At 72.2% G+C, this 57,671-nt stretch carries 53 protein-coding genes (2 of these 53 only partly in view); 31 read left to right on the top strand and 22 right to left on the bottom strand.

The window, feature by feature from the left end:
• From ACN28F_RS26020 to ACN28F_RS26110, 19 genes are all read left to right on the top strand, one after another.
• Positions 1-641 carry the final stretch of a DUF4157 domain-containing protein gene (locus ACN28F_RS26020; RefSeq protein WP_289210473.1) on the top strand. The gene continues 1,219 nt to the left of window position 1, outside the view, so 641 of the gene's 1,860 nt are visible here — the last part of the coding sequence; the start codon falls outside the window, past its left edge; its stop codon occupies positions 639-641.
• A gap of 199 nt (positions 642-840) precedes the next feature.
• Complete coding sequence (locus ACN28F_RS26025) at positions 841-1,434, top strand: DUF4255 domain-containing protein (protein WP_289210474.1); 594 nt, start codon at positions 841-843, stop codon at positions 1,432-1,434.
• Positions 1,435-1,453: 19 nt separating this feature from the next.
• Complete coding sequence (locus tag ACN28F_RS26030) at positions 1,454-2,725, top strand: phage tail sheath family protein (RefSeq protein WP_421360121.1); 1,272 nt, start codon at positions 1,454-1,456, stop codon at positions 2,723-2,725.
• Between the two features lie 13 nt (positions 2,726-2,738).
• The gene (locus ACN28F_RS26035) at positions 2,739-3,905 is read left to right on the top strand and encodes a phage tail sheath family protein (RefSeq protein WP_421360123.1); all 1,167 of its coding nucleotides are present in this window, start codon (positions 2,739-2,741) and stop codon (positions 3,903-3,905) included.
• 45 nt (positions 3,906-3,950) lie between these two features.
• Positions 3,951-4,388, top strand: a complete 438-nt coding sequence (locus tag ACN28F_RS26040; protein WP_421360125.1) for a phage tail protein — start codon at positions 3,951-3,953, stop codon at positions 4,386-4,388.
• Positions 4,379-4,765 carry a hypothetical protein gene (locus ACN28F_RS26045; RefSeq protein WP_199757664.1) on the top strand — a complete coding sequence of 129 codons (387 nt, stop codon included), beginning with the start codon at positions 4,379-4,381 and terminating at the stop codon, positions 4,763-4,765. The genes ACN28F_RS26040 and ACN28F_RS26045 overlap by 10 nt, the downstream gene beginning before the upstream one ends.
• Complete coding sequence (locus ACN28F_RS26050; RefSeq protein WP_199757663.1) at positions 4,762-4,935, top strand: DUF6760 family protein; 174 nt, start codon at positions 4,762-4,764, stop codon at positions 4,933-4,935. Before ACN28F_RS26045 ends, ACN28F_RS26050 begins: the two co-directional genes overlap by 4 nt.
• Positions 4,935-5,474 (top strand): phage tail protein, encoded by a 540-nt coding sequence (locus tag ACN28F_RS26055; protein WP_421360127.1) that lies wholly within the window; start codon positions 4,935-4,937, stop codon positions 5,472-5,474. Before ACN28F_RS26050 ends, ACN28F_RS26055 begins: the two co-directional genes overlap by 1 nt.
• 13 nt (positions 5,475-5,487) lie before the next feature.
• Positions 5,488-6,705, top strand: a complete 1,218-nt coding sequence (locus tag ACN28F_RS26060; RefSeq protein WP_289210478.1) for a hypothetical protein — start codon at positions 5,488-5,490, stop codon at positions 6,703-6,705.
• Entirely contained in the window at positions 6,702-7,484 is a 783-nt protein-coding gene (locus tag ACN28F_RS26065) for a LysM peptidoglycan-binding domain-containing protein (protein ID WP_289210479.1), read from the top strand. The genes ACN28F_RS26060 and ACN28F_RS26065 overlap by 4 nt, the downstream gene beginning before the upstream one ends.
• 15 nt (positions 7,485-7,499) lie before the next feature.
• Complete coding sequence (locus ACN28F_RS26070; RefSeq protein ID WP_421360129.1) at positions 7,500-8,555, top strand: phage late control D family protein; 1,056 nt, start codon at positions 7,500-7,502, stop codon at positions 8,553-8,555.
• Positions 8,552-9,196, top strand: a complete 645-nt coding sequence (locus ACN28F_RS26075; protein WP_289210481.1) for a phage baseplate assembly protein V — start codon at positions 8,552-8,554, stop codon at positions 9,194-9,196. Before ACN28F_RS26070 ends, ACN28F_RS26075 begins: the two co-directional genes overlap by 4 nt.
• A gap of 17 nt (positions 9,197-9,213) precedes the next feature.
• Positions 9,214-9,612 (top strand): PAAR domain-containing protein, encoded by a 399-nt coding sequence (locus ACN28F_RS26080; RefSeq protein WP_289210482.1) that lies wholly within the window; start codon positions 9,214-9,216, stop codon positions 9,610-9,612.
• Positions 9,609-10,010 (top strand): GPW/gp25 family protein, encoded by a 402-nt coding sequence (locus ACN28F_RS26085; RefSeq protein WP_289210483.1) that lies wholly within the window; start codon positions 9,609-9,611, stop codon positions 10,008-10,010. The genes ACN28F_RS26080 and ACN28F_RS26085 overlap by 4 nt, the downstream gene beginning before the upstream one ends.
• Complete coding sequence (locus ACN28F_RS26090; RefSeq protein ID WP_421360132.1) at positions 10,007-13,573, top strand: putative baseplate assembly protein; 3,567 nt, start codon at positions 10,007-10,009, stop codon at positions 13,571-13,573. The genes ACN28F_RS26085 and ACN28F_RS26090 overlap by 4 nt, the downstream gene beginning before the upstream one ends.
• Positions 13,570-14,559 (top strand): hypothetical protein, encoded by a 990-nt coding sequence (locus ACN28F_RS26095; RefSeq protein WP_289210485.1) that lies wholly within the window; start codon positions 13,570-13,572, stop codon positions 14,557-14,559. The genes ACN28F_RS26090 and ACN28F_RS26095 overlap by 4 nt, the downstream gene beginning before the upstream one ends.
• On the top strand, positions 14,556-15,182 hold the full coding sequence (locus ACN28F_RS26100; RefSeq protein WP_289210486.1) for a phage tail protein: 627 nt from the start codon (positions 14,556-14,558) through the stop codon (positions 15,180-15,182). Before ACN28F_RS26095 ends, ACN28F_RS26100 begins: the two co-directional genes overlap by 4 nt.
• Before the next feature lie 16 nt (positions 15,183-15,198).
• Positions 15,199-16,785, top strand: coding sequence for a hypothetical protein (locus ACN28F_RS26105; RefSeq protein ID WP_421360134.1), 1,587 nt, complete (start codon positions 15,199-15,201; stop codon positions 16,783-16,785).
• A 30-nt stretch (positions 16,786-16,815) separates the two neighbouring features.
• Positions 16,816-17,082 (top strand): hypothetical protein, encoded by a 267-nt coding sequence (locus ACN28F_RS26110; RefSeq protein WP_289210488.1) that lies wholly within the window; start codon positions 16,816-16,818, stop codon positions 17,080-17,082.
• Between the two features lie 96 nt (positions 17,083-17,178).
• Here the strand turns inward: ACN28F_RS26110 and ACN28F_RS26115 are convergent, their stop codons facing one another.
• A complete protein-coding gene (locus tag ACN28F_RS26115) occupies positions 17,179-18,189 on the bottom strand; it encodes a GlxA family transcriptional regulator (protein ID WP_289210489.1) in 1,011 nt (336 codons plus the stop codon).
• A 71-nt stretch (positions 18,190-18,260) separates the two neighbouring features.
• Between ACN28F_RS26115 and ACN28F_RS26120 the strand changes: the two genes are divergently transcribed.
• Positions 18,261-19,625, top strand: coding sequence for an MFS transporter (locus ACN28F_RS26120; protein ID WP_289210490.1), 1,365 nt, complete (start codon positions 18,261-18,263; stop codon positions 19,623-19,625).
• Between the two features lie 16 nt (positions 19,626-19,641).
• On the opposite strand, the gene ACN28F_RS26125 is transcribed toward ACN28F_RS26120, so the two are convergent.
• Together ACN28F_RS26125 and ACN28F_RS26130 are read right to left on the bottom strand one after the other, a co-directional pair.
• A complete protein-coding gene (locus ACN28F_RS26125; RefSeq protein ID WP_421360137.1) occupies positions 19,642-20,454 on the bottom strand; it encodes a dimethylarginine dimethylaminohydrolase family protein in 813 nt (270 codons plus the stop codon).
• An 89-nt stretch (positions 20,455-20,543) separates the two neighbouring features.
• Positions 20,544-22,118 carry a peptide ABC transporter substrate-binding protein gene (locus ACN28F_RS26130; protein WP_289210492.1) on the bottom strand — a complete coding sequence of 525 codons (1,575 nt, stop codon included), beginning with the start codon at positions 22,116-22,118 and terminating at the stop codon, positions 20,544-20,546.
• A gap of 263 nt (positions 22,119-22,381) precedes the next feature.
• On the opposite strand from ACN28F_RS26130, the gene ACN28F_RS26135 reads away from it, so the two are divergent.
• Entirely contained in the window at positions 22,382-23,806 is a 1,425-nt protein-coding gene (locus tag ACN28F_RS26135; RefSeq protein ID WP_289210493.1) for an NB-ARC domain-containing protein, read from the top strand.
• A gap of 124 nt (positions 23,807-23,930) precedes the next feature.
• Here the strand turns inward: ACN28F_RS26135 and ACN28F_RS26140 are convergent, their stop codons facing one another.
• The 11 genes from ACN28F_RS26140 to ACN28F_RS26190 form a co-directional block, all read right to left on the bottom strand.
• A complete protein-coding gene (locus ACN28F_RS26140; protein ID WP_421360139.1) occupies positions 23,931-25,124 on the bottom strand; it encodes a GNAT family N-acetyltransferase in 1,194 nt (397 codons plus the stop codon).
• A gap of 41 nt (positions 25,125-25,165) precedes the next feature.
• Positions 25,166-25,663 carry a flavin reductase family protein gene (locus ACN28F_RS26145; RefSeq protein ID WP_421360141.1) on the bottom strand — a complete coding sequence of 166 codons (498 nt, stop codon included), beginning with the start codon at positions 25,661-25,663 and terminating at the stop codon, positions 25,166-25,168.
• 5 nt (positions 25,664-25,668) lie between these two features.
• Positions 25,669-27,024, bottom strand: coding sequence for an FAD-binding oxidoreductase (locus ACN28F_RS26150; protein ID WP_421360143.1), 1,356 nt, complete (start codon positions 27,022-27,024; stop codon positions 25,669-25,671).
• Entirely contained in the window at positions 27,017-27,367 is a 351-nt protein-coding gene (locus ACN28F_RS26155) for a hypothetical protein (protein WP_289210497.1), read from the bottom strand. The genes ACN28F_RS26150 and ACN28F_RS26155 overlap by 8 nt, the downstream gene beginning before the upstream one ends.
• The gene (locus ACN28F_RS26160) at positions 27,364-28,662 is read right to left on the bottom strand and encodes an ATP-grasp domain-containing protein (RefSeq protein WP_421360145.1); all 1,299 of its coding nucleotides are present in this window, start codon (positions 28,660-28,662) and stop codon (positions 27,364-27,366) included. Before ACN28F_RS26160 ends, ACN28F_RS26155 begins: the two co-directional genes overlap by 4 nt.
• A 31-nt stretch (positions 28,663-28,693) precedes the next feature.
• On the bottom strand, positions 28,694-29,800 hold the full coding sequence (locus ACN28F_RS26165; protein ID WP_421360146.1) for an FAD-dependent oxidoreductase: 1,107 nt from the start codon (positions 29,798-29,800) through the stop codon (positions 28,694-28,696).
• A gap of 1 nt (position 29,801) precedes the next feature.
• On the bottom strand, positions 29,802-31,343 hold the full coding sequence (locus tag ACN28F_RS26170; RefSeq protein WP_421360148.1) for a class I tRNA ligase family protein: 1,542 nt from the start codon (positions 31,341-31,343) through the stop codon (positions 29,802-29,804).
• Positions 31,340-31,711: a cupin domain-containing protein gene (locus ACN28F_RS26175; RefSeq protein WP_421360150.1), complete on the bottom strand. Its 372-nt coding sequence runs from the start codon at positions 31,709-31,711 to the stop codon at positions 31,340-31,342. Before ACN28F_RS26175 ends, ACN28F_RS26170 begins: the two co-directional genes overlap by 4 nt.
• 5 nt (positions 31,712-31,716) lie before the next feature.
• Entirely contained in the window at positions 31,717-33,003 is a 1,287-nt protein-coding gene (locus ACN28F_RS26180; protein ID WP_421360152.1) for a lysine N(6)-hydroxylase/L-ornithine N(5)-oxygenase family protein, read from the bottom strand.
• Between the two features lie 218 nt (positions 33,004-33,221).
• Entirely contained in the window at positions 33,222-34,478 is a 1,257-nt protein-coding gene (locus ACN28F_RS26185; RefSeq protein ID WP_289210502.1) for an acyl-CoA dehydrogenase family protein, read from the bottom strand.
• 161 nt (positions 34,479-34,639) lie between these two features.
• Entirely contained in the window at positions 34,640-35,473 is an 834-nt protein-coding gene (locus ACN28F_RS26190) for an isocitrate lyase/PEP mutase family protein (RefSeq protein WP_289210503.1), read from the bottom strand.
• 543 nt (positions 35,474-36,016) lie between these two features.
• Between ACN28F_RS26190 and ACN28F_RS26195 the strand changes: the two genes are divergently transcribed.
• Together ACN28F_RS26195 and ACN28F_RS26200 are read left to right on the top strand one after the other, a co-directional pair.
• A complete protein-coding gene (locus tag ACN28F_RS26195) occupies positions 36,017-37,387 on the top strand; it encodes a hypothetical protein (protein ID WP_421360154.1) in 1,371 nt (456 codons plus the stop codon).
• A 115-nt stretch (positions 37,388-37,502) separates the two neighbouring features.
• Positions 37,503-38,108, top strand: coding sequence for a TetR/AcrR family transcriptional regulator (locus ACN28F_RS26200; protein WP_289210505.1), 606 nt, complete (start codon positions 37,503-37,505; stop codon positions 38,106-38,108).
• Here ACN28F_RS26200 and ACN28F_RS26205 read toward each other — a convergent pair.
• The 6 genes from ACN28F_RS26205 to ACN28F_RS26230 all read right to left on the bottom strand — a co-directional run bounded on the left by ACN28F_RS26205 (position 38,084) and on the right by ACN28F_RS26230 (position 44,501).
• Positions 38,084-39,475, bottom strand: coding sequence for a GH1 family beta-glucosidase (locus tag ACN28F_RS26205; protein WP_289210506.1), 1,392 nt, complete (start codon positions 39,473-39,475; stop codon positions 38,084-38,086). The genes ACN28F_RS26200 and ACN28F_RS26205 overlap by 25 nt on opposite strands.
• 41 nt (positions 39,476-39,516) lie before the next feature.
• A complete protein-coding gene (locus ACN28F_RS26210) occupies positions 39,517-40,902 on the bottom strand; it encodes an MFS transporter (protein WP_421360157.1) in 1,386 nt (461 codons plus the stop codon).
• Between the two features lie 185 nt (positions 40,903-41,087).
• Positions 41,088-41,747 carry an acVLRF1 family peptidyl-tRNA hydrolase gene (locus ACN28F_RS26215; protein WP_289210508.1) on the bottom strand — a complete coding sequence of 220 codons (660 nt, stop codon included), beginning with the start codon at positions 41,745-41,747 and terminating at the stop codon, positions 41,088-41,090.
• A gap of 86 nt (positions 41,748-41,833) precedes the next feature.
• The gene (locus ACN28F_RS26220) at positions 41,834-42,808 is read right to left on the bottom strand and encodes a hypothetical protein (RefSeq protein ID WP_289210509.1); all 975 of its coding nucleotides are present in this window, start codon (positions 42,806-42,808) and stop codon (positions 41,834-41,836) included.
• Complete coding sequence (locus ACN28F_RS26225) at positions 42,805-44,178, bottom strand: hypothetical protein (RefSeq protein WP_289210510.1); 1,374 nt, start codon at positions 44,176-44,178, stop codon at positions 42,805-42,807. The genes ACN28F_RS26220 and ACN28F_RS26225 overlap by 4 nt, the downstream gene beginning before the upstream one ends.
• The gene (locus tag ACN28F_RS26230) at positions 44,175-44,501 is read right to left on the bottom strand and encodes a DUF6403 family protein (protein ID WP_289210511.1); all 327 of its coding nucleotides are present in this window, start codon (positions 44,499-44,501) and stop codon (positions 44,175-44,177) included. Before ACN28F_RS26230 ends, ACN28F_RS26225 begins: the two co-directional genes overlap by 4 nt.
• Positions 44,502-44,692: 191 nt before the next feature.
• On the opposite strand from ACN28F_RS26230, the gene ACN28F_RS26235 reads away from it, so the two are divergent.
• From ACN28F_RS26235 to ACN28F_RS26255, 5 genes are all read left to right on the top strand, one after another.
• Positions 44,693-45,634: a pyridoxamine 5'-phosphate oxidase family protein gene (locus tag ACN28F_RS26235; protein ID WP_289210512.1), complete on the top strand. Its 942-nt coding sequence runs from the start codon at positions 44,693-44,695 to the stop codon at positions 45,632-45,634.
• Between the two features lie 135 nt (positions 45,635-45,769).
• Positions 45,770-47,497, top strand: coding sequence for an ABC transporter ATP-binding protein (locus ACN28F_RS26240; protein WP_289210895.1), 1,728 nt, complete (start codon positions 45,770-45,772; stop codon positions 47,495-47,497).
• On the top strand, positions 47,494-49,233 hold the full coding sequence (locus tag ACN28F_RS26245; RefSeq protein WP_421360159.1) for an ABC transporter ATP-binding protein: 1,740 nt from the start codon (positions 47,494-47,496) through the stop codon (positions 49,231-49,233). Before ACN28F_RS26240 ends, ACN28F_RS26245 begins: the two co-directional genes overlap by 4 nt.
• Before the next feature lie 60 nt (positions 49,234-49,293).
• Complete coding sequence (locus tag ACN28F_RS26250) at positions 49,294-52,473, top strand: SNF2-related protein (RefSeq protein ID WP_421360161.1); 3,180 nt, start codon at positions 49,294-49,296, stop codon at positions 52,471-52,473.
• Entirely contained in the window at positions 52,470-53,447 is a 978-nt protein-coding gene (locus ACN28F_RS26255) for a hypothetical protein (RefSeq protein ID WP_421360163.1), read from the top strand. Before ACN28F_RS26250 ends, ACN28F_RS26255 begins: the two co-directional genes overlap by 4 nt.
• Here the strand turns inward: ACN28F_RS26255 and ACN28F_RS26260 are convergent.
• Entirely contained in the window at positions 53,404-53,655 is a 252-nt protein-coding gene (locus ACN28F_RS26260) for a DUF3040 domain-containing protein (protein ID WP_421360165.1), read from the bottom strand. The genes ACN28F_RS26255 and ACN28F_RS26260 overlap by 44 nt on opposite strands.
• Positions 53,656-54,023: 368 nt before the next feature.
• Entirely contained in the window at positions 54,024-54,770 is a 747-nt protein-coding gene (locus ACN28F_RS26265) for a bifunctional DNA primase/polymerase (RefSeq protein ID WP_421360167.1), read from the bottom strand.
• A gap of 282 nt (positions 54,771-55,052) precedes the next feature.
• Between ACN28F_RS26265 and ACN28F_RS26270 the strand changes: the two genes are divergently transcribed.
• The 3 genes in view from ACN28F_RS26270 to ACN28F_RS26280 are tightly spaced (at most 45 nt apart) and all read left to right on the top strand, a layout consistent with a single transcriptional unit that may run on beyond the window.
• On the top strand, positions 55,053-56,285 hold the full coding sequence (locus tag ACN28F_RS26270) for a helix-turn-helix domain-containing protein (RefSeq protein ID WP_421361518.1): 1,233 nt from the start codon (positions 55,053-55,055) through the stop codon (positions 56,283-56,285).
• Positions 56,286-56,330: 45 nt separating this feature from the next.
• Entirely contained in the window at positions 56,331-56,885 is a 555-nt protein-coding gene (locus ACN28F_RS26275; protein ID WP_289210519.1) for a flavoprotein, read from the top strand.
• Between the two features lie 42 nt (positions 56,886-56,927).
• On the top strand, positions 56,928-57,671 hold the 5' portion of the coding sequence (locus tag ACN28F_RS26280) for a Nif3-like dinuclear metal center hexameric protein (protein ID WP_289210520.1). Its footprint extends 168 nt past the window's final position; the window shows 744 of its 912 coding nt (coding positions 1-744); it begins with the start codon at positions 56,928-56,930; its stop codon lies beyond the right edge, outside the window.

Here is a 57,671-nt window from a genome sequence, read left to right on the forward strand (position 1 = left end):
TCCAGAACAACATCGATGACGACTACAGCGACGCGGCGCTTGCCGAGGCGCGCGGACTGTTCGCTCTCATCATCTACTATCTCACTGTCGGTAGAATGAACCGGTGGACCAGGCTGAACAAGAACCATGCCGGCATCTTTTTCTACAAGACGAGACTCTCCACGGTCAGAAACCAGATTGTCGATTCGTATCCCGAGCTCGAGGGGCTCTTTGGCAACGACGATCTCGTCGAGGAACTACTGCGGCTTACTGGGCGTGACTATGTGCAACCAGTCTTTCCGGGCATGAAGGAGCGGTTGGCCCCCGGTGTCGCCCTGGACGTCATGTGCGGCGAGTGGGTCGAGGGGGTCCTCGCCGGAACGGGCGACAAGGTCTTCGACACCTCCGCCAACGGTGGTGCGAACGCCGTTGAGCTGGTCACGCCTCGCGTCGGCCGGGGAGCCGCGCGGGGGACCGGTGTGGTCGTCGAGAACCGGCGGTTCGCCCAGACCGAGGGGCACGCCTACCTGCATACGTACCAGCCCAACGAGTGGGCCGACATGGCGGTCCGGGTCCGCAACAGCCTGCGCGACAGACAGGGGTACGCGCAGAGGGAGGTCTCCAAGGCGGGAGAGATCTTCAGGGGGCTGTTCATCTCGTGACTGTGGCGGTCGGGACAGCCCGATATTCGTGTGGCGCTATTCACATTGACATGTGAATAACCAGGTCAAAAGCCCTTTGTCCCGTCGCCCAGGATCCTCCGAGGCGGTGCGGTAGACGCCGACGCAGACGCTCGTGGGACGCCCGCCTGGTAGACCTGTCGACCGGCGCGAACGACGCAATTGAGGGCGGGACAGGGCAGTGTTTCACGATCTGGACGCATCGCTCGCCGCTCTCGTGCAGGGCGAGCTGGCGTTGCCCGGCATCACCATCAGCTTCGCCACGCCTGACGACCAGTTCCCGCCCTCCGGCGTCACCCTGCCCGCGATCGCGTTCTTCCTCTACGACGTGCGGGAGAACCACGAGCTGCGGACCAACCAGTGGGAGAATACCCGGCAGGAGTCCGGGATGATCACCCGCCGGCGGGTGCCGGCCCGGGTCGACTGCTCCTATCTGGTCACCGCTTGGCCCAACGACAGTGCACCCAACCCGGCTCAGGACGAGCACCGGCTGCTCGGCGACGTACTGCGGGTGCTGCTGCGCCACCGGGAGATCCCCGCCGACTACCTGCGGGGTGACCTGGCCGGTCAGCAGCCGCCGCTGCGCGCGATGGTCACCGCCGAGAGCCAGCTGCAGGGAATCGGCGAGTTCTGGCAGGCCATGGGCGGTCGACCCAAGGCGGTTCTGCACTACAGCGTCACGCTCAGCGTCGACGTGTTCGAATCCACGCCGGTCGGGCCCGAGGTGACCGAGACGGTTGTCCGGGTCGGCCAGGGCGTGGGCCACGAGTCCTGACGAGGGGGAGTACCCACAGATGCCGCAGTATCTAGCGCCGGGCGTGTACGTCGAGGAGGTCCCCTCGGCGATCAAGCCGATCGCCGGAGTAGGGACCAGCACCGCCGGGTTCGTCGGTGTCGTCGCAGACGACGTCACAATGCCGCTGCTGCCCGGTCGCGTCGGCGTGACGGCGGACGGCACCCCCGTGCCGGCCGACTTCCACGTGGTGGCGCCCGCCGGCGAGGCCCAGTTGGTCGACGGCTGGGAGACGTTCAAGAACCTCTTCGGCGACATCCAGCCGGGCAACCGCACCCTCGCCCACGCCGTCTACGGCTTCTTCAACAACGGTGGCGGCCGCTGCTGGATCACCCGGGTCGCCGCAGCCGCCCCCTCCGCCCCCGCCGCCGACGACGCTGCCGATGACGACGACGCCGACACCGCCCCCGCTGCCGCCGACACCGCATCGTCGGACGACGACCTGATCGACGCGTTGGCGACCTTCGCCGCGATCGACGAGATCGCCCTGGTCGCGATTCCCGGCGCGGTGAGCGACGCGGTGCAGACCGCGCTGCTCGACCACTGCGAGAACCAGTACCTGCAGGACCGGTTCGCGATCCTCGACGGTCGGCAGACCACCACGTTGACCAAGGAAGCGATCCAGGGCGAGGTCCGGGACAGCAGCTACGGGGCGATCTACTACCCGTGGATCGACGTGGGCACCACCGACGCCGACGGCAACAAGGTGTACCAGCCGCCGAGCGGGCACATCGCCGGGGTGTACGCCCGGGTGGACACCGAACGCGGTGTGCACAAGGCGCCGGCCAACGAGGTGATCCGGGGTGCGCTGGGCGTCGAGGCGCTGGTCAGCAAGCAGCAGCAGGCTGGGCTCAACCCGGACGACATCAACGTGATCCGCAAGTTCGGCGGCAACATCACGATCTGGGGTGCCCGTACCCTCGCCGGCAAGGATCAGGCCGAGTGGCGCTACATCTCCTCCCGGCGGCTGTTCAACTTCCTGCGTGAGTCGATCGACGAGGGCACCCAGTGGGTGGTCTTCGAGCCGAACGCGCCGGAGCTGTGGTCGAAGATCCGGCGTAACGTCGGTGCCTTCCTGACCACCGTGTGGGCCTCCGGCGCGCTGGTGGGCAACACCCCGGAGCAGGCGTTCTACGTACGCTGCGACGAGACCGTCAACCCGGCCGCGGTCCGCGACGCCGGCCAGCTGGTGGTCGAGATCGGGGTGGCGATGGTACGCCCGGCCGAGTTCGTGGTGTTCCGGATCAGCCAGTGGGCCGGCGGAATCCAGTAGTGGACAGCCGGACGTGACCGTGACCCACCAGGTGACACCCGGTGTGCACCGGCAGGACGTGTTCCCGCCGCCGCCACCGACCCAGCTCACCGGGGTGCCCGCTTTCCTCGGCCGGGCCGCCGCCGGCCCGTACACCCCGCAGCGGCTGACCCTGTGGCCGCAGTTCGAGGCGATCTTCGGCGGTGCGACCTCCGGCGACGCCCCGGACGGCTTCCTGGCCGACGCGGTCCGGGGGTTCTTCGACAACGGCGGGACGATGTGTCACGTGGTCCGGCTGCCCCGGGCGCTGTCGCCCGTCGAGGCGGTGCAGGAGGGCCTGGCGACGTTGGACGACCTGGACGATGTCGACCTGGTCTGTGCCCCCGACATCGTCGCCGCCGCGCCGTGGCCGGTCGACAAGGATCTCGCCCCGGTCGTGCAGGCGCAGCAGGCGATGCTGCGGCACTGCCGGCAGCGCGGTGACCGGTTCGCGCTGCTCGACGGCGTCCCGGCGGTGGACCCGGCGGCAGTCGCCGAGCAGTCCGCAGCGCTGACCGGGGCCGACGGTGCCTTCGGTGCGCTGTACTACCCCTGGCTGGGCGCGTCCGGCGCCGACGGGCGGCTGCGTCACCTGCCGCCGTCCGGGCACGTGGCCGGCGTGTACTCCACCGCCGACCAGCGGGTCGGCGTCCACAAGGCACCGGCGAACACCGTGGTCGAGGGCGTCGTCGACCTGCAGGTGCAGCTCACCGCTGCCGAGGTCGGCACGCTGTACGGGCAGCGGGTCAACTGCCTGCGGGCGTTGCCCGGCCGGGGCGTACGGGTCTGGGGCGCGCGTACCCTCGGCGCCGACCCGGCCTGGCAGGACGTGACCGCCCGCCGCCTGGTCAGCACCATCGGCCGGTGGATCGAACAGTTCATGACCGGCCTGGTCCACGAGCCCAACGACGTCCGGCTGTGGGTGCGGATCATGCGGGAACTCACCGCGTACCTCGACGGGCTGTTCCAGCGCGGTGCCCTGCAGGGCCGCACGCCCGCCGAGGCGTTCTACGTCAAGTGCGACCACGAGACGAATCCACCTGCGGCCATCGAGGCCGGGGTGGTAGTGACACACATCGGAGTGGCACCGACCGCGCCGGCCGAGTTCATCACCGTTCGCGTCATCCACGGCGCGAGCGGGGTGACGGTCGGCGTGGCGTGACCGGTGCAGACATCAGTCGGTGCGGACAAACAGTGAGGTGCGGTTGTGGACAGACTCGACCCATACTTCGGGTACAACTTCGCGGTGGAGCTCGACGGCATCACCCGGGCCGGTTTCCGGGAGGCTTCCGGGCTGGAGACCAGCCAGAACGCGGCCGAGTACCGGGAGGGTACGGACCGGAACCTGGCGCCGCGCAAGATTCCCGGGCTGAACAGCTACGTTGACATCACGCTCAGCCGTGGCCTCACCAGCGACAGCAAGCTGTGGGAGTGGCGGCAGAAGGTGATGAAGGGCACCGTGGAACGGCACAACGTGTCGATCACCCTGCTCGACCAGCAGGGAAACCCGAAGGTGACCTGGAACCTGTTCGACTGCTGGCCCAAGTCGTGGAGCGGGCCCAGCCTCAGCGCGACCAGCGACGAGATCGCCGTGGAGCAGCTCATCCTCGCCTGTGAACGCATCGAGGTCGACCAGTGGAGCTGACCGGCGTCGCCGAGGCCCGCCGTACCGAGTTCCCGTTCACCCTGCCGCACGGCCTGGTCGCGCCGGACGGCACGGTGCACCGCGAGGGAACCATGCGGATGGCCACCGCGCTCGACGAGATCGAGCCGATCAAGGATCCCCGGGTACGGTCGAACCCGGGCTACCTGGTGATCATCCTGCTGGCCCGGGTGATCACCCGGCTGGGCGGGCTGGAGTACATCAACACCAACGTGGTCGAGAACCTCTACTCCGCCGATCTCGCCTACCTGCAGGACTTCTACCAGCGGATCAACCTCAACGGGCACGCCCGGCTGCAGGTCGACTGCCCACACTGCAGCGGATCGTTCGAAGTGGAGCCACCCAGCCTGGGGGGATGACGCGCTACTCCCCGGACCGGCTGCACGAGGAAGTAGCGTACCTGGCCTATCACTTTCACTGGCCTTATCACGAGATCATGCAGCTGGACCACCGGGAACGGCAGCGTTGGGTCGCGGAGGTCGCGCGGATCAACGAGCGACTCAATGAACAGGGAGGGGCACGGAGATGATGTCGACCGGGATTCCGCTCGGGCTCAGCTGGGCACCTGCCGCCGTCGGCAACTGGACCGGCCTGCGGCTGCCGGACCCGTTCCAGACCTTCAACTTCGCGGTGGAGATCGAAGGCCTGCTGCTCGCCGGATTCAACGAGGTCAGCGGTCTGGAAAGCCAGATCGAGATGGAGTCGGTCCGGGAGGGCGGAGTGAACGGCTTCGTCCACCAACTGCCCGGCGCGGCCACCCCCGCGCACCTGGTGCTGCGGCAGGGGCTGAGCCCACTCAGCGGTCTGTGGGGCTGGTACGACAACACCACCCGGGGCGTCATCCAACGCCGCAGCGGCACGATCGTGCTGCTCGACCGGCGGCAGATCCCGGTGATGTGGTGGAACTTCCGCAACGCGTTGCCGGTGCGCTGGACCGGCCCGACGTTCAGCGCCAGCGGCGACGATGTCGGCTTCGAGTCGCTGGAGCTGGTGCACGAGGGCCTGACCAAGCCGCTGCTGGGCCAGGCCGCCGCGCTGGCGCACGGCGTGGCCGGCATGGTCGGCTGACCGGGAGCCTGGGATGAACGACGACGACACGACCTTCGACCCGGCGCTGGTCCACCGGCTGGCCCGGCCGGCCCGCCGACCCGGCCTGATCGACCTGGGCCAGGCCCGGTCCACCCTCACCCGCCACCACACCATGCCGGCGGGTCTGCCACTGGCCGAGGTCGCTTCGCGCTACGTCGACCTGGCCACCCAGCAGCACGCCGGGCCGACGACACCCATCGTGTACGCGCAACCGGTACCGCCACCGTCCGCCGGAAGCCCTGCCCCGGTCGGTGCTCTGCCGACCAGCCCGCCCGCCGCCCCGGCGAACGCCGGGCCACCTGCCCCGGCGCACCCCGGGCCGGTCGCGGCGGCCCGCCGCCCGGCTGCCGACCCGGCCGGCGGATCGCCGGCCGTCTCGTCCAGCCCGGTGGTGTCGGCGCGTCCAGCCCGCCCGGCCGCCGCGCTGAGCCCGGTGTGGACCGCCACCGGTCCCGGGATCGCCGGCCCGGCCGTGCCGCCGGTGACGCCCCGGCCGGGCGCCGACCGACCGCTGACCATTCAACGCAAGGTGGCCGCACCCACCGATCAGGGTTCCGCGCCACTGCCGGCCCGCCCGGCCGAAGCGCCGGCGTCCGCTGGCCCGTCGCCCAGCAGGCCGTCGCCCACCAGGCCGGCGGTGCCGACGGGCGCTCCAGGTGCCGCCGCCGGGTCGTGGACTCCCACTGCCGCGGGTCCGACGGTGGCCGGCTCCGCCGAATGGACCGGGCTGACCGGCGACCCGGGCCGGATGGCCAGCGGACCCCACCTGACCTTCCGCCTCCCACCCACGGCAGATCCCGCCCACCGGCCCGCTGCCGGTGGGCCGTCCACCGTCGGGCAGCGCTCGCCCGCTGCGACGCCGTCCCAGGTGGTCACGGCGCGGCCCCCGGCGGCCCGACCGGCACCGCAGCTTCCGCTGGCCGCGCCGTCGGCGGCCGGCCCGCAGATCCGGTCGGCACCTGGCGCTCTCGGCGTACCGACGGCGACCGGCGTACCGCAGCGTGGCGGCCGTGGATTCGGCTCGCGCGACGGCGCCGGGCCCCGGCCCGGCAGCTTCGGGGCCGCAGCGTCCGGGGCCGATCGTGGTGTGCCGCAGCCGCCTGTTCAACCGGCCGCGCAGGTCGACGTCGGGCAGGTCACCGAGCAGGTGCACGGCCGGATCATGCGCCGGCTGGCGGTCGAGGCCGAGCGTCGGGCGGTGCGGCGGTGAGTCTCAACAAGGCAGGCCTGGCCAGCGCCGCGCTCGGGTTCGGCCCCGGCGGCGGCGGGTTGCAGAAACTGACCATCGCTCACGACGGCACGGACTTCGATCGCAACGGCCCGATCGAGGCGCTGTTCAACCCGCACGAGATCACCCGGTCGCGGTCGGTCAACTGGCACGCGCACGAAAGCGCGGGCAAGGGCAGCGCCTGGACGTGGAGCGGGTTGCAGCAGGAGTTCGCGGCCATGCAGCCCGCGACGTTGTCGCTCGAGCTGTTCTTCGACACCTACGAGTCGAGGGCGGAGGCGTCCATGTGGGCCCGGGCCACCTCGCTGGTGACGCCACCCAATCCGTTCCAGACCGGCGACGCGACCGACGTCACCGTGCTGACCAACCGGGTGGCCCGGCTGGCCGAGTTCGACAAGGAACTGCACCGGCCACCGCTGTGCACCCTGTCCTGGGGGGCCTTCGCCGACATCTTCACCGGCGTGCTCACCCAGATCAGCGAACGGTTCACCATGTTCCTGCCCGACGGCACGCCGGTGCGGGCGACCGTTTCGTGCAGCTTCGTGGAGTCGCTCACCGACGCGCAGCTCAAGGAGCGCGAGCTGCACTCCTCCGACGTGCACAAGACGTGGGTGGTGCGGCGCAACGACACGTTGCACAGCATCGCCGCCGCCGAGTACCGGGATCCACGCCTGTGGCGGCACATCGCCTCGGCCAACGGCATCGTCAACCCACGTGACCTGCGTCCCGGCACGGTGCTGACCATCCCGCGGCTGAGCTGAGCGGAGAGTCAGACGATGGAAACCGCTGATTCGGGGCCGGACTTCGAGATCCGGTGTGGTGGCCGGCGACTGCCGCCGGACGCACACTCCGACGTCGAGTCGGTGACCGTGCTGGAGGACCTGAACGCGCTGAGCATGTTCACCGTGACGTTGAAGAACTGGGATGCGGAGCGGCTCAGGGTCACCTGGTCGGACTCCATGCTGTTCGCGGTCGGCACCGAGATGCGGATCTCCCTCGGGTACGTGAAGAACCTGCACCTGGCGATCACGGGGGAGATCACCAGTCTGGAACCGTCATTCGTGGAAGGTCGTCCGCCGATGCTGACGATCCGTGGTTACGACCTGCGACACCGGCTGGCCCGCCGGCAGCGGACCAGGACCTTCACCCGTACCAGGGACAGCACCATCGCCCGGCAGTTGGCCAAGGAAGCCGGTCTGCGTGCCGACGTACCCGACACCGGCACCGACCTCGACTACGTACTGCAGAACAACCAGACCGATCTGGAGTTCCTGCAGCGGCGGGCGGGGCTGATCGGGTACGAGATCCACGTACGGGACAAGGTGTTGTCCTTCCGGCCGCCGCAGCTCGGCCGGGTGCCGGCGGCGAAGCTGCGCGTCGGTGACGACATCTCCCAGTTCACCCCCCGGCTACGGACCATGGGCCAGGCTGCCGAACACTCCGTACGGGGCTGGGACGTGGCCACGAAGAAGGCCGTCGTCGCCACGTTCGGCTCCGGATCCGAGTCCACGGCGATGGGCGCCGTCACCGGGCCCCGCGAGGTCGGCCGGGTCTTCGGCCGGACCAGATCGACCAGGGTGGACCTGCCGGTGCCGAACCAGGACCGCGCCGACCAGATCGCCCGGGGACAGTTCGACGACCTGGCGTTGAGCTACATCACCGGCGAGGCCGAGTGCGGCGGGCAACCTCGCCTGCACGCCGGCGAGGTGGTGCGGATCGAGGGAGCGGGTGAGACCTTCAGTGGCGAGTACTACGTCGTCTCCGTCGACCACTCGGTGACCGCGGCACACGGCTACCGGTCCCGCCTCGAAGTACGGAGGAACGCGGCGTGACGGACGTCTACCACCAGTTGGCGGGTGGCGAGCAGGCCTACCCGGACGGGCGGTACCACGGGGTGGTGATCGGCATCGTCACCAACAACAGCGACCCGGACGGTCTGGCCCGGGTCAAGGTGGCGCTGCCCTGGCTGGCCGACGATGTCGAGACCGACTGGGCGCGGGTGGCCTCGCCGATGGCCGGCCCCGGCCGGGGCTGCTACTTCCTGCCCGAGGTCGGCGACGAGGTCCTGGTCGCCTTCGAACACGGCAATCCGGAGGTCCCCTACGTCGTCGGTGCGCTGTGGAACGGCAAGGACGCCCCACCGGTCACCAACGCCGACGGCCGCAACGACGTACGGGTGATGGTCTCCCGCAGCAAGCACGTGATCCGGCTGGTCGACACCAAGCAGGACGAGCGGATCGAGATCGTCGACGGCAGCGGCAGGAACAGCATCGTGATCAGTACGAAGGACAACCAGATCACCGTCACCGCAGACGCGGACGTGGTGATCTCCGCCGGCGGGCGGCTGCGGCTGGCCGGTGCCGGCGTCGAGATCACCTCCACTGCCGACGTCAAGGTCGAGGCGAAGTCCGCGCTCGCGGTGAAGTCCAGTGGGCAGTTGGACATCAAGGGCAGTCAAGTCAACATCAACTGAATGGGGGGTGAGTTCTCATGGGGCAGTTCGCGGCGAAGCAGGGTGACCGGGTCAACGCGACCGACATCCACATCGTCATGGTGCCCGGGGCACCCGCGCCGACACCGACACCGTTGCCGCATCCCTTCACCGGGATCATCAACGGCGGGCTGAGCGCCGATGTCAAGATCATGGGTAAGCCGGCGGCGGTGGCCGGCTCCACCGCCGAGAACACCCCGGCACACGTACCCACCGCGCCAGGTACGTCGTTCCAGAAGCAGCCGTCGAACACGGCCACCCTCGAAGGCGGCAGTGCGACCGTGAAGATCAACGGTAAGCCGGCGATCAGGTCCGGCGACCTCGCCTCGACCTGCAACGATCCGCAGGACCTGCCGAGCGGCACGGTCCTGGCCACGGGCACGGTGACGATCGGGTGACCGGCACGGTGAAACACGGATTCCTCGGCACCGGTTGGGCGTTCCCGGTCGGCCACCAGCCGGCGCAGGGCATCCGGCTCAGCGACGACGGCGAGGCACTGATCCGCCAGTCGATCGGACTCATCCTCGGCACCGCACCCGGCGAACGGGTGATGCGGCCGGAATTCGGCTGCGGCATCCACGACATCGTCTTCGACGTCAACGACATCGGCACCGCCGGTCGAGTCAGCCGGTCCGTGCGCGAGGCACTGGCCCGCTGGGAACCCCGGATCGACGTGCTGGACGTCTACGCCGCACCCGACCCCGCCGACCGGCGCCGACTGCTCATCGAGATCAACTACCAGGTGCGCTCGACCAACAGCCGGTTCAACCTCGTCTACCCCTTCTACCTCGCATGACCGGACAGCCCCCACCCATCGATCCCCGCGACCGGAAGGCGCTGGCCGCCGAGACCGCCGCGTTGGCGACCCGGTACAGCGACTGGCGGCCACCCGCCGATGGGCGACCCGACGCCGGTCAGGCGCTGATCGGCATCTTCGCCCGCTACGCCGAACTGGTGGTGCAGCGGCTGAACCAGGTGCCCGAACGCGACTACCTCGCGTTCCTCAACCTGATCGGGACCCGACCGGTGCCGCCGCGACCGGCCCGCGTACCGTTCACCTTCGCCCTGGCCCAGGGCAGCCGCACCGAAGCGGTGGTCCCGGCCGGCACTCAGGTCGCGGCCACCCCGCGCGACGGCGAGGACGACGAGGTCGTCTTCGAGACCGCGACCGACCTGGTGGTCACCCCGGCCCAGCTGCGGGCCGTGCTCGTGGACGACGCGCCGCAGGACAGTTACGCCGACCGCAGCGCTGCGGGTACCGGCCAGCGTGACGAGTCGTTCGCCGCCTTCACCGGCGATCAGCCGGTGCCGCACCGGTTCTACGTCGCCTGCGACCCGGTCCTCGCCACCGAGGGGACCAAGACCGTCACCGTACGGTTGACCACCACGGACGTCGCGGTGCTCGGCGGTTGGCCGCTTTCCTGGGCGTACTGGGACGGTGCCCGGTGGCAGCCGGTCGACGCCGACACGGTGCTGGCGGACACCGCGTTGGTGGTGACCCTCGCCGGCCTGCCGCCCCTGCCCGCGTACGACGTGAACGGCACCACCGCCGGATGGTTACGCGCGCAGCTCGACATGCCGCTGCCGCACCCGGTTACCGGGCTGGCCCTCGACGCTGTCGCGGCCGGTCAGCGGGCCCCGCAGGTCGACGTCGCGGGGGTCTTCCCGTTCGGTGAGAGCAGCCAGGTCCGGCGGTGCTACCTCAGCGTCCCGACGGCGACGGCGTTTCCCGGTGCCGTCGTCCGACTGACCGTCACCCTCGCCCGACCGGCGACGGCCGTCCCGGACACCAGGGTGCAGGTGGTGTGGTCGTACAAGGTCGGCGACGAGTGGCAGCCGCTGGGCCGGTCCAGCACGGCGCAGGTGGCGTCCGGTTTCGACACTCCCGCCCGGCTGCGCGACGGTACGCAGGCGCTGACCCGCGACGGCGACATCAGCTTCCGGATGCCGGCCGAGTGGCCGGCCGAGCTGTTCCAGGGACGGTCCGGCCACTGGTTGCGGGCCGAGATCGTCGACGACGGGGCGACGTACGCCACCCTGCCCCAGCTGGCGGCGGTGACCGTCGGCTATGACTGGGAGCTGCCCGTCATCACCGCCATCGACGTCTGGATGCAGACGGCACCGGACCCGGTGGCGCTGCCGCACGCCGTCAGCAACACCAGCCCGATCGACGTGACCAAGGACTTCCGTCCCTTCGGCGAGCAGCCCCGGTTCAACGACACCTGCTACCTGGCCTGTCCGGCGAACCTGGTCTGGCCGGGCGCGGAGCTCGTCGTCGAGGTGACGCTGACCAACGGGCCGGCCGACCCGGCGGACCCGGACGACCCGGCCGGTCCCGCAGTGCCGCCGGTACGCACCGAGGGTCGCCCACGGCTCGTCTGGGAGGCCTGGGACGGCGTGGCCTGGCGTACGGTGACCGTCGACGACCCGGAGTACGCGTTCACCGACAGCGCCACCGTGACGCTCACCCCGCCGGTCGGTTTCGCGCCCACCGAGGTCAACGGGGTGGAGGAGTACTGGGTCCGGGTCCGGCTGATCGGCGGCGACTACGGGGTCGCGGCCCACTACACACGCAACGACGACGGCGGCTACGAACTGGTCGACGCGACCTTCGCGCCGCCGGTCGTCACCACGTTGTCCTGGCGGTCCCGCGCCGGTCTCGCGGCCGCGGTCCCGGCGCAGGCCTGCGTCACCGAGAACGACTTCCGCCTCGTCACCCATCACCGTGCCGGCGACGAGCCGTGGGAGGTCACCCCGTTCGTCCCCAATCCGCACCGGGACCCCGCCCTCTACCTCGGCTTCGACCAGCCGTTCGGCAACCGCCCGGTCACGCTCTACCTGCAGGTCGAGCCACCGGCGCCGGAGGAGGTGGCCGCCGACCGGCTCGCCGGGGCCGACCTGACCGACCGGGCCGACCTGGTGTGGGAGTACAGCGGCGTCGACGGCTGGCGGCCGTTGGCCGCGATCGACGAGACCGGGACGCTGGGCGACCGTGGCGTGGTCCGCTTCGTCGGTCCGCCGGACCTGGCCGCCCGGGAACGTTTCGGGCAGCACCGGTGCTGGCTGCGCCTACGGCACCGGCGCGGCAGCTTCGCGATCCCGCCCCGGCTGCGCCGGGTCGCACCGAACACGACCTGGGCGACGCAGACGACGACCATCACCGAGGAGATCCTCGGATCGGGCGTCGCCGAGGCCGGTCAACGACTGACCACCGCGCAGACGCCGGTGCTGGCCGGCCAGCGGCTCGTCGTGCGCGAGCCGCAGCGGCCGTCGCCGACGGAGGAGGCCGCGCTCGTCGAGGCCGACGGCCCGGGTGCGGTCACGGTCACCGACGATGCCGAGCAGATCTGGGTACGCTGGCACGAGGTGACGGACTTTCACCGTTCCGGGCCGGGTGACCGCCACTACACCATCGACGCCGCGACCGGTGAGATCGGATTCGGCGACGGCCAGGCGGGGCGGGTGGTGCCGCTCGGGCAGAACAACGTCCGGATCACCTACCGCACCGGCGGCGGTGAGCAGGGCAACCGACCGGCGGGCACCATCACCACCTTGAAATCCGCGGTGCCCTACCTGGACTCGGTGACCAACCACGAGCCGGCTTCCGGTGGTGCGGGCTGGGAGCCGTTGGAGCGGGTACGGGTCCGGGGACCGAAGGCGCTGCGCCACCGCGACCGGGCGGTCACGGTCGACGACTTCGTGGACCTCGCGTTCGAGTCCTCGACGGAGGTGGCTCGGGCCCAGGCGGTGCCGCCGAGCGGGTTCGACCCGTTCAACCTGTGGCTCGATCCGGACGGGCAGCCGGGCGGTGAGCATCAGCAGGCTGACGTCGGCGGGGTCGGGGTCATCGTGGTTCCGGTCTCCGCCGCCGCCCGTCCGGCGCCCAGCCTGGGACTGCTGCGCCAGGTGGATCAGCACCTGCGGGCGCGGTGCGCGCCGACCGTCGGCCTCTGGGTCGCCGGACCGGAGTGGATCGAGGTGACCGTCGCCGCCACGGTGGTGGCTACCACTGCCGAGGCCGCCGGGCTGATCCAGGCGCGGGTCGTGCAGACCCTGGACCGCTTCCTGCATCCGCTGACCGGCGGACCGGACGGCACCGGCTGGGCGTTCGGCCGCAAGCCACACCGCTCGGACCTGTACGCGGCGGTCACCGCGATCGACGGAGTCGACCATGTCCGCGAGCTCGACGTGGCGCAGGTGGCCGAGTCCGACGTGCTCGGCGAGCGTCTGGCGGCCGTCCTCGACCGTTCGCTCGCGCAGGGTGCGGCCGAGCCGGTGGCTGCGGACCTGGCCCGGTGGCTGGCGCGGGCGCTGGTCTACTCCGGGCGGCACCAGATCACCGTGACCCTTCCAGCGTGAGGACCGCCGTGCCGATTGAGTTGCCGAACCTCGACGACCGCGACTACGAAGACCTCGTCGGCGAGGCGCGGTCGCTGATCCCGGTCCTGCTGCCGGAGTGGACCGACCACAACCCCAGCGACCCCGGCATCATCCTGGTCGAGATGCTGGCCTGGCTGACCGAAATGCAGCTGTACCAGGTCAACCAGATCCCACCGAGCCACACCCGCAACTTCCTGCAGCTGCTCAACGGCCCCGAGTGGACCCCGCCGGCCGCCGGTGGGCTCGACGCCGCCGTCCGGCAGAGCCTGGCCGACCTGCACGAACGCTACCGGGCCGCGACCGCAGACGACTACGAGTACCTGGTCCGCCGGACCTGGCCAACTCAGTCGCAGGCCGCCGGGCTGGCCCCGGTCCGACGGGTCCGGTGCGTCGCCGGTCGTGACCTTGCCGGCCCCGATCCGGCCGCGCCCGCCCCGGCGCACGTCAGCGTCGTCGTCGTCCCCGAACCGGGTGCGGCGACCGACACCCATCCGGTGCCCACCGAGGCGCTGACCACCGAGCTGCACGATTTTCTCGAGCCGCGTCGGCTGCTGACCGTACGCCACCACGTCGTCGGCCCGCAGTACGTCGACATCGGCGTCTCCGCCGACCTGGCGCTGCGCGAGGACGCCCCGCCGGCCGACGCCCTCGCCGACGCACAGGCCCGGCTGCACCGGTTCTACGACCCGCTCACCGGTGGCGCCGCCGGCACCGGCTGGCCCTTCGGGCAGGGCATCCACCCGTCCGAGGTGTACGCCGTACTCGAACAGTCACCGCTGCTCGACTACCTCGAGAACGTGCGGCTCACCCTGGTCGACGCAGGTGGTGCGGCCGGGGGCGGGGGCGGTACGGCGGTCAGTATCGAGTTGGACGTGCACCAGCTGCCCCGGCTGGCCCGGCTGGACCTGGTCGGCTACGACACGTACGGCCGCACCCACCTGCCGAGTGGGGCGGTCGCGCCATGAGCCGGTACCTCGACCACCTGCCGGCGATGTTCCGGGAGGACCCGTTCGCCGGCCGCTTCCTGCTCGCCTTCGAGGCGATCCTGACCGGCCGCGACGACGTCGAGGGTCTGGAGCAGACCATCGAACGGTCCGCCGACTACATCGACCCGGTGCACACCGGTGAGGACTTCCTGCCGTGGCTGGCCGGGTGGGTGGCGCTGAGTCTGCGGGCGGACTGGGACACGGCCACCAAGCGTGGCTTCATCCGGGAGGTCGTGCCGCTGTACCGGCAGCGGGGGACCCTGGCCGGGCTGCGCCGGATGCTGGAGATCTACCTGCGGCCGCTGGCGGACCAGGTGACCCGGGAGGACGTGGTGATCCTCGACGACTACGACACTCCCGCCCACTACTTCCAGGTCCAGTTGACTCTCGGCGCCGCCGACCGCGACGAGCTGCGCCGGGTGCAGGAGACCGCCCGGGCGATCATCGACCGGGAGAAGCCGGCCCACACGTTCTACGCGCTCAAGGTCGTGGTGCCCACGATGCGGTTGGTCTCCGAGGAATTGAAGGAAAGCGAAGGCGGCAAGCCGGAGCGGCTCGTCCTCGGCCGCAACACGTTGCTCGGCACGCGCGACTCGACCTGAAACCGGAGGAGGTCCGATGGCGGACTACACCCAACCTGACGTCGTATCGAAGCGTGTCCGCTTCTTCGACGGGCAGTTCCTGGAGGACCAGGACTTCATCGACGAGCAGAAGTTCCACCTGGACCGCGAGCGTCGGCAGAGCCGACTGTTGCGGCTCACCGGCGTCAGCGACGGCCTGACCCTGACCGCGGCGGACGAGCCGTCGACGGTCACCGTCTCCGCCGGGATGGCGGTTGACGCCCTGGGCCGGCACCTTGTCCTGGCCGTCGGCACCGATATTGCGCTGGGTTCGGGATTCGCCAACCAGCAGAACGTCGAGGTGCGTCTGGCCTACCAGGAGTCCCCGACGGACGTGGGACAGACCGGGGACGGCGGGGTGGGCGCCCGGCGCTGGGAGGAGCGGCCGAAGGTCGTGGCGGTTGCCCCGAACGGAGCGACGGCGGTCGCCCCCGCCGAGGCCCCGCCCGAACTGGAGGGTCCGACGGTGCTGCTCGGCCGGCTCACGGTGGCCGCCAACGGCGACGTCACGGTGGACCCGACCGCCGCCCACCGGTCCAGCCTGTCGATGTCCGGCGGGATCGGGATCGGCACCGCCTCCGTCGGCAGCGGTGGCTTGGACGTGGGCGACTTCGACCCGCAGGACCGGCATCTGACGTTCCGGTTCGCCGCCGACGATCAGCGTCGCGGCGGAATCCGGTTCTGGGCCGGTGCGGCCAACCAGGGCTTCTCCGTGGAGTACGACGGACGGTCGGCCGCCGGACGCGGCCTGCACGTGCGGACCCACGACTCGGACCCGGACGGCACGACCCGGCTCTTCGTCGGCGCGAACGGCCACGTCGGCATCGGCACCACCGACCTGTCCGGTGCCGACGGCTGGGGGCGGGTGGTCGACGTGGTCGGCACGGCGACCACCAAGCTGTCGGTACGCACGGCGAAGGTGGACGGCCGGGTGATGGCGCACGACACCGGGATGTTCGGTGCGCCGGCGGGGATGATCGTGGGCACCGGCACGACGAGCCCGCTGACGCTGGTCACCAATCAGGCCGCCCGGCTCACCATCAACCCGGCCGGCCAGGTCGGGGTCGGCATGGACGCCGTCGAGGGTTACCAGTTGGCTGTCCGGGCCGAGCACCGGCATCTGTTGTTGCGTCGGGACGCCCGCGACGTCGAGCCGGGCCGCAAACTCGTCTTCCTGGAACTGCTGCAGGCCGACGCGTCCCCGCCGACTGTGCCGGCCACGCCGCTCGCCATCCGGTTCCACCACGGTGGCCGGTACGCGTACCAGCTCGAAGTGGACCCGGCCGGGTTCCATTTCAGAGCGGGCGATGGCGAGTATCGCGGTATACACGTCGGACAGGTGAACGCGAAGACGGTGCGAATCGGTGACGTCACCATCGGTGAGCGTGAGCTGAAGATCCTGAAGAAGCTGGCCGACAACGAGCTGGTCTGCAAGCTGCGGAACACCTACTACGACAGCTACATCTGGGACAGTGGCCAGAAGCGTGGCGACAGCCAGTACCGGTACGCCCTGACCTGGATCCCGGGGCAGCCGGTGGCCTCGCACACGAAGACCTTCTGGCAGTTCGAAATCGACGATCAGTGACAGAGAACCCTCGACGGGACGGATCAAGATATGCGGGAGCAATTGGCGCAGCGGGTCGCCGAGTTGGAGGCCGAGTTGCGCGCCGGCCAGCAGATGCTCGCCGAGGTGGAGGCCCGGCGGGCCGACATTCAGCAGACCCTGCTGCGGATCACCGGCGCCATCCAGGTGCTCAACGAGTTGCTGGCGGCCGGGCCGGCCGCCGCGCCAGCGGCCGGCGATGGCACCGGCCCGACGGCCGACGACGCTGGTCCGGCACCGACACCGGTGCTGGACGATCGTGTGCCTGCGCCACTGTGATCGATGGCGTGCGGTGGTGACACCGCCCGGTACGTCGCCCCGGTGATCGGCGGCGGGCGACGCCGCCCTTTACGTCGAACCAGGACGCGCGGGGTATCAGCGGACGAGCGCGGAGACCCGGTGCGCGCGGGTGGCGTCGGCTGACCGGAACGTGGTGCGGTACGCGCTGGGCGGGACTCCCACGGTGGCACTCATCTGCTGCCGCAGCGCTGCCGCCGTACCGAAGCCGGAGTGGCGGGCCACCTGGTCGATGACCATCTCCGTCGTCTCCAGCAGGTGCCGGGCCCGCTCGACGCGCTGTTGCGTGATCCACTTGCCGGGGCTCAGGCCGGTCTCCTCGCGGAACCGGCGGGTGAAGGTGCGTACGCTCATCCGGGCGTGCGCGGCCAGCACCCGCAGGTCCAGCGGCTCGTGCAGGTGTTCGAGCGCCCAGGCGCGGGCCGGGGCGGTGGAGGTGTCGGTGACCTGGGGGACCGGGCGCACGATGTACTGCGACTGGCCGCCCGGGCGCCACGGCGGCACGACGCACCGGCGGGCGGCCAAGTTGGCGATCTCGCTGCCGTGGTCGTCCCGCACGATCTGCAGGCACAGATCGATGCCGGCGCCGACACCGGCCGAGGTGAGGATGCCGTCGTCGTCGACGAACAGCACGTCCGGGTCGAGGTCGACGCGGGGGAACAGGCGGCGGAAGTCGTCGGCGTGCGCCCAGTGAGTGGTGGCCCGGCGGCCGTCGAGCAGGCCGGCACCGGCCAGGACGAAGGCTCCCGTACAGGTGGACATGATCCGGGCGCCGCGGTCCGCGGCCGCGTGCAGCGCGTCGCGGACCTGGTTGTCCACTGTGCCGTCGATCAGGACCTGGACCTGGTCCTGAACCCCGGCGACGAGTACGGTGTCCGCCTCGGACAGCAGCTCCAGCCCATGATCGGCGGTGACGGTGAACCCGGCGGCGCTGCGCACCGGAGCCCCGCCTGGGGTGCAGATCCGCACCTGGTAGAGGCGTCGGTCCCGGTCGTCGCGGGCGGAGTGGAAGATCTGCGGCGGGGTGCCGATGTCGAACGCGACCACGCCGTCCAACGCGAGCACCGCGATCAGGTGAGGGCGATCCATGGCCTGATTCTTTCACATGTTGGCTCTAGAGCCACTTCCTCGTGTCGGCGGTGATCGACGACGCTTGCCGCATGATTCGCACCAAGCATCTGTGGCCGTGGATGATCGCGGGTATCGGCTTCGTCGCCCTGGTCGGCGCGGCGGGTTTCCGGGCCACGCCCGGGGCACTTGTGGAGCCGCTGCAGCAGGAGTTCGGCTGGTCGACCGGCACCATCGGCTTCGCCATGTCGGTCAACCTCGCCCTGTACGGTGTCACCGCGCCGTTCGCCGCCGCCCTGATGGAGCGGTTCGGTGTCCGCAAGGTCACCGCTGGCGCGATGGCCCTGATCGCGCTGGGCAGCGGCCTGACCGTGTTCATGACAGCGTCCTGGCAGCTGGTCCTGCTCTGGGGTGTGCTGGTGGGCCTCGGCGCCGGCTCGATCTCGCTGGGCTTCGTGGCCACCATCGGCACCCGCTGGTTCGTCAAGCGGATCGGCCTGGTCACCGGCATCCTGTCGGCCGGCGGCGCGACCGGCTCCCTGATCTTCCTGCCGCTGGTGGCGGCGATGGCGGAGTCGTCCGCGGGGTGGCGCTCCGCCGCGATCGTGGTCTCCATGGTGGCGTTCGCGACGGTACCGCTGATCCTGCTGTTCTTCCGCGAGCATCCGGCGGACATCGGGATTCCGCCGCACGGGGCGGACGAGGTGGTGAAGCCGCCGCCGCCCTCCGGCAACGCGGCCCGGCTCGCGGTGACCACACTGAGGAACGCCGCCCGGACCCGGCCGTTCTGGCTGCTCGCCGCCGGTTTCGCCATCTGCGGCGCCACCACCAACGGCCTGGTCGCCACCCACTTCATCCCGGCCGCTCACGACCACGGCATGCCCAGCGTCACCGCCGCCGGGCTGCTCGCGTTGATCGGTGTCTTCGACCTGGTCGGCACGATCCTGTCCGGGTGGCTCACCGACCGCGTCGACGCCCGGCTGCTGCTGGCGGTCTACTACCTGCTGCGGGGGATCTCGCTGCTGGCGCTGCCGCACGTGTTCGCCGACGAGGTGACCGGGTTCATGATCGTGTTCGTCGTCTTCTACGGTCTGGACTTCATCGCGACCGTGCCGCCGACCGTCGCCCTGTGCCGGGAGCACTTCGGGATGTCCGCGCCGATCGTGTTCGGCTGGGTCTTCGCCTCCCACCAGATCGGTGCCGCGATCGCGGCGACGGTGGCCGGCATCACCCGGGACGGCTTCGGCGGCTACGCGCCGGTCTGGTACGTCGCCGGCTTCCTGAGCATCGGCGCGGCGGTCCTGTCGATGAAGATCATGCGGCCGACGCTCGAAACGCCGACGCTTGAAACGCCACCGGTCGCAACTGCGACGGGCGGGACGGCGACGCCGCCGGTGCCGGCTGCGGCAGACGCCGTCGCCGACGACGAGCGGGAGCCGCAGCCGAACCGTGGTTGATCGGCGGGGTGGCACCTCAGCCGGTCGTGGCCGGCGGGTTGTCCAGTGTCAGGGCGGTGCAGCGGATTCCGCCACCGCCCTTGGCCAGTTCCGTCGTGTCGAGCTCGACGACCTGCAGGCCACGCTCGCGCAGCGCGCTGGCGAGACCCGGGTTGCCCCGGGTCATCGTCACCGTGGTGCCGTCGCTGACCAGGTTGAGCGCGAACCGGGCGGCCTCGTCGACGTCGACGTCGATCAGGTCGACGGCGAGGTCGCGCAACCGCCCCTGGCTGGCCGGGTCGAGCGCCGCCGGGCACCAGGCGAGGGTGTTCGTGGGTCCGCCGACGACCGCGACCGCGAGGTCCAGGTCGTACCAGCGGGGACTCACCGTACGTACCGGCACCACCTGGTAGCCGAGTTCGGCGGCGAGCACCGGGTGCATCCGCCGGTCGGTGCGGTAGCCGTAGCCGGCCAGCAGCAGGTCACCGAAGGCCAGCGCGTCACCCTGACCGCTGAACGGGTACGGCGCGGCGACGACGTCGTAGCCCTGCTCGGTCAGCCACTGGCGGAAGTACGGCAGCTCCGCCTGCCGCTGTGCGGGCGGGTCGCCCAGCACCGCCCGGCCGCCGCGTACCACGGCGGCGTTGGCGGTGAACACCATGTCCGGGCACTGCGGGGCGGACGGCAGGTACTCCACCTTGCGCCCGGCCGCCAGATGCGCCGCGGCGATCGCGGCGTGCTCGGCGACCGCGGCCGCGGGGTCCGGCTGCACCCCGGTGCACATGTACGGGTTGATTTCGTAGTCGACGCGGAAATGGGTCGCGTCGGACATCAGCAGTTCACGGTTCACGGTTCGCCTTTCCACCGTTGTGGTGACTGACTCGACGTGTCGATCGGGCCGGACGGGACGCCGGCCGCGCCGGCGTCCCGTCCGCAGTCTCAGTCCGTTGTGGTCTCTGGTGGTGCCACGCTGACGCTGAACAGGTCGAGCTCGCGGAACGGGTTCGGTTGGACGTTGCGCATCCTGGTGGACCACGCCGACAGGGTGCTCTGGTACCAGATCGGAATCGTCGGCATGTCCTGCAGGATCAGCCGTTCCGCCTGCTGATAGAGATCCCACGCCTGCGCACTGGTCGGCGCACGGTCCGCTGCGGACAGCAGGGCGTCCACCGCAGGGTTGCTGTACTTGCCGACGTTGTCCGACGCACCGGTGCGGAACATCGGGCTGAGGAAGTTCTCGATCGACGGGTAGTCGGCGATCCAGCCGGATCGGAACAGCGCGGTGATTTCCTGGGCGTTGAGTCGCCGGCGGAACTCTCCGAGGGTGGGGATCGGCACGAATCGGCACGGTACGCCGAGCGTCGCGGTGACCGAGGCGCAGACCTCCTCCATCCACGGCTGGTTGGGGGAGTCGACGTTGGAGGTCAGCTCGATCTCGCCGGTGAAGTCACAGGCGTCGAAGAGTTCCTTGGCCCGGACGGGGGAGTAGCTGCACAGTTCGCCGCCCTGGTTCTCGGCCCGCCCGGAGACGGCCGGTGGCACCAGGCCGTCGGCCGGGACCTGATGGCCCTGGAAGATCCGGTCGATCAGCGTTGCCCGGTCGATCGCCATGGAGATCGCCTGACGCAATCGGGGATCGGCGTAGCGGGAATCGTACAGCGGGAAGGATATCGTCTGGATCCCGAGATATGTCCGGTCGTGGGTGCGGTTCGGCAGGTCCCGCAGGTACCGGTTGTCGGTCAAGGCCCAGAACGGGGTGACGTCGAGGTAGTCGAGCTTGTCCGCCATCACGTCGTGGTAGGCGTCCTCCAGGCTGGCGTAGATCCGGAACTCGACGCCGCCGATGTGTGGCTTCTCGGCTCCGGCGTACCCCTCGTAGCGGCGCAGGAGAATGTATTTCTCCGGTTCCCGGGAAACAAACTGGAAGGCACCGTTCCCGATGGGGTGGGCCTCGTATTTCTCGCGGTTGGCGAAGAATGCTGCGGGCAATGGGAAGAATGCGCTGCACCCCAGGGTGACCGGGAATTCGGAGAATGGTGCGGACAAGGTTACCACGAACGTGTGTTCGTCGATCACCTTCAGTCCGGACAATTCCCTGACGGTCGCGTCGGCAGCGTTCACCTCGTCGAATCCCTCGATGTGGGAGAGGAAGCTCGCCGCCTGCATCCCGTGGGGGCCGTACGCGGTGTAGTTCCAGGCGTCGACGAAACTACGTGCCGTCACCGGCGAGCCGTCGTGGAACGTCCAGCCGGGGCGAAGCGTGACGACGAACCGGGTGGAGTCCGTGGTCTCGATCGATTCGGCGACCTCGTTGCGGGGGCTTGCGTCGATCGGATCGTACGAGACCAGGCCGCGGAACAGGGCGGCGATCACCTTGACCCCGCCGGACTCGGTCGTGTGGCCGGGGATCAGGGCGTTCTCCGGCTCGGTGCCGTGGTAGCTGATGATCACGCCGTCGCCAGCGTCCGCGACGGTGTCGTCGGTGGCGGTGGGCCGGCCCGTTGTGCCGGTCATTGCCGTTGTTTGGGCGGTATGGGATGATCGCACACTTCCTCCGTTGAACCCGTCTGGCCGATGACACTGGATTTGGGCACAGTCGCCAGGGCGTTTGTGCTGATCGAAGTCCAACAGACGCTAGGATTGGCTGCCATCGTCAGATAACAAAACAATCAACCAAATCAATTTCTACTTACCGCACGGGGGTCCTGAGGACTGCCCAGATGATCAGTTCGCAGGTAGCATTCGGCTGGACGGCAAGACCCATCGGGGAGGAACAAATGGGACGACCCGAACGTCCGCTGGATGCCTCCGGCGGACCGATCCCGGCATTCGCGCACGATCTCCGACTGCTGCGCCGCCGGGCGGGCAATCCAAGTTACCGCGAGCTCGCCCGCAGGGCGCTGTTCTCGCCGTCGGTGCTGTCCAGCGCGGCGGACGGGCGACGGCTGCCGACGCTGGCGGTGACCCTGGCGTTCGTCTCTGCCTGCGGTGGCGACCTCGGGGCGTGGGAGCGGCGGTGGCGTGACATCGCCGAGCAGTCCGGCGTACCGGCGGCGGCGTGGACCGACCGCCCGTACGGCGGCGACGCCCCCGGCCCCCCGGTTCCCACCCGCCCGGCGCAGCTGCCGATGGCCCCCGGTGCCTTCGTCGGCCGGGCCGACGTCATCGCCGACCTCAGCCGACTGATCGCCCCGCCCACCGACGCGCGCGCCCCCATCCTGATCACCGGCCTGGCCGGGGTGGGGAAGTCCGCCGTGGTGCTGCGCCTGGCGGAGCAGGCCGGGCGGCACTTCCCCGACGGACAGTTGTACGTCGACCTCGCCACCCACGGCCCGGACGGCGACGCGGTCCCGACGATCGTGCGGGACTTCCTGTTGGCCCTCGGGGTGCCCGTCGACCAGATCCTGGACAGCCCGGTGCAGCGGATCGGCCTCTACCGGTCCCTGCTGGCGCAGCGCAGGCTGCTCGTCGTGCTGGACAACGTCCAGCACGAGGCCCAGGTCCGTCCGCTGCTGGCGCAGAGCGCGTTCAGCCAGGTCGTCCTGACCAGCCGGCCCCGGCTGCTGGGCCTGTGCGGTACCCATCGGATTCGGCTGGACGTCTTCACCCGCGCGGAGTCGCTGGACCTGCTCGGTCGGCTCGTCGGCGAGGCGCGGGTGCGGGCCGAGTACGCCGCCGCCGACGCGATCGCCGAGTCCTGTGGGGACCTGCCGCTCGCAGTCGACGTCGTCGGGCGCCGCATCGCCGCGCGCCCGGGCCGGACCCTCGGCTACACGGCGGGGCAGCTCACCGACCGGCGGCGGCTGCTCGACGTCCTCGCGGTCGGCGACGTCACCGTACGGGACCGCATCGGGTCGGCGTACCAGGGACTGGCCCGCACGGCCCGTGACCTGCTCTGCCGGCTGGCCGGCGACGGCGTCCGGTCGATGACCGTGACCGGAGTGGCCCGGGCGATGAACGTCTCGACCGACAGCGCCGACGAGTTGCTCGAGTCACTGGTCGACGCCGGGCTGGTCCGGCACTGCGCCGTGCCGGGAAGCTACGACGTGCCGGTGCCGGTCGGCGCGTTCGCCGAGGAGGTGCGGCGCGACATCGCCGCTGCCCCGGTCGACCTGGCCAGCCGTCGGGCCCGCCGGGCCGCCGCCGGCCTGCACCGGGTCAACCCCTGGGCGGCCCCGGTCCCCACCTCGGACATCATCTGACTGCGACCGCCGCGTCCCGTCACCCCGGGGACGGTGTCGGGCCCGCCTGACGGCAAGCGGCCGGGTCCGACCGGTGTCGCACCGGTCGGACCCGGCCCGGCCTGCCCAGGTGCGGCCGAGCCGGTCAGCCCTTGCCGAAGGCGTGCGGCGTGCAGCGCGGCAGCAGGGTGCGCAACTGCACCGCCGCCTCGGCGTCGACCTCGCCGAGCCCGCGCGCGACGAGGTCGAGCGGGTCGAGGACGCCGTACGCCAGGCCGGAGAGCCCGGCGGCGGTCAGCGTCGCCCGTGGCGTCGGGCCGGTGTCGTCGGTCGCGGTCACGGTGATCGTGCCGTCGGTGCCGTCGAGCAGGTACCGGCCGGCGAGCAGGTCGTCGTCGACGACGTCGACCTCCACCCGGGCGGCGGCGCAGCGCAGGCCGCGCAGCGCGTCCATCGACAGCAGTCGCCCCATCATCGGTGGCGACGCGGGGAACGTCGCCTCGGCCGAGGTCAGCACCTCGAGACCGGTCACCCAGGTCTCGGGGAACTCGTCCGGCGCGACGGTGATCACGATCCGGCTGACCTGGTACGCGTGCTGGGCGAGGAACTGCAGCAGCAACGCCCGGCCGATCGGACTGGTGTAGAGCAGCTCGTCGGCGTGCAGCGTGCCGCCGTAGCCGTCGACGCGGTAGGTGACCAGGCCGACCACCTCCCCGTCGACGGTGGCGCAGGCCAGCCAGCGATCGTCGGCGTTCGACGCCCGCGCGGCCCGGAAGTCAGGCGTGAACATGTAGCCGTGCCGGTGCTCCAACAGTTGCCGCTGGAAGGCCCGCCAGGTGTCGAAGCCCTCGCGGATGCTCTGCCAGGAGACCTCGCCGGGCAGGGTGACGTCGAGCAGCGGGGCCAGTCCCTGCGGAGTGAACGAGGCGGTCCGGTTCAGTGGCAGTCCGATGTAGCCGAACCTGCTGTAGTAGGCGGGGTGGAACGGGTAGAGCACCGCCAGCAGGTTTCCCTTGTCGAGCATGTCGCGGTGCATCTGCTGCATCAGCTGGCGACCGTGGCCCTGCCGACGGGCACCGGGACGGGTGGCCAACCAGGCGAGCGCCGCCATCCCCATCGCCCTACCCCGAAGGTTCTGCCGCATCGGGATCGCCCCCACGGTGGCCAGGGTCCGACCGTCCTCCTCGACGATCAGCGTGTGGTTGTCCTCGTGGTAGGGCAGCACCCCGCGAAGCTCGTCGGCGGCGGTCGCCGACGGGGTCGCGTCGAAGGCGTACGGGTAGAGGGTGAACGCGGTGTGCAACCGCTCGTCGCCGGAGACCTGGCGGATCTTGCTCATGTCGCTGACCTTTCGTGTGTCACGGGACGGACGGACATTGGTCACTGCGCCGGATCGTCGAGGGTGTGGTAGCGGCCGTGCAGGAACACCAGCGCCGGGCCGTGCGCCCGGTCGTCCACCGCGACCACCTCGCCGACGACGAGGGTGTGGTCGCCGAGGTCGAAGCTGTCCCACAGCACACACTCGATCCAACTGGCCGAGTCGAGCACCAGCGCGCCGGTGCGTGCCCCGGCGGTCGCCGGCAGCGTGCCGACGGTGCCGGCCCGGCGCGCCCGGTCCACCGCCAGTCGCCGGGCGAGGTCGCGGGCCGCGTCGGGCAGGATCGACACCGCCCACTTCTTGGTGGCCAGCAGATCGGCCAGGAACGCCGAATCCAGTCGCAGGCACAGCGACACCAGCGGCGGATCGAGCGAGACCGAGGTCAGCGAGTTGACCGTGACCGCGTCGTGGTGCCTGCCGTCCGCCCGGTCGCTGTACGTCGTCGCCACGGCGACGCCGGTGGCGAAGTGGCGCATCACCGCTCGCAGGTCCGCTTCCATGCCGATCAGAGCGCCTGCGGGAAGGAGAAGACGCGGTCCGGGTCGTAGCGGCGTTTGACCTGCGCCAACCGCTGCGCGTTGACCCCGTGGTACGCGGTGCGCCACTGCTCCAGGTCCGGGTCGGTGAAGTTGACGTAGGCGGCGTCGGAGGCGTACCCGCCCATCTCCTGATGCAGCGCGGCGAGCCAGTCGAGGTTGTCCCGGACCACCGTCGCCGGCTCGTCGGGCTGCCACGAGGTGTCCATCGACACCAGGAACAGGGTGTCCCGGTGCGCGAAGGCGGTCGCGTCGGCGGGGACGTCGGCGATCGCCCCGCCCCAGGTGAACAGGGCGACGCCGGCGCCGTCGGGGTTGGCGCTGCCCGGCCACTTGTCGACCGCCGCGACGATGGCCCGCAGCCCCGCCTCGGCCAACGGTTCGCCGACGCAGCGGGTCCGTACGGCGAAGGCCCCGCCGGCGGTGGTGTGGTGCAGGTACTCCGCCGCGTCCCAGTAGCTGCGGTCGGCGATGTCGATCCGGGTCGCCGGCGCGGCGGCCAGCGCGGGGGCGAGCAGCTCCCGTAGTTCGTCGGCGGAGCCCAGGTGCTGCCCGATCACCGACACCACGGCGTCGCCGCCCACCGCGCGGCTCACCCCGATCCGGGCGGCGAACTCGCGCGGCGCGCGGCGCATCACCTCCTGCATGGTGGCGAGCACGTCGACGGCGTGCGGCCAGTCCCACAGCACCAGGCAGGTGGCGGTGGCCGGCACCGGCCGGGCCTGGAACGTGAACGACACGTTGACCCCGAAGTTGCCGCCACCGCCGCCACGGCACGCCCAGAACAGGTCCGGATGTTGGTCGGCGTCGCAGGTCACGACGCTGCCGTCGGCGAGGACGACGTCGGTACGGACCAGCGAGTCACAGGTCAGCCCCATCGCCCGGGACACCACCGAGACGCCGCCGCCGAGGACCAGGCCGCCGATGCCGACGTCGTCGGAGTTGCCCAGCGGGAGGATCAGGTCGTGTTTCCGCAGCGCCGCGTAGAGCGTGCGCATCTGGGTGCCGCCGCCGACGGTGACCAGCCCGGTCGACGCGTCGACGTGCACGCTGTCGAGCTCCCGCAGGTCGAGGATCAGCCCTCGGCTGGCCGAGTAGCCGGCGTAGCTGTGGCCACCGCCCCGGGCGACGACCGGGATCCCGGCGTCGCGGGACCAGCCGATCGCCCGGCTGACGTCGGCGCCGGTGGTGGCCGACAGCACCGCCGCCGGCACCACGTCGCGGAACCGTTCGTTGAACGGCATGGTGCGCTGGTCGAATCCGTCGTCGCCGGGCAGCCGCAGCCGCCCGCCGACGACCGTCCGCAGTCCGTCCCAGTCAGTCATCGGACCCCTCCCGTCCACCCGGCGCGACCTCTTCCAGGTAGGACACTCCACTGGTGGCGTGCTCGCCGTAGCGCTGCCACTGCTCGCGCAGCACCAGCCGACCGTCCGGTTGCAACTGTGGCACGTTTACGGTGTGCCCGGCGATGACCTCTCCGGTGGCCAGCACCATGGTGTACGCCAACCGCAGGGTGCCGTCGGGCGCGCACGTGCCGGTGACGGTGCCCCGGCGGACCGCGCCGCCACCGAAGTCGGCCCAGACCAGGTCGCCGTCCTGGCGGTAGCGGGCGACGGTGCCGTCGCCGCCGCCCGCCTTGCGGAACAGCCGCCCCTCGTAGCTGATCATTCGTCCACGTCCAGCAGCCCGGCGGGCATCTCCAGCACCGCGCCCGGTGGTTTCGCGGCGACCTGCTCGGCGGTCACCACGACCAGCGCGGCGGCGGCGTCGAGCCGCTGCTCACAGGTCACCGGGTCGTCGGCCTGGCACACCACGAACGAGTGGCGGGCGATGTAGCCGCCCGGCGGCAGCCGCAGCGTGGTGCCGGGCTCGACCATCGGCGACGCCGTCACCAGGCCAGGTGCCTCCTGCGGTACCTCGACCGAGTGGACCAGGCAGTCGGTCGCCGGGTAGCCGAACCGGATGCCGACCGCGCCCCGCTGCGACCGGGTGATCTCCGGGCGTTGGCCGAGTGCGACGTCCACCATCACCTCGCCGGGGTCGATCCCGGTGGCGATCTTGCCGAGGTACGGGATCAGGTCGCCACCGACCCTGCCGTTGATCTCGATGATCAGCGGCCCCTGGTCGGTCAACCGCACCTCGGAATGGGTGATGCCGTCCTCGATACCGAGCACCCGGTGCGCCCGGGCCAGGGTCTCCATCAGCACCGGGTCGTGCAGCAGCGGATCAGCCGCGTCCACCACGTGCCCGATCTCCTCGAAGTACGGGTGCGGGCCGGTGCGTTTACGGGCGAGGAACATCGGCAGGTACTCGCCCTTGTGGACCGCGCCGTCGATGCTGATCTCCGGGCCGACGGCGTACTGCTCGACGATGGCGCCGCCGCGGAACGGCTCGTCACCGACGAGGCTGGCCCCCGAGGCGACCTCGAACGCCTCGGTCAGTCGCGCCTCGTCCTCGGCGAGCACGACACCCATGCTGGCGCCGAGGGCCCGGGGCTTGACCACGACGGGATAGCCGATCCGTTCGGCGGCGGCCCGCGCCTGCGCCAGGTCGGCCGTCATCGCGAAACCGGGCTGCAGCAGGCCGGCCTCGGTCAGCCGGGTCCGGGCGCTGTACTTGTCCCGGCAGCCCTGCACGCCGGGGACGCTCAGCCCCGGAACGCCGAACTCGGCGGCCAGTTCCGCCGCCGGCATCACCAGCGGCTCGTCCCAGCACAGCACGCCGGCGACGGTGTAGCGGGTCGCCATCTCCCGGGCGGTGCGGGCCAGCAGTGCGTGGTCGAAGACGTTGACCACCTCGATGTCGGCGAAGTACTCGTGCTGCCAGGTCGGCTGCAGGTTGTTGATCAGCACCAGCTGGTGACCCGCCGCCCGGGCGCGGGCCGCCGCCGAGCGGACCAGGTACTCCCGGTAGAGCTTGAGCCCGCTACCGATCACCAGCAGCACGTTCGGGGAGCTGCTCATCGTGTGTTCCTTCCGATCAGGGGGGTGCGGTTCAGAAAATGTCAGGTGAGGGGTGCCGGTCCGTGGGCCGCAGCGCGGCCACGATCCGGTCGGCGACCAACGGCGCCGTACGGAATCCGTCGCCGCCGCTGGCCGCCCGGGCGTACACCGCCGGGCCGAGCCGGACCAGGTGGGCGCCGCCGGTGGTGGCGTCCACCGCGTAGTGGCACCGCTTGACCGCGGCGACCGTGTACCGGTCCGTGCCGGTCAGGATTCCCGCCGCCAGGATCCGGTCGACCCAGTGCCGCTCGTCGGCCGGCTCGTCGTCGTCCGGGTCGGCCACGACCCGGCACGCCGCGTCGGTGCTGACCTTCAGCAGTGTGCCGGCACCGGAGGGCAGCAGCCAGGCCCGACCGTCCGCGCCGACCCGACCGGCGCTGGGCGCGGTGTCCCACCAGCGGACCAGGTCGGCGGGCGGACGCAGGTAGACCATCGTCTGCCGGTGCAGCACGGTCGGTACGTCCACCAGCGACCCCGTCCACGGCCCGCCCGCGACCAGGACCAGGTCGCCCTGCTCGCAGCCGCCGTCGGCCAGCACCACCCGCGCGCGGTCGGTGTCCACCGAGGCCACCGGGGACCAGGCGCGCAGCCGGGCGGCCGGGTGCCGGGCCAGCCAGCGCGCCGCCGCCCACAGCACCCGGTCGGCCAGCAGGACACCGGCGTCGAGTTCGAGCACCGCCCGCGCCCCGGCCGGGAACCGGATCTGCCCGACCTCGTCGGGTTCGACCAGCTTGACCGACAGGCCGGCGTCGGCGGCGACCTGCGCGACCCGCTCGACCTGCCCACCGGGCCAGCCGGTCAGCACCCCGACCCGCCGGTAGAAGCCGACGCCGGGGTGGGAACCGCAGAGCAGGGTCTCCAGCTCCAGCCACCGCTGGTGGGCCAGCGCCGCCCGTCGGGTGCCCGGCAGGTCGTCGGGGTCGAGCGCCCGGATCGCCCGGTGCTGGTCGAACGAGCTCGACCCGGGATGCGGGATCGCCCCCCGGTCCAGCACCGTCACCTGGTGTCCGGCGAGCACACAGGCGACCGCGGTGACCAGGCCGGTCACCCCGGCCCCGACGACGACCACCCGCCGGGCCGACCGGGTGCCGGTGCCCATCTCAGCCCACCGGTCCGGTCAACCGGGGCAACGCCCTCGGCAGCACGCTCGTCGGGCCGGTGCCCGCCGCCGGGATGCCCGGCTCAGGCAGGGCCGCCGCCAGGTCGATCAGGATCGGCGCGGCGCAGCGCAGCACCACGTCCACCTCGTGGCAGAAGTCGCCCTCCTCGCCCGGCCGTACGTCCCGCCCGGCCAGCCGCTGCAGCTGCTCGGTGAGGGTCTCCGCCGCCCGGGTGAGACTGAAGTACTCCAACTCGTAGCAGGCCGCGAAGCGCTCGACGATGCGGTCCGCCACGGACCGGGAGAACGCCGACACCGGCAGCGGCGCACCCTGGGGCACCCGCTGCGCCCGGTCGACCACCTGGTTCCACGGGTCGACCAGCCGGGTGGTCGTCACCCGGGTCAACGCGGCCCGGCTGAAGTCGGTGCGCTGCGTCTCCGGGCTGGTCGCGGCCAGGTGGTAGCGGACCAGGTCGCGGGGTACCTCGGTGACCAGGTCCCGGCCCCACACCAGGTGGCCCCGGCTGGTGGAGAACTTCGCGTTGTCGAGTTCGTAGAACTCGTTGGTCACGAACTCCTCGGGCAGCAGGTAGCGGCCGTCGGCGGCGAGCAGCATCGCCACCGCCGCCACGGCGAACGGGTAGGTGTTGTCGAAGCCGAGGAAGTAGACCACTTTGGTGTCGGCCCCGGCCCGCCAGAGTTCGTCGTCACCGGCCAGGGGGATGCCCCGGCCACGGGCCGCCAGCGTGCCGCAGTAGATGCTCCACGCCGCCGGCTCGGCGTTCGGGTTGATCACCTGACCGGCGACCTCCGGGAACGGGGCCGGGATGCCCCACGAGATCGGATAGGTGACCGGGTAGTCCGGCAGCGGCCGCGACAGCAACTCGTCGATCGTCTGCGCCATGTGCGGACGCATCGCGGCGCCGTACCGGTCGAAGTGCTCGCGGATCCGCTCCCGGTAGCGCTCCAGCGGCAGCACCAGCACGCGGGCGTCGCGCAGCTCGACCGGGTCGTTCGGGTCGGCGGTCGAGCGGGGATCGATGAGGTCGCCGGCGGCGAGCAGGTGACCGCAACTTTCGCACAGCCCGGCGCACCCGTCGGCCAGGCACCGGGGGCAGCCGCCCCGGACGAACCCGTCGACCAGGTACTGCCCGGTCGCCGGTGAGTAGGGCAGCCGTACCGTACGCAGTTCGAACCGCCCGGCGGCGTGCAGCTGCTCCATGAAGCGCAGCACCTGCTTGACGAACTGGTCCTCGTCGCCGGTGAACCCGTCGACGTCGATCCCGGCCGCCGCCAGCGTGGTCTCGATCTGTGCCGCCGACCGCGCGACGAGGGCCTTCGGCGTCACGCCCAGCCGCCTGGCCGTGGTCACCACGTACGTGGAGGTGTCCTGGAACCCGGTGGCCAGCAGCGCCTCGCGGCCGGTGGCCCGCAGGTACCGGGCGTGGACGTCGGCGGCGAGGAACGGCCCCGCGAGGTGGCCCAGGTGCAGGTCACCGTTGGCCGTCGGCGCCGGCGAGATGATCAACGTACGGCGGCTCACCGCAGCTGCTCCCAGTGCCGGGCGAGGAACGTCGCAGACATCGCGGCGTCCCACCAGATGCCGTAGTACTCGAAGTCGTCCGGGCTGTCGTTGACGACCTTGTGGGTGCAGCCCGGCGGCAGGTGCACGATGTCGCCGGCGACAAACGGGTGGCGTACCCCGTCGACGTCCAACTCGGCGCGCCCGGCCATCGCGATGAAGATCTCGTACTCGTGGTGGGAGTGCGGGGTGGACTCGTCGCCGGAGCGCAGGATGCACCACGCGCCCTCGAACGGGGCGTTGAGCGCCGGCCAGGGCAGCAGCCGTTGGGAGTCCAGGCCGTACGCCTTGGTCAGGTTGTCGCGGTGCAGCGGACGGACCTCGACCATGGCACTCACCCCTGCGCCGCGGCCGGCGCCACGGCCCGTCGGTCCAGCATGTCCTCGGTGATCTCCTGCGAGCGGTGCGCCAGCACGCTGATCAGCGAGTCGGCGATGCCGTGGGTACGTTCGTTGACGCCCTGCAGGTAGATCGCGCCCCACGCGGTCTCCGCCAGGTCCACCCGGTAGCGGCGGCTCACCGTGATGTCGCTCAACCCGATCCGGTCGGCCATCGCCCGCACCATGGCCGGCATCCGGGGGTCGTAGCCGGTGCCGAGGAAGACCATGTCGCAGCGCAACGGCTCGATCTTGCCGTTCTTGCGGTTGCGCAGGTCCAGCAGGACCTCGCCGTTGTCCATCCGGGCGCCGACGACCTCGGTCAGGTGCCGTACGGCCGACCGCTGCTGGCCCAGCATCTTCTGCTGGTACAGCATCGAGTAGATCTCGTCGAGGAACGGCGGGGCCAGGCCGGCGTAGTTGGTCACGTGCATCTCGGTGAGCACCTGGGTCCGCGCCTCCGGCGGCATGTCGTAGAACTCGTCGACGAACGACGGATAGAACAGCTCGTTGACGAACTTGCTCGTCTGATAGTTCTGCAGACCGATCGACCGCATGATCATCGTCGGGGTGCAGTCGGGGATGTCCTGGTGCAGCGCCATGAACATCTCGGCGGCGCTCTGCGCGGCCCCGATGACGACCGGACGCAGCGGCCGCCCGGTGGCGGGCAGCTGGGCGATCCGGGAGCTGTACTGCGTACTGTGCACCACCCGGTCGGCCGGCAGGTCCCGGAAGACGTCCGGCACGTGCGCGTCCCGGCCGACCCCGACGACCAGGTCCCGGCAGGTGATCGTGTCGCCGCCGGCCAGGGTGACCGTCCAGCCGACGATCGCGCCGGCGGCGTCGGTGCGCGGATCGATCCGCTCGGTCCGGGCGTTGAACCGGATCCGCACCTGCTCCAGGTTGTCAGCCACCCACTGCTGGTACGCCGACAACTGCCAGCGGTACGGGTTGAACGTCGACAGGTTCACGAAGTCGTCGAGCTCACCCTGCTCGTGCAGGTAGTTCAGGAACGAGAACCGGCTCTTCGGGTTGCGTAGCGTCACCAGGTCCTTGAGGAACGACACCTGGCTGCGCGCCCACGGCAGCAGCAGGTTGCGCTGCCACTTGACGTCGGGATACTGCTCCAGGATCAGCGCGTTGCTCGCCAGGTGCGGCGCACCTGACTCCTCGATCGCGACCGCGAGCGCCAGGTTCGCCGGGCCTGCTCCGATCATCAGGACGTCGACATCTTGTCCAGACACGTGTTCCACCTCGCTGTTTGGGGGTCGGGTCGCCCTCCGGGCGGGCGTACGGGGGTATACGGGTCGCCCTCCGGGCGGGCGTACGGGGGTATACGGGTCGCCCTCCGGGCGGGCGTACGGGGGTATACGGGTCGCCCTCCGGGCGGGCGTACGGGGGTATACGGGTCGCCCTCCGGGCGGGCGTACGGGTCGCCCGCAGGGATCTGCTCCGGGGCAGGTCAGGCGCGTCGGCCGGCACCGCCGGGCCGGATGACGCCGAGGGAGAGCGCGAACGACGGGGTGCCGCCGAGCAGGTACGCGCCGGCCGACTGCAGAATCCGTTCCTGGGCCACGACGTGCTGACACATCGTGGTGGTGTCCCGCAGCCACCGGTCCATCGGGGAGCGTCGGTAGATCGACGCGGTCTGCAGCAGGTCGTACAGGCGGGTCACGATCGACCGGGCGGTCCGGAACGCGTGCCAGCGCGACAGCGGCAGCGCGGCCCGCTCCCGCGGGCTCAGGTCGTCCAGGGCGCCACCGGCGGCGAGCACCTCGTGCTGGCGGCGCAGCGCCGCGTACACGGCGTGCCGGGTCGCGGCGTAGTCGGCCTCGCATTCGGCCAGCACGACCTGCGTACGGTAGTCGTCGGCGATCGACCGCGACGTCGGGCCGACCCGGCCGGCGACGGTGTCGCCGACGTGGTCCAGCGCGGCCCGCGCCACACCGAGCGGGACACCCGGCATGTTGCGCATGTGGACCTCCGGCTGGGCGAGCGGCCCCGCGCCGTTGCGGACGGTGTCGAAGGTGACGGTCCGCCCGTCCGGGACGTACACGTCGTCGATCGTGTAGTCGCAGCTGCCGCTGCCGGCCAGGCCGGTGCTGTGCCAGGTGTCGACGACCTCGACGTCGGCGCGGGGCACGAAGAACAGCTTCGAGTCGTGCGGGTCGCCGTCCGGGCCCGGCTCCGGCTGCCCGTCGCGGTAGATGAACGCCCCGGAGATGACCCAGTCGGCGTGGGTGATGCCGCTGCCGAACGGCCAGCGGCCACTGAGTCGGTATCCGCCGGGAACCCGTTCGGCCCGCCCGGTCGGAAAGAGAAGTCCGGCGGTCACCATGTCGAGACTGGTGAACATTTCCTTGGCGACCGACTCGTCCAGGAACTGGGCGTACAGTCCGGAGTCCGAGCCGATCATCGCGCACCAGCCGGCACCGGTGTCGCCGTACGACAACGCCTCGATGACCTCGGTCTGTTCCATCGAGTTCAACTCCGGGCCGCCCCAGTTGCGCCCGAAGGTCATCCGGAAAACTCCGGTGCCGCGCAGCATTTCGACCACGTCGGCGGGTAGTCGCCGGTCCCGTTCGATCTCGCCGGCGCGTTCCCGTAGCAGTGGTGCTACGGCTCTGGCCCGGGCCAGGATCTCGGCCGCCGACGACGCCGAACCGTTGCCGTCGACATCGTTCCCGACCGGGTCACGTGGCACATGCTCTGCTGTCATTCGATCGCATCCCCTCGGCAGTGCTGATGCCACCGATTGAAGTCAGCGGATCAGTTGGCCGAAAGGTTTGACCGGCACGGACAATCAACGTCGGTGATGACGCACCCCGGTGGTCGGGTCGTTGGTGACCCGCGCCGACCACCGGGGTGGTGGGTGAGGCGTCAGCGGGTGAAGTAGCCGTTCAGCGTGCCGTAGTCGAGGCCGCCGTCGAGCTCGTCGTAGGTGCCCTTGGTCAGGGCCTCGATGGCGGCGCGCTGTGCGACGGCGTACGCGGCCTGACTGACGGCGGTGCCGAGGCTGACCCGGCGCACGCCGGCCGCCTCGAACTCGGCCACCGTCGGGGCTCCCGGCCCGGCCATCACGTTCACCGGCAGCGGGACCGACGCCGTCAGCGTGGCGAGGGTGGCCAGGTCGGTCAGCCCGGGGACGAACAGGCAGTCCGCGCCGGCCTGGGCGTACGCCTCGGCCCGCTCGATCACGTCGGCGAGCCGACCGTCCGGCTCGCCGATGCCGAACAGGAACACGTCGGTACGGATGTTGATCACCAGTCCTGGCAGGCCGGCACGGGTCGCGCCGTCGCGCGCCGCGCGCACCCGGTCGGCCTGTTCCGCCAGGTCGAACAGGGGGCCGCCCGGGGCCCGCGAGTCCTCGATGTTGACCCCGACGGCCCCGGCGGCGACGGCCGCCTCGACGGTGTCGGCGACGTCGCCCGGCGTCGGCCCGTAGCCGCCCTCGATGTCGGCGGTGACCGGGACGTCGACCGCGTCGGCGATCCACCGGATCTGGTCGACCATCTCCTGCCGGCTCATCCCGTGCCCGTCGGTGCGCCCGACCGACCAGGCGACGCCGCCGCTGGTCGTGGCGATCGCCCTGGCTCCGGCGGCCGCGATCGCGGCCGCGCTCCCGGCGTCCCACGCGTTGGGCAGCACGAGGATTCCGCCGCTGTGCATCGACCGCAACGACTCGGCCCGGCCCTGCTGCGTGCTGTCTACCACGGTGTCGCTCCTCGGTGTTCGGGCACGGGGCGGTTCGCCCCGTGCGTCAATAACTGTGCTGATTACGGTGCTTCCGGCCGGTACGCAGCGGCGATTCGGGCGAGATGTCAGGTGCCGGACCGGCGTGGCTGGCCTGCGTGGTTGATCGCGCCCTCCCCATTGATCGCGCCTCGGTCGGCCCGGTCGGCGATTCCCGGCCCGGCCGTGCCGACGGGAATTTCAGTCCACGTACGATAGAACACTCGTGGCGGTACGGCACACCGGCACGCCCATCAGCCAACCGCTGCGATCGTCTCCAGATGCAAGCGATCGGACTGTCCGTCCAACTGGGACGACAGGGATGCCGGATCGATGTCCGACTTCCGCCAGCTTTGATTGTTCGGGCAGATCAACCCTGCCGTTCAACGCCCTCATCGGCTGAAATGGCTAACCGGTGACGGTGTCCTGACGGCGTCCCGCTGTACCGGGCGGATGCCCGATTCCCGAAGGCACTCGAATGTTCTACAAAGATTCAATCGGGTCGACGTGGGAGGGGATTCCCTCATGGCGAGACCGGAGAAGCCCGTGGACGTCGCAGGAGGAGAGGTAGCTGCCTTTGCCAGTGAACTGCGCAAACTCCGCGCCCAGGCTGGAAAGCCGACATACCGCGACATGGCGCGCTCGGCGCTGTACTCACCGTCGGTGCTGTCCAGCGCGGCCAGCGGCACCCGATTACCGACGTTGCAGGTCACCCTGGGATTCGTCGCGGCCTGCGGCGGCGACCGCGAACAGTGGCGGCGACGGTGGATGCAGGTCGCCCGGACGGCCACCGCCGACCCGCCGACCCGTACCCGTGCCTGCGGCCGGCCGACCGGGGCGGACCTGCCGCGACCGGCCCACCTGCCGTGGCGGTGCGGTGAGTTCGTCGGCCGGGCAGCCGAACTGGCCCGTGTCCGGACACCGTCCTCGACCCCGGTGCTGGTCACCGGCCCGGTCGGGATCGGCAAGACCCGGTTCGCCCTGGAGTACGCCCACCAGGTCGCCGACGACCTGGTCGACGGACAGTTGTACGCCGACCTTGGCGCGCTGCGCGGCACCCCGTCGGAGATCGGGCAGTTGCTCGAGGACTTCCTGCACGCCCTGGGCCTACCAGCCGACCAGGTGCCGCACACCGTCGACCAGCGCGCCGGGCTCTACCGGTCGCTGCTGGCCGAGCGCCGACTACTGGTCCTGCTCGACAACGTGCGCGACGAGCGACAGGTCCGTCCACTGTTGACCGCGTCGCGGCGCAGCCGCACGATCCTGGTCAGCCGCAGCCGACTGCTGGGACTCGACGGTGTCGCCCGGATCCGGCTCGACGTGCTGCCCCGGGCCGATGCGCTGGCGATGATCGCCGCCTCCGTACCGGACCGTGTCGCCACCGCGCCGAGAGAGTGCGAACGGCTCGCCGCGCTCTGCGGCGACCTGCCGCTGGCGTTGGACATCACGCTGCGCAAACTGACCGCCCGACCGGACCTGTCGCTGTGCGAGGTGACGGCCCGACTGGCCCGCCCCGCGACGGCGCTGGACTGGTTGCGCGTCGGCGACCTGTCGCTGCGTGCCGCGCTGCGCTCGGCGTACCAGGGACTCAGCGCCGACGCGCGGACGCTGCTCGGCCGGATCGCCCGGTTGTCCTTCCGATGTGACCCGGAAGCGGTCATGCGCGACGGGCAGGACCTCGCCGAGGAGCTGATCGACGCCGGTCTGCTGCGCGACGGCGACCGGCCCGGCAGCTACCGGGTGGGGCGGCTGGTGCGTACCTTCGTGCTCGACGCCGAGACCCCGGGCGACGAGCCGGCGCCGGTGCCGGCGTACACCGATCTGCCCGGCGGCTGGCCCGCCCGGGACGTCACGGCGGCCGGACTGTCGGCGGCCCCCGCCGGGCTGCGGTACTGAGCCGACAGGCCCGGAGGTCGCCCAGGTCCGCTGGCCGCCCAGGTCCGCTGGCCGCCCAGGTCCGGTGGTCGCCCAGGTCCGGCGCCGGTGACCGGTGGTCACCTAAGCTGGCCTGGTGCCCAGACTCGTCGACCACGGGCAGCGGCGGGCCGAGCTGCTCGCCGCGACCTGGCAGGTCGTGCGGCAGCGGGGCGTGGAGGGCGCCACCACCCGGGCGATCGCCCAGGAAGCGGGCTGTTCGCTCAGCGTACTGGCGCATTTTCTCGGCGGTAAGGACGACATCCTGGTCGCGGCGCAGCAGGCGATCTACGACCGGATCGTCGCCCGCGCGTTCCGCATCGGCGGCCGACTGTACGGGTTGGCCGCGCTGCGGGCCGCGCTCGACGCCGTCCTGCCGCTCGACGCCGAGCGGGCCGCCGACGCCCACGTGAACGTGGCGTTCGCCGGGGCCGCGCTGTCGCACCCCCGGCTGGCCGCCGCCCGCCGCGAGTCGCACCAGCGGATCCGCCCACTGCTTCAGGTCTGCCTGCGGGAGGCCCGCGACCGGGGTGAGTTGCGGGCCGGCGTCGCCGACGACGAGGTGCTCGACGACTTCATCATCCTGGTCGAGGGCAGCACCCTGCTGAGTCTCGTCGACGGCCTCCCCGAGGAGGGCCGCGCCGACCGGCTCGACCGGCTCGCCACCGCCTTCGTCGATCAGCTGCGGGCACCCGCCGGCTGAGCCGCGATCACGTCCCGCAGCCAGTACCACGAGTCCTTCCGGGTCCGTTCCAGGGTGGCGCGGTCGACGTGGACCAGGCCGAAGCGTTCGTCGTAGCCGGCGGCCCACTCGAAGTTGTCCATCGCCGACCAGACGTAGTAGCCGCGCACGTCCACGCCGGCGGCGACCGCCTCGCCCACGGCACGCAGGTGCGCGTCGAGGAAGGCGATCCGGCGGCTGTCGGCGATCCGCCCGGTCGCGTCCGGCCCGGGGTCGTGGAACGACGCGCCGTTCTCGGTGACCACCACCGGCGGCATACCCGGGTAGCGCTCGTGCAGCGTCCGCAGGATGTCGGTCAGCCCGCTCGGCGCGATCGCCCAGCCGAAGTCGGTCCGCGCCACGTCCGGCACCGGCACCGGCGAGAAGGGCAGCCCGTCAGGGATGTCGACCTCCAGCACCCCCCGGTAGTCCTTGCCGGCCCTGGGGGACTCGATCATCGTCGGCTCGTAGTAGTTGACCCCGTAGAAGTCCAGGGGGGTGCCGATGACCGCCAGATCGCGGTCCAGGACGGCGTCCGGCGTACCGATGCCGTCGCGGATCAGCGGGTTGGGGTACTCGCCGCGCAGGATCGGGTCCGAGTAGCACCAGTTGGTCAGGTCGGCGAAGAGCGCGGCGGCGGTCCGGTCGGCGACGTCGTCGCTGGCCGGCAGCACCGGGAAGTGCTGGTTGGCGACCCCGACGGCCGCCGCGCCGTGCTCGCGCAGCACCTGTACGGCGAGTCCGTGCGCCAACAGCTGATGGTGCGCCGCCGGCAACGCGGCCAACCCGAGCCCACGCCCCGGGGCGTGCTCGGTGAGCGCGTAGCCGTAGAGGGCGTGCACGCTCATCTCGTTCATGGTGATCCAGTCGCGGACCCGGTCGCCGAGCCGTTCCACCAGTACGGTGGCGTAGTCGGCCAGGGCGTACGCGGTGTCGCGCGAGAGCCAGCCGCCGGCGTCCTCCAGCACCTGCGGCAGGTCCCAGTGGTACAGCGTTGGCACCGGCCGCACCCCGGCGGCGAGCAGCCGGTCGACCAGCCGGTCGTAGAAGTCCAGCCCGGCCGGGTTGACGGTGGTGGCGTCAGGCAGCACCCGGGGCCAGGCGAACGAGAACCGGTAGTCGTGCACCCCGCAGTCGGCGACGTGCGTGACGTCCTCGGCGTACCGGTGATAGTGGTCGACGGCGACGGTCGCGTTCTCGCCGTGGCGGACCGTGCCGGGCCGGGCGGTGAAGGTGTCCCAGATGCTCGGCCCCCGACCGTCGACATCGGTGGCGCCTTCGATCTGGAACGCCGAGGTGGACATGCCGAAGCGGAAGCCGGCGGGCAGCAGCGGGACGGTGGCGGACACGGGTGCTCCTTCCAGAGGGCGGTACGCCGGGTGCGGGCGGTTCATCCGACGCGGCGCAGTCGGGGCAGGCAGGCCAGGGCCAGCAGCGCGACCCCGGCGGTGCCCAGGTACAGCAGCGGGTAGCCGCCGGCGGAGGTGACGATCGGCGCGGCCAGTACGGGTGCCGCCAGCTGCGGCAGCGAGGCGGCGACGTTCGCCACGCCGAGCATCATCGCCCGGGTCCCGGCGTCGGGCAGGACCTGCGTCATCACCGCCATGTCGACGGCGACGTACAGCCCCCAGCCGGCACCGATGAACACGGTGGCGACCAGCACTGCCGGCAGGTACGGCAGCAGCCCGAGCAGGGCGGTGCCGGCGGCGAGGGCACCGGCGCCAGCGGCGATGAAGCCACGGCGGCGCCGCCAGCGGTCGGAGAGCACCCCGCCGACGGCGGCGCATCCGCCGGCGATGCTGACGTTGACCAGGGTGAGCACCAGCACCAGCGTGCCCGGGTCGTCGACGCCGACCTGGTCGGCCAGGTAGTAGTAGAGGTAGAGCAGGACCAGCGCGTTGACCAGGTTCAACAGGAACCGGATCAGCCAGGCCCAGCCGAAGTCGGCACCCGGGCGCAGCAGCACCTGTAGCGCCGCCGTCGACGGGGCACCATGGCCGCCCGCAGCGACGGTCGTGACGGGGTTCTGGCCCGCAGCGCCGAGGTGCTCAGCCGACGACTCCGCCGTTGGTCCGGCCGACGGGATGTTCGCGATGGTGCGCGCAGTGGACGCGTCCTCGGCCGAGGTGACCCGCCGTGGCGTGGGGTGACTGGTCGGTGACTCGCGGTGCGCCAGCACCAGGCTCACCATCAGGGCGGGGGCGGCTACCGCGAGCGCGGCATAGCCGAGCGCGGTCTCGCCGATCACCACGGCGACCGCCGTCCCGACGACCACCCCGACGATCTGGGCCACTCCGAACAGCGCCCCGACGGTCCCGCGTTGCTCCTCCGGCACGCGGTCGCCGATCATCGCGGCGAGGGCGGCGAGCGGCCCGTTCAGACCGATCTGGACGAGTGTCCAGCCGGTGATCATCACAGGTACGGTGTCGGCGACGGCGAGCACGGCGAGCCCGGTCGCGCCGACGGCGGCGCCGGCCACCAGGATCGGACGACGTCGCCCCCAGCGGGTCCGCAGTCGGTCGGAGACGATCCCCCAGACCGGGTTGGCCAACATGGAGGCGGCCGCACCGTAGCTGGTGACCACCGCCAGGAGAGTCTCCTTGCTCATGGTGGTGTGGGTGGCGAGTTCCGCCGCCTGCTCGGGTAGCAGGATCTGGATCGGGCCGAACCAGCCGGCTGCCACCCCGACCATCGCCAGCACGTACGCCGTGATCCAGAGGGTGCGGACCCGGGGCAGGGTCAACTCCGTCGGAGAGTGTGAGGTCGGCGCTGTCACGGGCCTCCTTTGGTCGATCGTCTGATCCACCAAAGGCGAGCTTAGGAAGTTACCCTCCGGTTCAGCTAGGCCCCGCCCGTGACGATCTTGCAGTTATCGAGGGACATAGCGGACGAATCACATCGATAACTGCAAGATCGTCGCGATCTTGGGGGAGGAGGAGGGGGGAGCCGGCGGGGCAGTAGTCAGGGGATGAGATGGATCCGGACGCGGCGGGCGGTGACCGCGGCATCCTGCAGGACGGCGAGTCGCGGCTCGGGGCACTCCAACAGGTGCGGGTGACGCAACGGCAGCAACGGTGCCAACCGCTGGTCGGCGAGCACGGCGTCGATCATCAGCCGGTCACCGCCGCAGACCAGGGCGCGCACCGGCTCCTTGGCGCCGGCCACCGGCACCACCTCCGACCCGGTGCCACCGGCGCGCGCCGCCGACCCCGGGGCGTACGGCAACAGCACCCGGGCCACGACGTCGGCGGCCCGGCCGGCGGCCGCTGTCGCCTGATTGTCACGTCGGCGGGCGTACCGCTGCTGCGACTGCCCGCCGGCGGCGGTGCGTCCCTGCACGTAGTGGCGCTCCACCTTGGAGGACACGACTGCGGTCCCGTCGACGACGCCCACCGCCACCGCTCCCTTGCGGGCCAGTAGCAGACCGATACGCGGCGGCCGGACCAGCGCGGTGAGCAGGCCGTCGACGTCGGTCACCCCCTCGATGCCCGGCGGCGGCAGCAGGGTCGCGGTGTCGCCGTTGCTGGTCCCGGTCAGGGTCAGGCCGTCCTCGCTGGCACCGTCGTGGCGGCCGTAGAAGCCGTCGAGCCAGCCCCGGATCCGTTCCGGCGAGATCTCCACCCATCGGCCACCGCCGGCCGCCGGCCGCGACTGCGCCGTCGGCCGGGACTGCGCCGCCCGTGCGGGTGCCCGTCGCCGCGGCACGCTCAGCCGCCGGTCACTGCGGGGGAGTCGGCGAGCTCGCTGCCGCGCTGGCTCAACGCCGCCAACCGCGCGGTGAGCTCGTCGACATCGGCCCGGTCGGCGCGGTCGGCCGCGGCGATGTCGGCCAGCACCCTCGTGTAGTCCATGGTGAGTCGACGGTACCGCCGGACGAAGGAGCGGCGCTCGGCGGCCAGGTCACCGCCGGCTGACGTGCCCCGGGTACGGGTACGGGCCAGCGTCCGCTCGACCCGGGTGTAGCCCCGGTCCAGGTCGATGATCTGCTGGGCGAGGGCGGCGGCGGTGGCCGACAACCGGCTGCGGCTGTCCGCCAACTCCCGGCGCCGGGCCAGCCGCCGATCGGCCAGCCGCCCCGCCCGCCAGGCGACCAACCAGATGCTCGCCGCCCCGACGCCGACCGCGAGCAGCGCGGCGGCAGCGATCAGGTAGCGCGGCAGCGACGGGCTGATCGTGCGGGCCCCGTCCGGGACGGTGCCGGCCCGCACCAGCAGGTCGTAGTTGACCACCATCACCTTGAGCGCCTCGACCGGGTCGTCGGCGAACTGGTCGGTGCCCCGGGCGATGGTCGTCTCGGCGACGGCCGCCCGGCCGAAGTTGGCGTCGTCGCGGTCAGGCAGCCAGGCACAGCCGTACGTGTCGTAGCCGTCGTCGTCGACCTCCCGGCTCATCGCCACCGCCACGGTCCCGTCGGCGGCCCGCTCGGTCGCCCGGCAGCCGTCGCGCAGGTCTGCTCCGGGCGCCAGCAGGACGACGACCAGCCGCCGGTTGCCGATGACCCGCTCGGCCGCTGCCTCGTCGAGCTCCACCCCGGGGGCGGCGTAGACCGAGGAGCCCCGGACCTCGCGGGCGATCGGGCCGTCCAGGACGCCACCGGACCACAGCGCCCAGCCGGCCAGCACCAGACAGGCCAGCGTGGCCAGGCCGAACGGCGTACCGGTGAACCGCAGCAGCCGCCTCATCCGAGCCGGCTCCGCAGGTAGACGTCCGGGCGGTAGCCGTCGAGTCCGACCAGCCGGGCGGTGGCGTCCAACTCGTCCTCCGCGTCGTCGAGCAGGGTGTGCACGTGCCGGTCGGGCAGGTCGTCGCCCAACGCCTGGCGGGCCGCCTGCAGTTTGCCGATGCCCCGGGTCAGCGGCGCGTCCGCGGCACCGCCGGCCAGCGCGGACAGCTCGACCGCCAGCGCGGTCAGTCCGGCGGCGCGGGCCGCCGGGGCACCGTACGCGAGGCTGTTGCGGCGGTCACCGGCCGGAGGTCCGGCGGGCAGCACCGCGCGTACCGACAGCGCGAGGAAGAACACCACGCAGGCAGCGAACAGCCACGGCAGGGCGGGCAGCGCCACCCGCAGCGGGTCGAACGGCTGGTACGGCAGCGGGCGGTCGAACAGCCCGGCGTAGCGGACGTCGGTGATCCGGTTCAGATAGGCGCCGAGCACCGTGGCCTGCGGGTAGTCGTAGCGGCTCAGCCGGTCGGCGAACTGGCCGTAGAAGCTGGCCGCCGCGACTTCGGCGAACTCGTCGGCGGACGGGCCGTGGTACTCGATCCAGTTGCCGATCTGCACCACGACCGGGTCGCCGGGGAAGGCCGCCGCCAGCGCCGGGCCGTAGTTCGGCACCGGTTCGCCGTACGGCTGCGCCGGCAGGGCGACCACCCGCAGGGTGCCGTCGGGGAAGGCGGTCGCCGCGGCCTGTCGCGGCACGTCGGCCAGGGTCGCGCCGTCGGCGGCGTGCCACCCGGCGGTACGCAGGTCGCCGACGACCGGCGCGAGTTCCGCCGGGGTCGGGTCCCGCCAGGTGAACCCTTCCTCGTTGGTGGGCTTCGGCTCGTCGGCGAGCGCGGTGATCAGGACCGTCAGCAGGCCGGTGACGTCGCCGGTGGCGAACTGGCCGCGCCAGCTGTCCAGGTCGGTGGAGTACGCCTGGTAGAAGCCGCCGCTGACCTGGGTGCCGATGATCCGTACGGTGGCGTTGTCGACCTCGCGGACCCGGTCGCGCTCCGCCTCGTCCAGGCCGGGCGGGGCGACCAGGATCCGCACGTCGGTGTCGCCGATGGCGGCGGCCACCCGGTCGGTGTCCCAGTCGGCGACCGCGCCCGGCAGCCGGACCACCGGATCGGCCGCGACCAGCGCGGTCATCTCCTCGACCGACGGCACCGTGGCGTCGCTGAGTTCTCCGGCGGAGCCTTCGGTGATCGCCGCGCGGGCCGGCGACTGCCCATAGCTGACGTCGACGCTCTGCCGCTGGGCCAGCAGGAAGGTCGCCAGGACGACGACGGCCCCGCCGAGCGCGCTCCACCGCAGTACCTCGGTCGGCCAGCGGCGCGGTCGTCTCACGGCTGTTGCTCCGGTCGGGTGCCCGCCTGCCACAGCTGGTCGGCGCGGCGGGCGTAGTCGGTTGCCACGTGGGCCGCCGTCGGGCCGCCCCGGTCGGTGGCGAGCGCCTGAGCCCGGGTGAGCAGCTGCTCGGCCTCGGCGACCGGTCGGGGAGCGGCGTCGCGGCTGACCTGGGCGGCGTCGATCGCGGCCCGCGCCGTCGACCAGGCGATCCGCCGGTCCTGCTGGCGCGCCCGGTGCCGGGGCAGCATCGCCGCGGCGAATCCGGCGACCAGCAGTACGGCGCCGCCGCCGCACCACACCAACCAGGACCACCACCCCACGGCCGCGCCACCCCCATGATCGAAAACGTGCTGACCTGCCTGATTGTGCATGATCGCCGCCACCGGGCCGGGCCGCTACCGGGCCGGGCCCGCTGCCGCGCGCGGTGGCCCGGCCGGCCGTGAGCAGGGTCACCGGGGTGCCTGCCCGCCGCCGCCGAGCGGGGGAGATCACACGGCACTAGCCTCCCGGCATGATCGACATCGACTCCGGCCTGGCCGACATCCTGGCCGCCTACCGCACCTGCGAGTTCGCCACCCTGGCCCGCGACGGTACGCCGATCGCCTGGCCGACCGCCGCGTCGCGCCGTCCCGACGGCACCCTGCTGGTGACCACGTCGCTGGCGTTCGCGCAGAAGGCGCTCAACGTCCGCCGCGACGGCCGGGTGGCGCTGCTCTTCTCCGATCGGACGGCGAGCGGACTGCCGCACGACGCACCGGCGATCCTGGTGCAGGGGGCGGCGGTCTGCCCGGAGGAGATCGTCACCAGCCCGGCCGGGCTGGAGGACTACTGGGCGATGCTGTTCGACCGCCAGCCGCACAGCCGCCGCTACCTGACGCCACCGGCCCGCTGGCTGATGGGCTGGTACTTCACCCGGCTGCTGATCAGCATCACCCCGCAGCGGGTGACCACCGTCGCCGCCGACCCGCCCCGCGCCGCCTCCGTCACGGCCGGAACGCCACTGGGGGCCGGGGTGATCGACCGGTTCCCGACGGCGGTGCTGGGCTTCCGGGACGCCACCGGCGGCCCGGTGCTGACCCGGGTCCGGCCGGTCGCCGCCGACGACGCCTGGGCGCTGTCCGGACCGGACGACGGCCGGGCACTGTCCGGACCGGACGACGTGCAGCCGGTGGCCGGACCGGCGAGTCTGCTGGTCCACCGCCACGACGACCGGCTCGACGGGCTGCGCAACGTCCTGCTGCGCGGCGAGCTGACCCGTGGCGCCGACGGTTGGCTGCTGCGTCCGCACCGACTGGTCGACCCCGGCGCGACCGGTACCCTGCGCGAAGCAGTCGGTACACTGCGTGCCGCCCGTCGCCGTACCGCCGGTTACCTCGACCGGCGCGGCCGCACCGCGCCCCCGGTGCACTGGCGGGAGTTCCAGCAGGTCGCCGCGACCGTCCGCGCCGGATAATTCCCCGCTCGTCCCGGTCGGTCCCGGTAACCTGGCCGGGTGCCGCCGACGATCCCCCACGCCGATCCGGGGACGGCGGACACCCGGGGGCCGGTGCGGTACCTGTGGTGGCTGGTGCGCCGCCAACCGTGGCGGGTGCTGCGCGGTGCCGCGCTCAGTACGGTGTGGATGGTCGGCCTGGCCGGCCGGCCCTACCTGGTGGCCCGGGCGATCGACGACGGACTGCGCCCCGGCCGGTGGGCCGTACTGGCCTGGTGGGTCGGCGCCGTCCTGGTCGCCGGGGTGCTGATCTCCGTCGTCGGGGTGCTGCGGCACCGCACCATGACCTACATCCGCGAGGACGCCACCGCCCGCTCCGCCGGAGTGTTGTCGCGACAGTTGGCGCGCATCGGCGCGGTCCTGCCGAGCCGGCTCGCCACCGGTGAGGTGGCCACCGTCGGCGGCACCGACATCACCCACACCTCGCATGTGCTCACCCTGACCGGGCCGGGCGTCGGCGCGGTGCTCGCGTACCTGGTGGTCGCGGTCCTGCTCTGGTCGGTCTCGCCGGCGCTGGCGGCGGTCATCCTGATCGGCGTACCGGTGGTCGCGGCGCTGCTCGGCCCGCTGCTGCGCCGGTTGGACCGGGCCGAGCAGACCTACCGGCGGGAACAGGGCCAGCTCACCGCCCGCGCCGGTGACATCGTCGCCGGGCTGCGGGTGCTGGCCGGCGTCGGCGGCCGGACCCTGTTCGCCGACCGCTACGTCACCGGGTCGCAGCGGCTGCGCGGGCACGGCTACCGGGTCGCGGCGGTCAACAGCTGGATCGAAGCGCTCACCGTCACCGTCCCCGGGCTGTTCCTCGCCGCCGTGGTCTGGCTCTCCGCCCGGATGGCGGTCGCCGACGAGATCACCGTCGGTGAGCTGGTCGCCGTCTACGGGTACGTGGCCGCGCTGACCGTCCCGGTCTGGTTCCTGCAGGAGGGCAGCTACCAGTTCATCCGGGGCCGGGTCGCGGCCCGCCGGATCGTGGCCCTGCTGCGGCTCACCCCCGATCCGGTGACCGACCTGCCGACACGGCACACCGTCGCCGCCCCGTCGCGGCCGGCCGGCCTGCACGATCCCGACAGCGGGTTGACCGTGCCGGCCGGGCGGATGATCGGGGTGGCGGCCGACGACCCGGGCGACGGGCAGGCGCTGGCCGACCGGCTGGGCCGGTTCCGCCGGTCCGGCGTGACCTGGGGCGCGGTGCCGCTGGGCGCGGTCGCGCGCGACGAGGTACGGGCCCGGATCCTGGTCGCCGACCACGACGCGTACCTGTTCGCCGGCACGTTGCGGCAGATCCTGCACGGTGCGCGGGCGGACGACCCGGACGCTCAGGCTGCGCGGGCGGACGACCCGGCCGCAGCCGATGAGCAACGGGTGCGGGCGGCGGTCGGGGTCGCCTCCGCCGACGACGTGGTGACGTCGCTGCCGGACGGCCTGGCGACTCCGATCGACAGTCGCGCCCGTACCCTCTCCGGCGGCCAACGCCAGCGGGTCCGGCTCGCCCGGGCGCTGCTGGTGGAGCCGGAGGTGCTGATCCTGATCGAGCCGACCTCGGCGGTCGACGCGCACACCGAGGCGCGGATCGCCGACCGGCTGCGCACCGCGCGGGCAGGCCGGACCACGGTGCTGGTCACAACGTCCCCGCTGCTGCTCGCGGCCACCGACACGGTGGCGTACCTGCGGGGCGGCCGGGTCGTCGGGGTCGGCAGCCACGCGCGGCTGCTGGCCGGCGACCCGGGCTACCGGGCGCTGGTCGCCCGGGGCGGCGAACTGACCGACGCGGCCGGGCGGCAAGACCCGGCCGGCGGGTCGACGGCGACGCTGGGGCGGTCGTGACCGCCTCCGGTCGGCTGCCGGTGGCCGACCCACGCACCGTCCGGCGGGCGACCGGTGAACTGCTCGGCCAGCAACGCTGGGTGGTCGCCGGCATCCTGGTGCTGCACGTCGGCGCGGCCCTGGCCGGCCTGGCCGGGCCGTGGCTGCTCGGCCGGATCGTCGACGTGGTCACCACCGGCGCGTCGGTGGCGGCGGTGGACCGGCTGGCGGCGGCCCTGATCGGCTTCGTCCTGCTGCAGGGGCTGCTCACCCGCTTCGCCCGGTACGTCGGACTGCGCTTCGGTGAACGGGCGGTCGCCCGGCTGCGCGAGGACTTCGTGCACCGCGTCCTCGGGCTACCGGTGTCGGTGGTCGAACGGGCCGGCACCGGCGACCTCGCCACCCGCAGCTCCAGCGACGTCGCCACGGTCGGCACCATGGTCCGCGACGTGGTGCCGGTGGTGGTGATCGCCACCGCGCAACTGGTCCTGCTGTTCGGCGCGGTGTTCTGGCTGCATCCGCTGCTGGGGCTGGCCGGCCTGATCGGCCTGCCGTCGATCGTGGCGGTGACCCGGTGGTACCTGCGCCGGGCCCGGCCGGCCTACCTCACCGAGGGCGCCGCGATGGCCGCGTTGACCGACACGTTGACCACCACCGCCGACGGCGCCCGCACGGTGGAGGCGTTGCGGCTGGGCGACGAACGGATCCGCGCCGCCCGGACCCGCATCGCCGACCTGTGGGCCGCCCGACGGGCCACCCTCGCCCTGCGTTCGGTGTACTTTCCGGTGGCCGAGGCCAGCGTCGCGCTGCCGATCGGTGCCGCGCTGCTGGTCGGCGGGCTGCTGCTGCACCGGGACGCCGTCACCCTCGGCGCGGTGGTCGCCGCCGCGCTCTACCTGCAGCAGGCCGTCGACCCGCTGGACACCATCCTGCAGTGGATCGAACAGGCCCAGCGCGGGCTGGCGTCGTACGCCCGGGTCCTCGGCGTCGGGCAGGTGCCGCCGGAACCGCGCGGCCGGGGCGCCACCCCGACCGGCCGCGAGGTGCGGGTGACCAACCTGACCTTCGGCTACGGCGCCGGCGTCGACGTGCTGCGCGGCATCGACCTGACGGTCGCCGCCGGGCAGCGGCTGGCGATCGTCGGACCGTCCGGGGCCGGCAAGTCGACCCTGGCCCGGCTGATCGCCGGCATCGAGACGCCCCGTGACGGCGCGGTGCGCCTCGGCGGCTGCCCGGTGACCGACCTCGACCCGGCGCAGCGGCGTCGCCGGATCGCTCTGGTCACCCAGGAGCACCACGTGTTCATCGGCACGCTGCGCGACAACCTGCGGTTCGCCGCCCCCGAGGCGTCCGACGCGGCGTTACGGTCCGCGTTGGACACCGTCGGTGCCGACTGGTACGCCGAGCTGCCCGACGGCCTGGACACGGCACTCGGTGACGGCGCGCTCGACCTGTCGGCCGCGCACGCCCAGCAGGTGGCGCTCGCCCGGCTGGTGCTGGCCGACCCGGACATCCTGATCCTGGACGAGGCGACCGCCGCCCTCGATCCGACCACCGCCCGCCGGACCGAGCAGGCGTTGGCGGCGGTGCTGGCCGGTCGGACCGTCATCGCCATCGCGCACCGGCTGAACTCGGCGCACGACGCCGACCGGGTGGCCGTGCTGGACCAGGGCCGGATCACCGAACAGGGCAGCCACGACGAGCTGATCGCCGCCGACGGCGCGTACGCCGCGCTGTGGCGCTCCTGGCACGGCTGACCGGCCGCGGCGGGCGTCGGCCGTACCATCGGCGCAGGTGCCGACGGTGAAGGAGTGGCTGTGCTGGTGGTGCAGGGCCTGCTCGGCCCCGGTGGTCGGCTCGCCGTCTGGGCCGAGGACTCGACGTTGCCGGCGGCGCCGCCCCGGCGGCCGGGGCGACCGCCGCGCCGCCGCCCGCACCCGTTCGCCGCCGGACACGAGGCCCTGACCGCCGTGCTGAGCCCGCTGCTCGGCCCGCTGGCGGTCAAGGCGGTCACCGGCAGTACGGCGGTCCGGCTGCCGACCGTCGCCGGTGCTCCGGTCGAGTCACCGGAGCTGGTGCGCACCCAGTCCGACGCGCCGAGCACCAGGGCGGCCCGCGTCGGCGGCCACGCCGACTGGCTGGTGTCCACCCTGGAGTTCGACGCAGACGAGGCGTTGCCGGTGCTCTGCACCCTGCACGACGTCGATCCGGCCGCCGACGCCGCGCCGAGCGGCGGCCGACCGGAGGATGGTCTGCCGGCCGGGCTGGTGATCGGTGCCGGAGTGCGCCACCTGGCGCTGCTCGCCGGGTTCGCCGCCGAACTGGTCGCCCGGGGCCGGGTGCTGCCCGCCGTGCGGACCGGGCCGGCACCCGGCTCGGCCACCGCCTGCTGGCTGCCGCTGCTGACCGGTGCCGACCGGCGGTGGGCCCGGTCGCTGGCGTTGGCCACCCCGGCGGCGGCGCTGGCCGCCGCGCCGCCCGACACCGGGCACCAACGTGTCGCCGAGGCGCTGGACGCGTTGACTGACGCCGCCGCGCGCGCCGCGCTGCACGGCGTACGGCTGGCCGAAGGTCGGGCCCGGTCCGGGCCGCTGGCCGCCCGCGACGCCTGGCTGACCGCGTTGACCGGACCCCGGCGGGACTTCACCGCTGGAGCGCGGGCCCTCGACGCGCTGGTCACCGAGTTGGAGCAGTGGCAGCGCGACGCGGCCGGCGGCCCGGTACGGGCGCTGTTCCGGCTGCGCGAACCCGACCCCGTCACCGAGGAACCGGTCACCGCAGGTGACGGTGCCGCCGGCCCGGCTGTCGCCGGTGACGGCACCGGTGGCTGGCGGCTGGAGTTCGCGTTGCAGGCCACCGCCGAACCGAGCCTGGTCGTCGACGCCCCGGCGGTCTGGGGCAGCGGCGGCGTACCGGCCCTGGCCCGGCACACCGCCGCGCCGCAGGAGACCCTGCTGGCCGAGCTGGGCCGGGCCAGCCGGCTCTGGCCGGCGATCGACGACGCGCTGCGTACCGCCACCCCGGACGGCGTCGACCTGGACGTCACCGGGGCGCACCGGTTCCTGCGCGACGGCGCGCCCACCCTGCACGCCGCCGGGTTCGGCGTGCTGCTGCCCTCCTGGTGGCAGCGGCCGGCGGCCCGGCTCGGTGCCCGGCTGCGGGCCGGCACCCCGACCGCGCCGGGCACCGTCGCCGTCGACCGCCGGTTCGGCCTGCCCGACCTGGTCGACTACCGGTGGGAGGTGGCCCTCGGCGACCAGCCGCTGACCGAGCGGGAACTGCGCGATCTCGCCCGGGCCAAGACACCGCTGGTGCGGGTACGCGGCGAATGGGTGGAGGTCGACCCGAAGCGGATCGCCGCCGGGTTGGCGCTGCTGCGCACCGGTGGTGCGCTGACCGTCACGGACCTGCTGCGGGTCGCCCTCGACGCGGACGACGACGCGGTGGGACTGCCGGTGCTGGGCATCGACGCCACCGGCGCGCTCGGTGACCTGCTCAGCGGTGAGATGGAGCGTCGGCTCACCCCGGTGGCGGAACCGGCCGGTTTCCGGGGGCAGCTGCGGCCGTACCAGCAGCGGGGGCTGGCCTGGCTGCGGTTCCTGCAGTCCCTCGGGCTCGGCGGGGTGCTCGCCGACGACATGGGGCTCGGCAAGACCGTACAGCTGCTCGCCCTGCTCGCCGCAGACGCACCCGACGCCGGCCCGACGCTGCTGGTCTGTCCGATGTCGCTGGTCGGCAACTGGCAGCGGGAGGCGGCCCGGTTCGTGCCGGAGCTGACCGTGCACGTGCACCACGGCACCGACCGGCCGCGCGGCGAGCGGTTCACGGCGGCGGTGTCCGACGCCCGTCTGGTGATCACCACCTATGCGGTGGCCACCCGCGACGCGACCGAGCTGGCCGAGGTCGGCTGGCACCGGATCATGGTCGACGAGGCGCAGGCGATCAAGAACGCGGCGACCCGGCAGGCCGTCGCGGTCCGGTCGCTGCCCGCCCGGCACCGGGTCGCCATCACCGGTACGCCGGTGGAGAACCGCCTCGCCGACCTGTGGTCCATCATGGAGTTCGCCAACCCGGGGCTGCTCGGCGGCGCGGCCAGTTTCCGCCGCCGCTACGCCGAGCCGGTGGAACGCCACGGCGACGCCGACGCCGCCGGGCGGCTGCGCCGGATCACCGGCCCGTTCGTGCTGCGCCGGCTCAAGACCGACACGTCGATCATCACCGACCTGCCGGAGAAGCTGGAGATGGAGGTGCTGTGCCACCTCACCGCCGAACAGGCCTCGCTGTACCAGGCGGTGGTCGACGACATGATGGGCCGCATCGAGTCCAGCGACGGCGCCGAGCGGCGCGGGCTGGTGCTGGCCGCGATGACGAAACTCAAGCAGATCTGCAACCATCCGGCGCAGTTCCTGCGCGACGGCTCGCACCTGGCCGGGCGCTCCGGCAAACTCGACCGGCTCACCGGCATCCTCGACGAGGTGCTGGCGGCGGGGGAGAAGGCGCTGCTGTTCACCCAGTACGCCGAGTTCGGCGCGATGCTGCGCGGGCACCTGTCGGCGTACACCGGTCGGGAGGTGCTGTTCCTGCACGGCGGGCTGGCCAAGGCCGAGCGCGACGACCTCGTCGCCCGGTTCCAGGACGGCCACGCCGACGGCGCGGGCCGGGCCGGGCCGCCGCTGTTCGTCCTGTCGTTGAAAGCCGGCGGCACCGGGCTGACCCTGACCGCCGCCAACCATGTGGTGCATGTGGACCGCTGGTGGAACCCGGCCGTGGAGGACCAGGCCACCGACCGGGCGTTCCGGATCGGGCAGCGGCGGTCGGTGCAGGTCCGCAAGTTCGTCTGCGCCGGCACGGTGGAGGAGAAGATCGCGGCGATGGTGGCGGACAAGCGCGGCCTGGCCGCACGGATCGTCGGCAGCGGTGAGCAGTGGCTGACCGAGCTGTCGACCGCGCAGTTGCGGGAGCTGTTCGCGTTGGAGGCCGGGGCGGTGGTCGAATGAGCCGGTTCGACGACTACGGCCGGCCCCGGCGGGTCGACGGCGGGCTACGCGCCCGCAGCACCCGGGGCGCGATCGGGCAGTCGTGGTGGTCGCGTCGCTTCGTCGACGTGCTGGAATCGTTCGCGTTGGGTACCCGGCTGACCCGGGGCCGCTCCTACGCCCGGGCCGGGCAGGTGCTCGCCCTGACGGTCGCACCCGGCGCGGTGACCGCCCAGGTGCAGGGTTCCCGGCCCCGGCCGTACCAGGTGCGGATCGGGCTGACGCCGTTCGGCGCACCGGTGTGGCGGCGCATCGAGCAGACCCTGGCCGGTCAGGCGCTGTACAGCGCCCGGCTGCTCGCCGGGGACCTGCCGCCGGAGTTGGAGGAGGTGTTCGCCGCCGCCGGCGCACCGCTGTTCCCCGCCGGGATCGACGAGTTGACGATGCGGTGCAGCTGCCCGGACGCGGCGGTGCCGTGCAAGCACCTGGCCGCGACCTGCTACCTGCTGGCGGAGGAGTTCGACACCGATCCGTTCCAGATCCTGCACTGGCGGGGGCGGGACCGGGCAACGCTGCTGGCGCAGCTGCGGCGGGCCCGTGCCGGCGGTGACGTCACGGCACCGGCACCCGAGGGCGACCCGGCGGTGGCTGACCCCGCGGTGGCCGGTCCCGCCGCGGCCGGCTCGCCGGTCGGTGCCGCGGCGGCACTGGCCGACCTGACGCCGCCGGTGGCGGACGTCGACTTCTGGCGTGCACCGGTGCCGCTGCCGGCCCGGGAGCCGGTCCTGCCGGCCGGCGCCGACCTGCTGCTGCGTCAGCTCGGCGCGCCGGCACCGACGATCGGTGGACCCGGTCTGGTGGAGCTGCTCGGCCGGGCGTACCGGCGGTTCGCCGGCCCGTCCGCCGACGCCGGCCCGTCCGCCGACGCCGGGCCCGCGCCGGACGGCGCGGTCACCAGCGGCGGGCGCGCAGCGCGAGCACCCCGGCGGCGCTGAGCGCGACGGTGCAGATGACGGCAGCGATCCAGCCACCGAAGAGTGCGAGCATCGGGATCATCGCCCACAGCAGCACGCTGGTGACGATGGCGGCCCGGTTGCGTACGGTCGCGGGCTGATCGCCCAGGCGGGCGACGAATTCCGGATCGGTCGTCCGCAGATGGCGGGCGATCTGGTCGAACCGGCGCTGGTCCTCCCTGCTGAGCATGGCGTGCCTTCCCTTCCCGAACTGACCCGACGGTGCGTCGATGCGCCGAGGCGCCGAGGCGTGCCGCGTCGGCTGTCCCGGCGGTGTGTGGTCGCCGGGCGGACGACCATCGGCGCATTACCCATTCGGCTGCGGCCCACTCCGCCCACGTCTGGCGGTACATGCGTGAACCGGCATACGCCGCGCCGCCGCAGGGCGCAGACCCTGCGGCGGCGAGGTGTCGGGAAGGTACGGCTACCCCGGGCGAGGTGAGCGCCGGCAGCGGGGAGGTTCACCCACCGCACCGGCGCTCACCCGGACGAGCACCGTGTCCGGTCGGTCCTGGTTCGGGGGCGCTGTGCCCGATCGTGGCTGCGACCCGATCGCGGCTACAGGGCGCGGCGCAGGGTGGAGACCTGCCGGGGGACGGCGACCGGCACGTGGGCGGCGACCGGCGGCGGTGCGGTGACCGCTCCGGCCGGCGCGGTGCGGGGCCGGGGCAACCGGGGCACCGGGACGGCCGGTGCGGCCAGTTCCCGGGCGTCGACGACGAGCTGCTGTACGGCGTAGGAGTGCGGCAGGTACCAGCCGACCTCCTGCGGGCCGACCGCCCAGCGGACCGGCCCTTCGGGCAGCAGCGTCGGCGGTGCCGGGATCCACGACCCGGACCCGTGCTGGATCACGTCCAACGAGTCGTCGAGCTCGGGTCGCAGCGTGTCGCCGGGGCGTACCAGGAACATCCATCGTCCGGTCGGGGTGACCGCGACCGGACCGCGCAGCTGGCCCTGACCGGGCATCGCGGCACCGCCGCGCAGCCGGAGGGTGCACAGCACCCGCAGGCCGAGGCGGGCCGGCACGTCGAGGACGTCGAAGGCGTGCCCGGTGGCGAGCAGGACCGGGTGGGGGCGGGTACGCCACCAGGCGCTCACCCGGTCGGGCCGGTCGCTGGCGTCGCGTTCCCAGGTCTCCTGCGCCGGGTGGCAACCGAGGATCGGACAGCTGAGCCGGTCGCACCGGAATCGGCCCTTGAACAGAACCGCTCCGGGCGTCACCGGCCAGCCGTGCGCGGCGTACCGCAGCGCGGCACGGCGCAGCCGAAGGCGGCCGAAGGAGGGCGGTTGGACCGTCCACCGCATGATCGAGATTCCCCCAAGCTTTGTGGTCGTGCTGAACGGATGAGACAGCCACGACCGGCGTGGGTCGAGCGGAGGACCCGTTCGACGACACGCCGGAAAGTTTTTTGGCTGCCAGGCCTTTGCAACTTGCATCGAAAACTACGAGCATCTGTGATGGACCTAACGCACTGGCTGTGCGATGAGCACGGTCCGCTGTCCCGGCGTTCGGGGGGATGCCGATTCGACCAGCACAAACGCCGGCACCGGGGGGCGCCGGGTGACCCGAGGGGGGAACAGATGAGCGTGGAGGAGTTACCCATCGGCCGCCGCGTCGCCTACTGGCGAGGCCGGCGGAAGATGTCCCAACAGGTCTTCGCCGACCGGCTCGGCAAGTCCAAGAGCTGGGTCGACAAGGTCGAGCGCGGGGTCCGGAGACTCGACAAGTTCTCCGTGGTCCACGAGATCGCCGACGTGCTCCAGATCGACGTGCAGCTGCTGCTCGGCAGAGACCCGGAACGGCGCCCGGAGAGCATCAGCTGCATCGACCAGGTGGAGGTCGAGGAGATCCGGGCGGCGCTGGAGCGCTACGACTCGATCAGCACCTTCTTCCACCCGGCGGCGGCACCACCGCAGCTGGCCGAGATGCGCAAGGCCACCAACCACGCCTGGCTCACCTTCCAACACGCCAAGTACGGCGTACTGGCACGGGCGTTGCCCCGACTGCTGCGCGACGCCCAGGCGGCCGACGCGCACTACACCAGCGGCGACGAAGCACGGCAGGTGGCGAGTCTGCTGGGCCAGCTCTACCAGATCGCCTCGTCGACCCTGCGCAAGCTCGGCGAGCACGACCTCGCCTGGCTGGCCGCCGACCGCTCGATCGCGGTGTCCCATCGGGCCGGCGACCAGCTGCTGACCGGGGTGGCGACCTGCCGGGTCGGCAACGCCCTGCTCGCCCTGGGCCGCTCACGCGCGGCTTTGGAGGTGAACGTTAACATCGCCAACCGGTTGGCCCCAGGCGACGACCGGTCCAGCACCCCCGAGCAGCTGTCGGTGTACGGGCTGCTGCTGCTGCAGGGGGCCATGGCCGCCGCCCGCATCGGTGACAGCGCCACCGTTCGCGATCTGATCAACGGTGCCGAGGACGCCGCCCGGGCGCTCGGCGAGGACAACAACCACTACTGGACCTGCTTCGGCCCGACCAACGTGCAGCTGCACCGGGCCGCAGCGGCGGTCGAACTCGGCGAGGGTCAGGCAGCGGTGGAGACCCACCGGTCGGTCATCGAGGCACCCGGGTTCAACGCGTTGCTGCCGGAGCGGCGGGCCCACCACATGCTGGACATCGCCCGTGGCTACGCACAGTTCGGCGAACTGGACAAGGCCACCGAGATGCTGCTGGAGGGCGATCGGCTGGCACCGGCCGAGATCCGCTGCCGCCCGGTGGCCCACGCCGTCATGTCCGACGTGCTGCGTCGCACCCGGGGCACCCCGGCCGGCCCGGTCGCCGAGCTCGCCGAGCACATGGGAGTCGGCGTGTGACCAGGTGGACGACAGGAACCGACCGATGATGGTAGAGGTGGTGGCGTGACCCCGGCCGGTGCCCGCACCCTTTATGTGGTCGCCTGCGGCAGCCCAGCCTCCCGACACGTCGGGAGGCTGGTCACCCTCGCCCAGCAACGTGCCTGGCGGGTGTGCGTGGTGGTCACCCCGGACGGACGCAAGTTCGTCGACGTACCGGGCCTGGCCGCGTTGACCGGTCACCCGGTGCGGGCCGACTACAAGAACCCCGGCGACCCCGACGTGCTCCCGGCCGCCGACGCGGTCATCGTCGCCCCGGCCACGTCCAACACCATCAACAAGTGGGCCGCCGGCATCACCGACACCCTCGCCCTCGGCCTGGTCGTCGAAGCCCAGGGCAAGGGCCTGCCGATCGTCGCGCTGCCGTTCACCAACACCGCGCTCGCCGGACATCCCGCCTTCCGGGCCAGCGTCGCCCGACTACGCGACTGGGGGGTACGGGTCCTGCTCGGCGAGGATGTCCTGCCGCTGCAGCCACCGGGCGCCGGGGAGCAGATCATCGACCGGATCCCGTGGCAGCTGACCCTCGACGCGCTCGACGACGAACTGGCCACCGGCTGAACGTCGCGGGCACCGACCGGTAGGTGGGTAAGCTGGGCCGCCGTGGACACAACTGCATCACCACCGGTACGGGCCACCGACGCGCCGCCGGTCCGGGTCGCCGAGGTGATCGCCGCACTTGAGCGGCGGTACCCGCCGACCTGGGCGGAGCAATGGGACCGCGTCGGACTGATCCTCGGCGAACCCGACGCGCCGGTACGCCGTGTGTGGTGCGTCGTCGACGTCGTACCGGAATCGGTCGCCGAAGCGGTCGCCGCCGGCGCCGACATGATCATCGCCCACCATCCGCTGCTGCTGCGCGGCGTCTCGACCGTCGCCCCGACCACGTACCAGGGACGGATCGTCCACCAGCTGATCCGGGCCGGTGTCGCGCTGTACGCCGCCCACACCAACGCCGACGTGGCCAACCCCGGCGTCTCCGACGCCCTCGCCACCCGACTCGGCCTGACCGACCTGCGTCCCCTCGTACCGGCCGCACCCGGCAGCCCGGCCGCCACCGTCGCCGGGCAGGGCTCCGGCCGCATCGGCACCCTCGCCGTACCGCTGAGCCTCGCCGAACTGACCCGGCACGCCGCCGCGGTGCTGCCGCCCACGGCCTGGGGGGTCCGCGCAGCCGGCGACCCGAAACGGACCATCACCACCGTGGCGGTCTGCGGCGGGGCCGGTGGCTCGTTGCTCGACGCGGCGAACGCCGCCGGAGTCGACGCCTACCTCACCGCCGACCTGCGCCACCACCCGGTCAGCGAGCAGGCCTCGGGCGCCGGACCGGCGCTGCTCGACGCCGCC

Source organism: Solwaraspora sp. WMMA2101 (assembly GCF_049179175.1).
Taxonomy (GTDB): domain Bacteria; phylum Actinomycetota; class Actinomycetes; order Mycobacteriales; family Micromonosporaceae; genus Micromonospora_E.

Bases quoted from the DNA above. Each gene is read 5' to 3' on its own strand.
- ACN28F_RS26030 (WP_421360121.1), top strand. From the start codon at position 1,454: ATGCCGCAGTATCTAGCGCCGGGCGTGTACGTCGAGGAGGTCCCCTCG.
- ACN28F_RS26050 (WP_199757663.1), top strand. From the start codon at position 4,762: ATGACGCGCTACTCCCCGGACCGGCTGCACGAGGAAGTAGCGTACCTG.
- ACN28F_RS26055 (WP_421360127.1), top strand. From the start codon at position 4,935: ATGTCGACCGGGATTCCGCTCGGGCTCAGCTGGGCACCTGCCGCCGTC.
- ACN28F_RS26060 (WP_289210478.1), top strand. From the start codon at position 5,488: ATGAACGACGACGACACGACCTTCGACCCGGCGCTGGTCCACCGGCTG.
- ACN28F_RS26070 (WP_421360129.1), top strand. From the start codon at position 7,500: ATGGAAACCGCTGATTCGGGGCCGGACTTCGAGATCCGGTGTGGTGGC.
- ACN28F_RS26080 (WP_289210482.1), top strand. From the start codon at position 9,214: ATGGGGCAGTTCGCGGCGAAGCAGGGTGACCGGGTCAACGCGACCGAC.
- ACN28F_RS26090 (WP_421360132.1), top strand. From the start codon at position 10,007: ATGACCGGACAGCCCCCACCCATCGATCCCCGCGACCGGAAGGCGCTG.
- ACN28F_RS26100 (WP_289210486.1), top strand. From the start codon at position 14,556: ATGAGCCGGTACCTCGACCACCTGCCGGCGATGTTCCGGGAGGACCCG.
- ACN28F_RS26105 (WP_421360134.1), top strand. From the start codon at position 15,199: ATGGCGGACTACACCCAACCTGACGTCGTATCGAAGCGTGTCCGCTTC.
- ACN28F_RS26110 (WP_289210488.1), top strand. From the start codon at position 16,816: ATGCGGGAGCAATTGGCGCAGCGGGTCGCCGAGTTGGAGGCCGAGTTG.
- ACN28F_RS26115 (WP_289210489.1), bottom strand. From the start codon at position 18,189: ATGGATCGCCCTCACCTGATCGCGGTGCTCGCGTTGGACGGCGTGGTC.
- ACN28F_RS26120 (WP_289210490.1), top strand. From the start codon at position 18,261: ATGATTCGCACCAAGCATCTGTGGCCGTGGATGATCGCGGGTATCGGC.
- ACN28F_RS26130 (WP_289210492.1), bottom strand. From the start codon at position 22,118: ATGACCGGCACAACGGGCCGGCCCACCGCCACCGACGACACCGTCGCG.
- ACN28F_RS26135 (WP_289210493.1), top strand. From the start codon at position 22,382: ATGGGACGACCCGAACGTCCGCTGGATGCCTCCGGCGGACCGATCCCG.
- ACN28F_RS26140 (WP_421360139.1), bottom strand. From the start codon at position 25,124: ATGAGCAAGATCCGCCAGGTCTCCGGCGACGAGCGGTTGCACACCGCG.
- ACN28F_RS26145 (WP_421360141.1), bottom strand. From the start codon at position 25,663: ATGGAAGCGGACCTGCGAGCGGTGATGCGCCACTTCGCCACCGGCGTC.
- ACN28F_RS26150 (WP_421360143.1), bottom strand. From the start codon at position 27,024: ATGACTGACTGGGACGGACTGCGGACGGTCGTCGGCGGGCGGCTGCGG.
- ACN28F_RS26155 (WP_289210497.1), bottom strand. From the start codon at position 27,367: ATGATCAGCTACGAGGGGCGGCTGTTCCGCAAGGCGGGCGGCGGCGAC.
- ACN28F_RS26160 (WP_421360145.1), bottom strand. From the start codon at position 28,662: ATGAGCAGCTCCCCGAACGTGCTGCTGGTGATCGGTAGCGGGCTCAAG.
- ACN28F_RS26165 (WP_421360146.1), bottom strand. From the start codon at position 29,800: ATGGGCACCGGCACCCGGTCGGCCCGGCGGGTGGTCGTCGTCGGGGCC.
- ACN28F_RS26175 (WP_421360150.1), bottom strand. From the start codon at position 31,711: ATGGTCGAGGTCCGTCCGCTGCACCGCGACAACCTGACCAAGGCGTAC.
- ACN28F_RS26185 (WP_289210502.1), bottom strand. From the start codon at position 34,478: ATGACAGCAGAGCATGTGCCACGTGACCCGGTCGGGAACGATGTCGAC.
- ACN28F_RS26195 (WP_421360154.1), top strand. From the start codon at position 36,017: ATGGCGAGACCGGAGAAGCCCGTGGACGTCGCAGGAGGAGAGGTAGCT.
- ACN28F_RS26220 (WP_289210509.1), bottom strand. From the start codon at position 42,808: ATGAGGCGGCTGCTGCGGTTCACCGGTACGCCGTTCGGCCTGGCCACG.
- ACN28F_RS26235 (WP_289210512.1), top strand. From the start codon at position 44,693: ATGATCGACATCGACTCCGGCCTGGCCGACATCCTGGCCGCCTACCGC.
- ACN28F_RS26255 (WP_421360163.1), top strand. From the start codon at position 52,470: ATGAGCCGGTTCGACGACTACGGCCGGCCCCGGCGGGTCGACGGCGGG.
- ACN28F_RS26260 (WP_421360165.1), bottom strand. From the start codon at position 53,655: ATGCTCAGCAGGGAGGACCAGCGCCGGTTCGACCAGATCGCCCGCCAT.
- ACN28F_RS26265 (WP_421360167.1), bottom strand. From the start codon at position 54,770: ATGCGGTGGACGGTCCAACCGCCCTCCTTCGGCCGCCTTCGGCTGCGC.